The sequence below is a fragment of the Mycolicibacterium chlorophenolicum genome (genome assembly GCF_001044235.1).
Lineage (GTDB): Bacteria > Actinomycetota > Actinomycetes > Mycobacteriales > Mycobacteriaceae > Mycobacterium > Mycobacterium chlorophenolicum.
Genome location: NZ_JYNL01000039.1, coordinates 1 through 57,671, shown reverse-complemented (window position 1 = coordinate 57,671; position 57,671 = coordinate 1). Strand labels below are relative to the sequence as shown.

The following is a 57,671-nucleotide window of genomic DNA, read 5'->3' as shown; positions in this document are numbered from 1 at the left end:
GCCGACTTGTGAGAGGTTCACCCGGACTTTCTCACAGCGCGACCAGGATGGCGAATTCCAACCGGTTCAAGGCGATCACAATCCCTCGGGGAGATACCCGGCGAGCAGTCAGGTCGATCACCAATCTGCACTTTTCCGATGGTGGGCTGCCCGGCCTAGGCCACTGTCAGCGTCGGCAGCATCAACGGCGCCATATCGTCTCAGCGCGCGGCGTATTCGCCCGCCGAGCATGTCTGTTTCTGGGAGTGTCCCGGTTCCGGTATTGGTGAGCAGCGACCAAGCGTCGCGTCGTCAAGTGCGACCACTGCGGCGCGGCAGAAGTGTTGGATCCGGTCGATGAGAGCCAGACCGTCGTCGTGTGGACCGAGGCCCACGACCACCACGTCGGAATCGATGTCGCGCAATCCCGAGACGGCACCGTCGACGGAGTACCTCACCTCAACCGTGAAATCGCCCGTGTGCAGATGCCGGGCCGGCATCGTGGCGTAGATGCGTCGCGATTCCGCCACCAGCACGCGGATACGACCGGCAGCCGCCGACGCTGGCGCTGACCGACTCCATCGACGGTGTGGCTTGATAGTCGTGGCGGTCCCGGATATCTGCGATTGGGCGCGTCGCCGCGAATGTAATTCTGCTGCTGCGGTTATGGCGTTGTGACGTCGACTGTCGGCTGCTGCGGTTGCAGGCGGCCGCTTCGATCGAGGCGGTAGAGCGCAGCGGCCGATAGCAGCCCGATGCCTGCCAGCAGGACCCAGACGAGTTCGGGGTATCCCTGCTCGCGGGTGGCCTGCATGACCGAGCCGGTGGCGAGGTTGCCGCCAAGAATTCCGATGCCGACGATGGTGTTGTAGAAGCCGTAGTGTGTGCCGACGAGCTTGTTGTCGGCGAGCGAAACCACCGTGTCCATCTCAAACGGAAAGACTGCGGCCGAGCCCACCGCCATTACGGCGGTAGCGATGAGCAGCGCGGTGGCTGCCGCCACACGGCCCGCGCGGGTGTCGTCAGGCAATACCACCAAGGGCAGGAATGAGACCGCAAGAATCAGCATGCCGATAACCAGCGATCTCCCCGATCCCCACCGGCCTGCGAACCATCGCGTGATGCGAAGCTGGCCGATGACCGCGATCAGCCCAGACACTAGGAAGATCATGGCGGTGACCACGGCATCGTGGTGGGGAAAGAGATGCCGGGCCTGCAGCGGCAGGGCGAGGTACACCTGGAACGACAGCACATACGAGCCGATCATGGCTGCGGCGAACAACAGGAAAGAGCGGTTGGCTGCGACGGTGCGCCAGTCGTGCCACACCGAGGTCTTCTCCTGCGGTGTGTCACCGACTCGTTGCGGCAGTGCAAACAGTTGAGCCACTGTCAAACCCGCGAAGACCACCGCCGCGGCGGCCGCGGTCGTGCGGAAGTCGAGCAGCATCAGCGCTAAACCGACGAGCGGACCAGCCAGAATCCCCGCCTGATAGAACATATTGAACAGCGCGAACGCCTCGAGTCGCCGCGGTCCGGCATCAGCGGCGAGATAGGCGCGCACGGCCGGGTTAAATAGTGCGCCGGCGAAACCCGTTGCTGCCGAAGCGATGAGCATTGCCGGCAGAGTGTCGGCGAAGGCTAGCAGACCGAACCCTGCGGTGCGCAGGACGCAGCCGCTGACGATGAGTGGTTTGTAGCCCCACCGGTCGGCGAGCGTGCCACCGATGATGAACATGCCTTGCTGGGAGAAGTTCCGCACCCCTAGTACCAGTCCGATGGCCCAGGCCGCCAGACCTAGCGGGCCGGCCAGGTACCCCGCGAGGTAGGGCATCAGCATGTAAAAGCCGAAGTTGATGCCGAACTGGTTGATCATCAGGAGGCGACTCGGCCAGCAGAAGCCGGTGAAGCCCGACAGCGATGTCATCGCGGCAGCTCCTAGGTGGGGTCGATGACGGTGCTACACCGCGTCCAGGCGGTGACAGTGTGCGCCAACGGATGCTCGATGGTGGCCGGCTCGGTGGGCGGCACTGTGTCGAGCAGTTCGTGGGTGCGGCAGTAGTCGTCGTTGTAGATGGTGTCGAAGTAGCGCTGGGGGTTGTCGGGGAAGACTGCGGCCACCGTCGTGTCAGGATCACTCTGCCGCGCAGCCCATCCTGCGACTAGTGCGACCGCGCCTACGCTCCAGCCGCCGCTGGCGTAATGGGTGGACGCCAGGGTGCGGCAGGCCCATACCGCCTCGGCCGGTGCGACCCAGTGAACCTCGTTGAAAGCGTCGTAGTCGACGTTGCCGGGATAGATGCTTGAGCCGAGGCCGCGCATCAGACGCGTGCTGGCGGGCTGTCCGAAGATGGTGGATCCGATGGTGTCGACACCGATGAGGCGCAACTGCGGGTTGCGTTCGCGCAGCACCCGCGCGACACCGGCGGAGTGACCACCGGTGCCCACCGAGCACACCAGCACATCGACGGTGCCGAGCTGCTCCATCAGTTCCATTGCCAGCCCGCGATAGGCCTCCACATTGTCGGGGTTGCTGTACTGGTCGGGGTGCCAGGCTTGGGGGTCGGTGGCCAGCAACTCGCTGACGCGCTGTCTGCGGGCTTCTTGCCATCCCCCTTGTGGGTGGGGCTGGGTGACGAGTTCAATGTGGGCGCCGAAGGCGGCGAGCATGTGTTGAATGATGGGTTCCATACCGGGATCGGTCACCAAAGTGACGGGGTGACCGTACACTGTGCCGGCTAGGGCGAGACCCAGTCCCAACGTGCCGCTGGTGGATTCGACGATCCGTGCGCCTGGGCGGAGGGCACCGCGGGCGCGGGCGCGCTCGACCATGTGAAGGGCCGGGCGGTCTTTCATTCCTCCGGGATTGAATCCTTCGAGTTTCGCCCAGAAGCCGCGGCCTGGCGGCGTGAAGGGCCCGGTGATCCGTAAAACGGGGGTTTGGCCGACCATGGTGGCCGGCCGGTCGTACCGGCCGGCGCGGTGCTGGGAGTGCTGTGCGCGATGTGCGTGGTCAAGGGAGGGCAGAACATGGTTCATCGTTGAGTGTCGCTTCTGTGAACGCCGCGACGCGTCGCCGCGGCTGCTGATCCGGACGAGCGGGCACCGGCCTCGTTGGCGAACGGGCCTGGCGCTAGCCGATCAGCGACGCGCGATACACAGACGGGCGAGCACATCTCGGCCGGACAGGTGCAACGCGGAAATGCGCGGTGGTCCACGAATGAGACCCACGCCACCGTCGCGCCGGATCACCGGCACAACCGTGACTACCGCTGCCAACACAAGCACAGTCGGCGTGAACACGCCTCGCGGCGCAATCGCCTCAACCGAGGCATCGAGATCGTACGCACTACCTCCGGTGGAAGCGTGTGGGTGATCGAACTCAGCGGCACCTGGTGTCCCTGGGGCACTTGCTGTCAGTGTGTGGGGTGCGTGAACAGTCGGTGGCTCGATACCGGGCAACGCCCACTCCGCTCCGACGATGACCACCCAGAATGCGAGCAATGCGACAACTAGGGCGCGTCGGCGCTGCCGGAATGTTTCGTCGATGTTGCTCACGATGTTGCCAACTGTAGCAGCGGATGAGCGTTCGAAGGCGAGGCCATCAACCCGTGCCCACCTCGTGACCTGTCGTCCACCAGGGCTAAGTGAAGTTCGACGCAGCAACAGCTGATCGGCCAGTTTGCCTCATTATGTTGCGATTTCGATCTTTTGAAGACTCGGCCACTCGGCGAATGAACGCGACATTGCGGCGAGCGGCTGCGTATCTATGGTTTCTCTTAGTGGCTACATCTTGCACAAGCGGGGCTGCACCGTCGAGGTGAGCGCTTTGCTACTAGCAGGTCTCCCCTACGCGTAGCCGGCTGTGGCCGTAGGCATATCGACATGCAGCCTCGTCTCCGGCGCGATGGTCAGTGAGGGCAGAGCACCCGAATTGAACGCGCCTATGACGAGCATCTCAGCCGATGACTAGCGAGGGCGACGCAGTGACCGCCGCACTCCACGCAACAATGCGGAAGTCTGGCTAGCGCAGAACCGTTCGCGAATTGGATTGTGCACGGGTACATACACGGTCGGCAGACTACGCACGGCGCATTCACCGTCTCAGAACCGAAGCACTACGCGCCTCGTCAGCTACGAGGTGACCGCCGCGCAGACGCGGTCGCACGATGATTACACACCGGACCACGCCGAGCTCAACCGTCAGAGACGTGACCCACATCTCGCGAATGTTGTGCAGACCCGAGGATGAGCGTGAGTGCGCCCCGCGCGACGGCAAATCTCGGCTAGACGCCCAGCGAGCATTAGCGCTGTTCAGATCTTGACTGGCGGCGTTACCAAGTTGCAATAGTGACGGGTGTTACCGACGATGCTCAGGTGATGTACGTTTCTTCTACGTACCACTGCGCTACGTACGAGGCGTGCCGCAATCTGGCATCGGCCGGCCAGTCAATTGCCTGCACACGTCGGCCACGCGCAACCAGCTCAGGAGATTGCAATGCGGCGCCTCACCTCAGTGCTCACCACCGCAGCGATCACTGTGACGCTGCAGGCCAGTGCCACCGGCACCGCGGCGGCCACACACGAGGTCAGATCCGACAGTACCGGTAGCAACATGCCCGCTCTGGTCGCCGCTGTTGCCGAGGCCAACCAGCGAGTCGCCGATCTCGGCGCCGACATTCAAAGCAAACAAGAAGCAATCAATAGGGCACTTGTCGAGACCGCAACTGCGCGCGCCACACTGGCAGCCACGCAGCATCAATTAGCCCTCAGTGAACAGGCAGTCCTGGCCAGCCAGGCCGACATCAATAACGCACAACGACGCTTCGATCAGTTCGCCGCCTCGACATACATGAACGGCCCGTCGAGCGCGTTACCGTTGGCTAGCCGCCCCGAAGACCTACTTCGCGGCGCCGCCACCCAGCAGACGCTGACCCTCAGTTTCATCCGTGTAAGAGACGCCCTCGACCGCGCGCGAGCTCAACGCACAAAGCAGCTTTCCTACGTGAAGGCGGCCCGCCAGCGTGCTGACGATGCTGCCGCAGAGGCGCAACGACGGCAAGACGCCGCGGTCGCCGAACTCACCACAGCCCGACAGACTTTCGTCGCGCAGCAGCAAGAGCTCAACATCCGCGTCGCGGAGCGGAACTCAGCGCAGGTTCAGCTCAGTACCGCACAGCAGGCCACTGCAGCGACCGCGAAGCCAAGTCCGAGTCAGACTTCGACAAGCTCTCCAGCGCCGCTTAACGCGTGGGATCACACCAGCCAACCGCCGCAAGGCCGCGGCGACGCCGCGCTGTGGGACACCACCCTGCCGATGGTCCCTAGCGCCAACGTGGCGGGCGATCCGATAGCGATCATCAATGCTGTTCTGCAAATTATGGCAACTTCTGTCCAACTGACCGCCGACATGGGCCGCAAGTTTCTTATGAAGCTCGGCATCATCTCCCCGGCAGCTGCAGTCACTGATCCCGGGATCACCAATGGAAGAATCCCCCGCCTCTATGGTCAGCAAGCCTCCGAAGTTGTGATCCGCCGCGCGATGTCACAGCTGGGAGTGCCCTACTCTTGGGGCGGCGGTAACGCCAACGGCCCCTCGCGGGGCATCGACCAAGGAGCGAACACCGTAGGCTTCGACTGCTCGGGCTTGATGCTGTATGCGTTCGCTGGAGTCGGTATCAAGCTCGACCACTACTCTGGCTCGCAATACAACGCAGGGCGCAAGATCCCGTCCGCGCAAATGCGCCGCGGCGATCTGATCTTCTACGGGCCCAATGCCAGCCAGCACGAGGCGATGTACCTAGGCGACGGCATGATGATTGAAGCTCCCTATACCGGCTCAGTGGTTAGGATTTCCCCGGTGCGCACCTCGGGCATGACCCCCTATGTAACGCGCTTGATCGAGTGGTGATGCGATCCGATTCCCCGCATGAAAGCAAGACTCGAGGTCGAGGGATCGCTACCTCACGCTCCTTGCAGTCGAACGCCCGGGGTGCCGAACGTGAATTTCCCACCGCCGCTGTGCCACCGCATCGCACCCGTTGCGCGGCACCCGCAGGGCGGAGGCTTGTGCCGGCCCGCCGCGTCGTCATAGTCGTGAGTTGTAGTACGCCCTTTGTTAGTATTTGAGTCTAACGCAGCATGGACGTCGGATCGACCGGCGTCCTCGTGAGGAGCGTCCATGCGCATCGACGGTTTCGGTCAACTCGAGGCCGTAATCATGAACCTCATGTGGAGTCGAGACCCCTCGGCTGCGGTGACGGTCCGCGAAATTCTTGTCGAGCTCAGCACCGAGCGGGACATCGCCTACACCACGGTCATGTCCACGATGGATAACCTCCACACCAAGGGCTGGTTGGGTCGGGAACGCCATGGAAGGGCCTACCGTTATCACACGTTAATGACGCGGGAGCAACACAGCGCCCACCTTATGAGCGCTGCGCTGGCCGGCGGCGGTCGCCCTGACCTCGTGCTCAAGTATTTCGTGGAACAGATGGGCAATGACGAATCCGACACCATCCGTCGCGCTCTTCGCCGAAGTTCGCGAAGCAGACAGTAGCTTCAGTCCGTCTGCGTCCTATGCAGGTTCGGCGAGTTGAGGTCGTTCTCGCGACCGCACCATCGTGCGACCGAAAGTCTCGAGGCAATAATCGAACGGACGTTTTCACAGAATCAGTACGGTCTTCAAAGGCGCCGGTGTGCCGTCAACATGAAGGGAGCCTGACAGTGGCGGTCCGGAGCCCGAGTGAACTCCTGGTGAGTCGTTGTGGCTGAGCAGGCCTCACCGCCCTACTGGGCCGAGCCGTCCAGGAGCCCGTGCATCACCAGACTGATCGTCGCGCGTCGGGCGTGCGCAGCGTCCCAATCATGGGCGGCGCGCAGATGGATGTAACCCCACCCGACCATGTTGAACAACACGGTCGCGGTGACTGTCGGCGGCACCGCCCGCAGCGATCCGTCGATTGCACCGTCGCGCAGCAGACGCTCGAACGGTTCGGCAAAGGCGTCGACGACGAGGGCATCAGGCCCAGTTTGGTGGAACACCTCGCCACGGGCCAAGAACATCCCGGCGAGGAGATGTAGATGTTCGTCGGCAGCCACGCAAAGGGCCTCTAGTGCAGCCCGCATGCGTTGCGCGGCGGTGCCGTGTTCAGACAACGCGGGCAAGATCGCGCGGCGATAAGCGTCGGCGGCCTGGGCTGTCAGCGCGGACACCAGCTGCTCACGAGTGACTCCGCGCCTGTACACCGTGGCCCGAGACAGCCCGGCTTCGGCGCCAATGCGGTCTAGAGTGACGTTTTCTAGTCCCCAGCGTGTGATCGCGGAGGCCGTTGCGTTGACTAAAACCTGGTCTACTCCCCGCCCTTGCCGCTGCGACATAGCAGTAGCATACTTGAGACGTGAAAGTCTCATCCTTGAGCTATGAGCGTCTCGCTGTCCCGGTGGGGTTGGGGTGGGTGGTGATCGTCGCTGGTGGCGCCGCATTGTTCGCGACGTACTGGGATGAGGCGTGGCACACCGACGTTGGACGGGATTCGGCGTGGATCGCCCCTCATCTACTTCTATATGGAGCGATGGCCCTTGCCGGGGCTGCCATCGCGGCGTGGGGGGTGCACACGTGGCGCTCGAGCCAGTCGCTGCGTGCCGCGTTGCGCTACCCGCCCGTGATGGTCGCCGGTCTGGGTGGCACGGCGGCACTCGCGGCGGCGCCGGTGGATCAAATGTGGCACGCGCGTTTCGGCCGTGACGCCGTACTGTGGAGCCCACCACACATGCTGGTGGTATTCGCCTCCAGCGCTCTTATCGCCGGTTTGATTGCTGGGGTGCCCCTCCGGCGGCGGGCGATGCGCTGGGCGGCCTCGATCCTGTTGCTCGGAAACGCGATCGCAGTGGTTTTCGAATACGAGACCGACGTGCCGCAGTTCTCGGAGACGCTGTATTTGCCGATCTTCCTCGCGACGGGGTTGGCCGTCGCCTGGGTCGCACGCACCGCGGTGCCGACACACGCACCGGTCACAACGATGGTGCTTGGTTACGCCGTCTTACGCCTCGGCATCGCCGCGGTGCTAGCGATCCTCGGGCGCAGCGGTCCAGATCTGCCTGTGGCGGTGCTGGGTTTGGCGTTGGTGGATCTGCCGCTGGCGCGTGCGGTGCAGCGCTACGCCGCGGGCGCGGTGGGTGCGTCGGTACTGGGGTGGGCTGCTGCTGCGGCGGGCCTAAGTAGTCAGTCCCCGGATGCCGTCTCGGTAGTGGCGGTGCCGACTATCGTCGCCGGCGCACTGATCGTAGCCGCTGGCGGGTTCGGCAGTCGCGGGGTACGCGTGGCCGAAGCGGTCATGGCGATGATTGCCGTGGCGGTTACATTCGCACCGGCGCCGGCGCGCGCTCACGACCCCGGGCAGGGCGCGTCGCGCGGGCCCATTGAACTGGCGGCGATTTCCGACGGTGCACACTCGATTTCGATGCGTGCAACCGTTTCCGACGGATGCGCGGGGCTCGCTGCGTCGCGTCTGGTCGCACGGCGAGCAGGCGTAACCGTCAGCGGTGTGCTCCGCGCCGAGCCGGGCTGCGTGTTTTCGGGGCGCATCACGGTGCCCGCCGGGGGCCGTTGGTTCGTTTACGTTGAGTTGCTGCGCGACGGGCAGATCCTCGAATCGTGGCTGGCAGTGCCCGCCGGACGCAGCGCTCACATTGTCGGCATCCGAGAGCTCTACCTACCGGTTCGCGCGGGTACCGCCGATCGACCTGTGCAGATCGCCGCGGGCGCGGTGCTCTACCTGCTTGGTCTGACGCTTTTGGTCGCTGCGGCGAACGCCGTGCGCCGGATGCCAGGTCGGCCAACGGCGCCGTTTGCGTCAGGATGACCGGTGCAGCCCGGCTCCGGTCCCCGACCCGGCCCGCGTGACAGTCACCACGGCTCGGCGTCGGCTTCCGGCTTGATCAGAGCGTAATAGGCGTATCGGCTGTCTAGCCGATTGTGGGGGACGAGGTAGATCAACTGCGGGGACAGCCCGCATTCGTCGGCCAGCCGCCAAAACTCCTCGATGGTGAACGTCGTGGTGGACGCCAAATTGCGGGTGTAGGCTAGGCCGCGCCAGCCACGGGTGTAGCTTTCGCCGGTGTGGTACTTCATCTGCACGAAGGCCATTCCGCCAGGCCGCAGCACGCGTTGGGCGATGCCGAGGATGGAGCGAACAGCCTCAACTCCGACGGTCAGCTCGATGACGTAGAGACAGAGGAATGTGTCGCAGGCGTCTTGGAGCCCGTCGGCGGCAGCGGTGGGGTTTGACAGATCGATGCGCCGGGTCTCCAGCGGCGTACTGCACGCCGACTTCACCTGGCGAGCGCACTCGGCGAGGTTGTCGAGAGAGATGTCGGCGGCGATGAAACCCTGCGCCCGCGGCGCGAAGGCCGCGGCATTGGCCCCTCCCCCTGCGCCCCACTCGATGACCCTTCCTGGAGCCTGAATGCGGAGCGCACGGGCGAACCGCTGGTATATCAGCCAGTGATCGCGTCCGATCTCCTCGAAGGCCTGGTCGCCAATGCCGTCTCGCCAGTGCGAGTTCGACTGCCACGACACGTCGCTGCCGGTGGCCGACCAGTAGCGCGCCGCCTGCTCACGGGTGCGAGCGTCGTGCCAGCGAGGCCTGACCGCCCGGACGGCGGCCGCCACGAACCGTTCTCCGCGCAACGCCATACTCATCTCCGTCCACGTGCGCCCGACCCCGGCACCGGCGCGACCTCACGTCGCGAAATGCGATACGTTCACAGGCGACGGGCGACGACTAGACGGTAGCGGGTCGGGGCGCAAAACCCATCCGGTGTCGCCGAGATCGTTTCGCTCCGGCGGCGCAACATGGTCATCGGGCTGGTGTGGTCGTCGTTGATCGGTCGAGCATCGTGACATACTTTTCACTACTTGGTTGCAGGGACCTCGTAGTTGCAGGCATGTCACCGGGCCAACGTATCGGGTGTCGGCGTCAGCCATGTCGGCTCCGGTCGAAAAGTGAGCAGGTAGTTCCGGTCGAAAAGTGAGCACCCTTCTGATTGGAGAGTGATCACTGTGGAGGATTGGGCGGAGATTCGCCGGCTGTATCGGTCGGAGAAGCTGTCGCAGGCTGCGATCGCGGAGAGGTTGTCGCTGTCGCGCAACACCGTGGCCAAGGCTGTGCATTCTGAGGTGCCGCCGCAGTACGTGCGCACGCCGTCGACGACGTCGGCGTGGGCGCAGATCGAGATGACGGTACGGGTGCTGCTGGGGCAGTCTCCGACGATGCGGCTACGGTCCTGGCCGAGCGGGTGGGCTGGACCGGTGGGCATTCCTGGTTCGCCGAGAACGTGGCGCGGATCCGCCGGGAGCACGCCCCGGTCGACCCGTGTGACCGTCTTGTGCATCTGCCCGGTGAGCAGGTGCAGTGCGACCTGTGGTTCCCTGGTGCGCTGGTGCCCGATCACTCCGGGGTGTTGCGGTCGTTCCCGGTGCTGGTGCTGGTGGCCGCGTATTCGCGGTTCATCGCCGCGATGATGATCCCCTCGCGGGTGACCGGGGATCTGCTGGCCGGGATGTGGCAGCTACTCCAGGGCGTCGGTGCGGTTCCTCGAACACTGTTGTGGGACAACGAGTCGGGCATCGGCCAACGCGGTCGGCTGGCTGAGGGTGTGGCCGGGTTCTGCGGCGTGCTGGCGACCCGGTTGATTCAAACCCGCCCGTATGACCCGGAGTCCAAGGGGCTGGTGGAGCGGGCCAACGGCTACCTGGAGACCTCGTTGCTCCCCGGTCGGACGTTCACCTCCCCCGCGGACTTCAACGCCCAACTGCGGGCGTGGCTGGACGCGGTCGCCAACCGCCGCACCCATGCCACCACCGGCCTAATTCCCGCCGATGCGCTCTCCGCGGATCGGGCGGCGATGGTCGCGCTGCCGCCGGTGGCGCCGACGACCGGAACGACGGTCACGACGCGGTTCGGTCGCGACTACTACGTCAACTCCGGTGGCAACGCGTACTCGGTGCATCCGGAGGCCATCGGACGGATGATCACCGTCACCACCAGGCTGGACCACATCACCGCTCACTGCGAGGACCGTCTGGTCGCTGACCACCAACGACTTTGGGGCACAGCCGGCTGGTTACCGACCCGCAGCATCTGGAGGCGGCTGCGCTGTTGCGAGAGCAGTTCCGAGCCCGCCCCGCCGCAGGCGCACATCTTGCGGTCGATGTCGAAGTCGCCGACCTGAGTGCCTACGACGCGCGGTTCGGGACCGGGGAGGTCGCCTGATGCCAAGCGCATGCCGTCGGCGCCCGGTGACGCCGACAAGCTCATCGCCCATCAGGCCCGTCTGCTCAAGGCCCCGCGCATCGCCGAGCACTACGGTCGGTTGGCCGAACAGGGCCGAGCCGCCGGCTGGTCGCTGGAGGACTACCTCGGCGCGGTCCTGGCAGTGGAGTCGAACGCCCGCCCGCGCGGAATCCGGAGCGCGGCAACAAATTCGGTACGCCGGGTTCCCGGCGATCAAGACACCTCCCAACCTGCCGTTCTCCCGCTGGGGCCAGGTTTTCGGCGAGGCCACCATCGCCTCAGCGATGATCGACCGGATCGTGCACCACGCTGACGTCATCGCCCTCAAAGGCGCCAGCTAACGCATCAAACACACCGCGATCGACACACTGCCCTCCGTGGAAGCCGATCGTCAGGCAGACTCAACCCCGTAAACCTGCTCACTTTTCAACCGGAGCAGGCCGCTCAGGATTCAACCGGAGCCGACAAGCGCTCCCGGACGACGACCGACTTCTAGACGGTATGGGGGCTGACTCGAGGCCGAAGGCCTCGGGCTGCAATCGGACGTGGGTTGCCGGTGTCGAGTGAACACTCGCACTGGTAGAGCCACAGTTGCAGATCAGGAGGCCTCCGGTGAGTTTCAACGGTACGAGTGTCGGGTTGGATGTGCATGCGCTTTCGGTGGTCGCGCATGCCGTCGATGAACGGACGGGTCAGGTTGAGCGGGCGCGGTTGTGTCCCGATCACGGGGAGATCCTCAACTGGTTGCACCGGCTACGCGCCCCGGTTCGGGTGGCCTATGAAGCCGGCCCGACGGGGTTCGGTCTGGCGCGAGCGCTGGCCGATGCCCATATCGACTGCGTGGTCGCTGCACCGTCGAAGTTGATCCGGCCGTCCGGGGATCGGGTCAAGACCGACGCGCGCGACGCGGCGCATCTGACGCGGTTGCTGCGGTTGGGCGAGATCACCGCGCTCATCGTGCCTGAAGCTGAGGTGGAGGCGGTACGGGATCTGGTCCGGGCCCGCGAAGACGCCCGCGCTGATCTGATGCGGGTCCGGCACCGACTGTCGAAACTGCTGTTGCGTCAGGGCCGGGTCTACTCCGGTGGGCACGCCTGGACCGGGGTGCACGAGACGTGGCTGCGTCGGCAGCGTTTCGACGATCCCCACACCACGGCAGCCTTCGATCACCACTTCGACGCGGTCCTGACCACCACCGCTGCGCGGGACCGTCTCGACGAGCAAATCGTGACCGTCGCAACATCGCCGCGGTGGGCTGATCAGGTTAACCGGCTGGGCTGCTTGCGCGGGATCTCGGCGCTGACCGGGTTGGCGCTGTCGGTGGAGATCGGTGACTGGACCCGGTTCACCGGGGCCTCGATCGGCGCCTACGTCGGTTTGGTGCCCACCGAGTACTCCTCGGGAGCCTCGCGAGTGCAGGGATCGATCACTAAAGCCGGTAATGCCCACGTGCGCCGGCTGTTGATCGAGTCGGCCTGGCACCACCGTGCCGCTTACCGCAATCCCGGACCCACGATGCGGGCCCGCTGGGCCAAAGTCGACCCCGCGCTCAAGGATCGCGGGCATGCCGGCAACCGACGCCTGCACCAGCAGTGGTGCCGGTTCAACGAACGCAAGAAACCCCACGTGGTAGCGAACGTCGCGGTCGCCCGCGAGCTGGCCGGGTGGTGCTGGTCACTGGCCACGCTCACCTGAACCAGACCGCCCAGACTTGATCGGAGTCAGCCGGTCAGCGGCGAGGTAGGCGAACCGGACCTGCGTTACAGCGATGAGCAGCAACAGCATTCACCCAGTGCTGATGTGACGCCCGCCCCTAGAGAGCAGCCACCGTTCGCGCCGAACCATCGTCTTGCGGTAACCAACCCGCGCATATCAGTCTGACCCCACCGTCGTTGACCAACGACCGCCGCGGCACCGACTGAACCCGATCAAACGAGAGCCGCCCCGGCACCCAACCGGGGCGGCTTTCACCTGCCACTTGACAAACAGTGACTACATATCAGCTGTACTGCCCAGGGAGGTTGGTCAATCGGGTGATGGGTGGGACCTTGCCGATGGCCGAGTGTTGCCGGTGGTGATTGTAAATGTGCAGCCAACCTGGGAGTGCTGAGCGACGGGTTCGTTCATCGCGGTAGTGGCGCGCGAACGCCCATTCACTGGCCATGGTTCGGTGGAATCGCTCAATCTTGCCGTTGGTCTGTGGTCGGTAAGGCCGGGTGCGTACGTGCTTGACCTGCAGTTCGGCGCACGTATCGCGCCAAACGAGGGAGCGGTANACGCCCATTCGCTGGCCATGGTTCGGTGGAATCGCTCAATCTTGCCGTTGGTCTGTGGTCGGTAAGGCCGGGTGCGTACGTGCTTGACCTGCAGTTCGGCGCACGTATCGCGCCAAACGAGGGAGCGGTAGCAGCCGCCGTTGTCAGAGAGCACGCGATTGACCGTGACGCCCCGTGCGGAAAACCACCCGACCGCGCGACGTAGAACGGCGGAGGCGGTGGCGGCGGTTTCATCGTCGTGGATTTCGGCGTACGCAACCCGTGAGTGATCGTCGATCACGGTGTGCACGAAAGCGTGCCCGATCAGCTCATGGTGGTACTTATTGCGGGCCTTGCCGGGGGTGAGGCGTCGATTCGCCCCGCCTTGTGCCCGGCCGACGAAGCGCCACCCGCCGCCGGCGGGGATGTTGCCCAGTTTCTTGACATCGACGTGGATCATTGCACCGGGCTGGCCATACTCGTAGCGGCGGATCGGCTCTCCGGTACGAATGTCGATGTGTGACAAACGGTTCAGTCGGCAACGCACAAGCACCGCGTGCACGGTGGAGGCGGGCATCGACAGTCGGGAGGCGATCGCCAGCGGTGAGAGCAGATGCCTCCACCGCAGCTCCACGATTTTGCGGACCAGCGGCAACGGTGTGCGATGCGGGCAGCGGTCGGGCCGGCTGGACCGATCCGCCATGCCCGCCGGACCCATCTCCACATACCGGGTTGCCCAACGTTTGGCCGTCGGCCAGGACACGTGGAAATGCTCAGCNCGGGCCGGCTGGACCGATCCGCCATGCCCGCCGGACCCATCTCCACATACCGGGTTGCCCAACGTTTGGCCGTCGGCCAGGACACGTGGAAATGCTCAGCAGCCCGAACGATCGGCCAGCCCTCGTCCACGATCAGACGCGCAAGCAACAATCGTCCGCGGGGAGTCAAAACAGCATTAGCGTGGACCACGAAGGTCTCCTGTTCGTTGAGTGAAGTGGTAGCAGCTCCACTCCACGACAGGGGACCTTCTCCCATCAACGACCGCTACAGCGCGTCGTCACACTTTCTCGACCAACCTCTCTGGGCANAGTGAAGTGGTAGCAGCTCCACTCCACGACAGGGGACCTTCTCCCATCAACGACCGCTACAGCGCGTCGTCACACTTTCTCGACCAACCTCTCTGGGCAGTACATCTAGAAGGCGAGAGGTCCGTGAGCTCAGACTCCGCGACCAACGGTGCTGACCGACTCGGCCGTCGCTTTGCTCACGGCGAAGGCCGAGCGGAGTCGACAACAAGTCGACAAGGCTCAAGCGAGCACGCGTGGCCATCACGATTCTTGCGTCAGACGTGACGCCTCTTGGTCGATGAAGTGCATTGTTCGCAGCCACTTCGCAACCGCCACCGCAGCCCACCCGCTTGAGGCTCACCAAACCCGAGCAACATCCCCCTGAAGCTCACCGCTCGATGCAGCAGATCAACAGACGCGAACGCTCCGGAATCCATCCTTCACGCAAGGCGGGCGACGCTTCGCTGACGTGCGTCGAATGACTCGCTCGCCGACATAGCCGACGAACACTCGGTACGCGCCCTCGATCACGCTGGCGGGCCGCCCGCTCCCTGGTTGGGGATGTCCGTGATTGGGATGTTCGGAGCCGGTTTCGGCGAGGGCGTGGCGGGCAGGGTCGGGATACGCGAAGGATCGATGTCCTTGATTGCGTCGACCCGGGGACCGTTCTCCCTGCCTCCGTAGCTGGTCCCCGGATCGCGTGATCCGAGAAGGTGGCCGACGGTGACCATGTGGTAGCCATTAGCGATCAGCACGGGGAGGAATTGGTACACGAGATCCACCGTGCTCGAATACGTATCGTGCAGCAGGATCACCGAACCCGGCTTTATCTGAGTCTTGAGCATGTAGGTGGTTGCGGCCGTATTGTCGTCGTTGATCCAATCGAAGGGGATGACGTCCCAGAGGATTTGGGCTAGTCCCTGTCGTCCGGCCTCGGTGCGCACAGCATCGTTGGAAAGGCCCCCCGCAGGTCGGAACAGTGTGGGAATTCTGCCGGTCGCCGCTGTGATCGCTTCCTTGCCCTTGGCGAGCTGATCGGAAATATCGGCCACGGGAATGGTGGTCATGTTGGGGTGTTCCCAAGTATGGGTGCCAATCTCCATCCCTGCGTTGGCGATGCGCCGGGCGGCCCCGGGGTCGGCCTGCACTTTATTGCCGATCAGAAAGAACGTCGCCTTGGCATCTCCGTCTGCAAGAACGCGCAGCAAACGATCGGTGAAGGGACTGGGGCCATCGTCGAAGGTCAGGCTAACGCACTTAAGCCGACTGCAGTCCACCTCGTCGGGTCCGACGGCTCGCCGCCCGGCCCACAACAGTAGACCACCCACCACCACGACCACGGCAACCATCACGCTTAGCTGCCACCACAGTGAAGTCGGGGGACGCCGCAACGGCATTTGTCGTGTCCTTTCCATACACAGCGGCTCGGGCGAATTTATTGAGCACGAACGTAAGTGGTTACCGGGCGCCTGTCCACCCGTCCCAGCAATTTCACATCCGGCTGCGGCGAGGTTCGCATACGTGCGTAGGCGCGATGGTCGGACTGGGGCGTATTACGTAGAAGTTCAGTAAGAGGGTTGCCACGGTTTTCTCACTCCCTGCACGGTGGTCACACCGGGCCCAGATGTGCACGATAGCCACAAGGCCAACAAGGCGTGGCGCCATTCGGCCGCAGTCCGCACGCGAAAGAAAGAGGTGTCCCGATGCGAGCTCGGCGAAGAATGCAGATGATCGGCGTGGCGGCGACACTCGCTACGTCGGCGCTGACGTGGGGGGCCTCGACGGCGCGTGCGAGCGCGATCGACTGGGACGCGGTCGCGCAGTGCGAGTCTGGCGGTGATTGGAAGATAAGTACGGGCAACGGGTACTTCGGCGGCCTCCAGTTCAGTCCTGCGACGTGGGCCGAGCACGGCGGTCGTGGCAATCCAGCGCGCGCCCCTCGCTCCGAGCAGATCCGTGTCGCCGAACGGGTGCTGCGCACCCAGGGCCTGGGCGCCTGGCCGGTGTGCGGATCGCTCGGCGTCGCTCATACCGGAACATCTGTACCGCCCCGGCCCGTCGGATGTGAGGTATTGCCCGCCAACGTATTTGGATTGTGGGATCTGCGGCGGCTCTGTGCGACCCTCTCTTCGGGCGCGAGGTGATCCCGCGCAATGTGCGGGCGGCTAATCGCCGCACTGCAGGCGCATCGGTGACTGCTGCCCGATAAACCGCGGTGGCCGCGCGGCAGTCGATATCAACGGGCTTCGCTCAGCTGGACTGACGGGGAATCATCGTCGGTCTGGCCCGCTAGCGTCGCTGCCGACCTGCCCCGCCAAACGACGTAAAGCGCCGCGGGACACACGTCGGGCATTCGGCTTGGGCTCTATTTGCCGTGGCTCGTGTTAGGGACCCGTTGTCTGGGTGAGCACCATTCAAGGCCTGCCGAGGTGTGCGGTCTTCGCTGTAGCGTTCGCCGTTTGTCCGCCCGTTGGGAGGATCAGCCGGGTGGCCGCTTCGCTGGGCGGCGTACCGGTCGCTATGACAGGGGCCTCGAAAGATTTGGGAACACCCGCCGGGGCGTGCTCGCCTACGGGAGAAAGTACAGGCCGTTCGCACTATTGGGCGGGAACTGACGTAGTGCGCCCCTGCTGTTCGGTGGGCTTCGACTCCCACCCGTGACCCCGCCCGAGGGGGCCAAGATGCTGTTAGCGCCGTCTAGTAGCGCCCCGCGGATCTAGCGCTCGGCCGAACTGATGACTCCTGCCACTGGCGTTTGGCGGCAGATTACGCGCCATCATGATCGCCGCGGCGTCGTGATCGGCAGCACCACCGGCGTCAGTAAGGCCATCTCGCCGGATCACAGGCGCTTTCACCGCAGCGTTCAACGCCTTGGGGTCCATCGTGCAGCAGATCCCGCTGCACGTTGCACGACACCAGCGAATCGACGGAGATCCTGAGGATTTAGTCGGCGCTGTCGGCCCTCGCCGAAGCGGTCTTGCTAATCCAGCCGTCCGCGAGTTGCCCGTCAAGAGAAGCAATGGCACCTGTCGAGATTCGCACAGTAGGTCCCGTTGTGTGAACCGTCACCGCATTCACGTGTTCGGTCCACGATCTCGCAAATTACTCAGTAGCCTAGTAAGTGTGCGTAAACACCGGCCGCCAGCGACGATGAGGGGATGCACTGGTTCCACCAAGCGTCAACGAGCGTTGCGAGTTTCCTTCCTGACGCCGTGCGCGATAACGTGGTGGGTGCTTGACACATCAATCACCACCTCTCGCCGCCGCGGCGCCAAGGACACCTCGACGCCACCCCAAGGCTGGCCCGGCCGGCGCGGTCGGTCACGCAGCGGCCAACGTGTCAGAAAGTCGCTCGCAGCGGGTATTTGACGACGCCGTTTCTGACAAGTCGAGGGTTCTCATCATCGTCGACCAAGCCGTACAGATCGATACTTCACGCAGGTCGACGGGCAGGTAGTTCTGGACACGAGAGCTCATGTGGCGGCGGCGCGGCCAGGAACCTCTGGTCAGTGGAGTTCCTGGTCGTTAACCAACAGCACGGATAAAGTGACAGAAACTCGTGAGTCGCCGACGTCGTCGCCGCGTTTCCCGGCAGCGGTGCAAAGTCCTCGGCCTCGCCGCGCACCGACCGTGACTACCCGACCAAGGAGTTCGATGTCGTCAACGCCCATCTACGACGCATTGGCCCAGCAGATCCTGGGCTCACTCACCGATTTCACACCGCACTGGCCGAGCACCGCGCACGCCGAGCCGTTACGGCCTTCCGACGAGACCCGGGCCCGTCGGGGGCCCCTTACAGAGAATAATTCGCTCGAAGAACTACGTCGCCTCTCACCGCAGCCTGCTCGGCACAGACGGGACTAATTTGAACAGCCCGCGGCATCTCGTCACATCGTTCAGCTCGCCGCCAGTGCGTGTGTACTTGAGGCCGACCCTGCCCGGTACTGGTCCATCTGTCGTCCGGTCCGGTGCCACCAACGCCAGCGGGTAAACCAGGGTTCCGAAAGTGGCACTCTGAGGTGTGAGTGCGCACGCCTCGATCAGCGGTGTTGTGGGATCAGACGGTTGACTGCCTCTAGCACGTTGCCCGTTCTGCACCTTCACTCTCGCTGGTGCGAACGATCGAGGTAACCTACATGGTGTCGTGACGTAACGAGCCCCACAGGCTGACAGCCGCGAACAACCGACGCCGGTCACCCACCCAGTCGGCGGCCGCTTTCGGAGGTCTCAAGGGGTCGCTCCACCGTCGTTTCGCCGTCAACAACTCCCCCACGGCGTCTCGGACTGAAGTGGGAACCGTGGCGGCAGGGCTCGCGCAGAGCGACGCTACAGCCGTATCTCGGCGCGCGATCGGGCGCGAGATTGCGGCGTGGACGCATAATCGGCGCCGCTGTCGCCGTTCGGAGGGCGACAACCCGCATTGCCTCGTCAGCGCCGGGGGCGACGCTTGTGTGGCCCGGCTGCTTGGCGGCCCGAGGTGCCGTCGGCGACGTCCAGCCCGCTGCAGGGCAAAGCGAAACTCAGCTCTATGGATCGGCCCGAGCAACGGCAGTGGCGAAGCTCAGCGCACCGACATCGTCGCAGGGCGTGGTCCTCTCAGTTCCGGTGCAGCGGCCGGCGTTACTCGACCGCATACGCGGAACTCAGCTGCAGAGCAACATCCCCGACGCGGCCAGCGTCAAAGCCGCCAGCGGTGCCAGTGCGACGAGCGCCGCGGTTACGGCGAGTGCAGCATCGACTCCGCTGGCGCCAGCGGGCGGCGTGGTCAACCGCTCGGCGCGGCTGACCACGCCGACATCGGCGGCGCTGAGCGCGCCGGCGGGGGCCGCACGCGCCAGTGTGAGCAGTCCGCCCAACACCGCGTGACGTCCGAATCGGCGGGCCGCCGCATCGTCCGCGCACATTTCAAGCAATCGGGCGACCTCCTGAGCTCCGTCGCGCATTAACGCCAGGCTCGGCAGAACTGTGGCCACCGCGCGCATCAGCATAGTTACCTCGAGATGGTGTCCACGTACGTGCGCCCACTCGTGGGCCAGCACCGCCTGTATTTCCTGGTGGTCCAGCGCCGACACCGCGGCACTAGTCACCACGATCGTCGACGGTTTGCCGGCCACGCAGTAGGCAGCACACACGTCGGCGTCGACGACGAACGTGCTCCGTTCCATAGGTCGGCCGACCAGGCGGATGCCGTGGGCGTGGCCGCGCGCCTGTGTCCGCAGCCGCGCCACGGTGCGCGTGAGCCGCGCGGCGAGCACCACGACGACGGTGATGACTGCCCCGGCGCCGACTAGCAGCAGCCCGCGTGGCGCGCTTCCCGACCACCCAGCGACGACCCGGCTCAGTACTTCTAAGCAGGAGTCGATGACGGAGTGCTGCCGGCTCCAGTGCGCGACCTCGTCGACGACGATCAGCACCGGCGATATCAGCCAGGTCGCGAGCACCCCAGCGATGGTGGTCAGCCACGTCGCCACCCCCAGGCGGGGTGCACGTCCCGATTTGGTCACAACCCGCAGGGCGGGCGGACCCAATAAGATCACGGCTGCACTGTAGAGGAGCAGGCAGGTGGCCAGGCTCACTAGCGCTTGGCTCTGGTGGAGCGTCTCGACACTCGGCGCAGGGCCAACCGCAACCCTTCGGATTCTTCGGGCCCGATCTGTTCGATGAAGTGATTGAGTACCAGTTCCGAACGGCCGCCGCCGTCGAGCGCCTCGCGCATCAATCGGGCGGTGTGTTCCTCGCGCGTCAGCACCGCCCAGTAGCGGTACGCGCGGCCGTCGCGTTCGCGCTCCAGCCAGCCCTTGGTGTGCAGGTTGTCCATCGTCGACATCACCGTGGTGTAGGCGATGCGCCGCTCCTGGGCCATCTCCTCGAAAATCTCGCGGACTGTGACGGTGTACGGATCGTGGTCCCACACCCGATCCATTACCGCGGCCTCCAGCTCGCCGAACCCTCGAACCCTCACCGCACACCCTCCGCCGTCGTTCCCGGGAATCCTACTCGTTCTGACCAGTGCCCATCTGCACCTCATAACGAGGCAAGCTCCGTCGTCCACAGAGAGCCTCGCCGCAACGGCGGTGACGAAACCGTGACCCGGCGCTGGTCGGAATGTCGATGCGGCCGTCCGAATCCACGAAGCGGGCGATAGTAGCGCCACGTGAACCCGCCCCGCTACTTGTGGTCGGCGTTGGTCGGCGCGACAACCGATCAGTCGAGCTTCAAATTGAGGTGCCGTATGGGCGGCTTTGCGAGTCGCGACACGTGCATGCGACCCCGCGTCATCAGCCCGCAGTGCACGACGCAAGGGCAGTGGTCAGCACCCCCATGGCCAGCAACGATGTGACGGCCAACAGCACGGCCGTGCTGTGGGCAGCCGACGCGGCGAATCGCGCGGTGCAGGGCGAGGGCGGCCCCGACAGGCGCGCTAGCCTCAGTCGTACACAGTCCCCAGCGATACCCAACGCGGCCGCCGGCGAGCTCGCATCGCGCAGCAGCAGCAGCGCGCGCCGCAGCGGACGATGTCCGTAGACGCGCGCGGCGTGGGCGTCGGCGTCCAGTTCGACCAGAGTTCGGACCAGCGAGGGCGACTGCCGCGCGAGGGGTAGCCACCATAGTCCCGCGGCCACGGCGTAGGCCACTGCGATCAGCAGATGATGGCGCCGCTGCAGGTGGGCTCGCTCGTGGGCGACCACTGCACGTATCGCAGCTTCGTCGAGACATTCGCGCACACCGGTACTGAGCACCACCAAGGGCGGGTCTCCGGCCAGGCTGTAGGCGTGCCATTCGGAGGTGGGCAGCCACAGCACCCCGTCGGCGCGCGGCGCCCTGCTATGCAAGACCCACGCCAGCTCGGCGTGTCGGGCGTGCAAGCTTTGACGACACCGGCCGATGGTGGCCAGTCGCCACCCGCCTTTTACCGCGGCAAATGCGACGAGCCCGCCGCTGATCACTCCGACGGAAGTGTCGAGACCGCCGGGTGGCCCGGCGTGCAACGCCAGCCAGCATCGATGAATCAACTCGGCGAGCCCAGGTAGCGCGACGGCAAACACCGTCAGGCATACCGACACGGCCCATGCCAACAACAGCACACCCGCATCGGCACCACGTCGCGCCATCCAGCGCAGCGCCGATGGCGACAGCGTCGCCATCGCCAGCCCTAGGACCGACCACCACATGATGCCGGTCATCGGAAGGCCCGCGGTTGTTTCAGTCCTTGCCTCCGTGCGCTCGGCACCGCTTCGGTGGCCTCGCGGGCGTTATACAGGAGGGCCATTATCGGGTCGTCGCTTCCGGCCATCGTGTCGTGCGGTGCATCGGTGACCGCCTGGATGCGGCTTCGGCGCATCCGATGCCGCTGAGTGTGGCGGTGAGTCCGCAGTGCGGCCAGCCATTGGGATGCTGGGTGACGCGCCTCAGTCATGACCGCGGCGGAGGGCAGGCTCGGCGGCAACAACCCGCCCAACACGTCGCACCGACCTGCCACCCTTCCTCGCGGATCCGAACAAGGCCGATGGCCGGGGATTTCGACTCTGCCCGTCCCAGCCGGGGACGACGCAGACCCAAACGTTGCCGCGTCGGCGGGCGTTTCGGAGGCGGTCACCGGGCACCCGTTTCCTGTAACGCCGCAGTCACCGACGTGCGAACCTGCTCAAGGTCACCGAACACGAGAACGTCCTGCAGTCGTCGAATCGTGCCATTGGCGGCTATCAAATAGCTCAGTGGCAGCAGCGGCGGCGCGCCCAGGGCGCGTTGCACGTCGTCGGCGTCGGTCAGCGACGGGTAGCGGATACGGAGGTCGCGCACCAACGACTCGGCCGCGTCGGGGCGGTCGCTCACGTTCACGCCGATTACCCGCACCGCCTGAGGCGCCGCAGCGTAGGCGTCGAGCACGGGCATCTCCTCCCGGCACGGTGCGCACCACGACGCCCAAAGGTTGATCAGCGTCGGCGGGCCCGCGACGACCTCGCCCACGTCGACAGAACCTGCCGAGCCCAGGCACTGGGCCCTCACCCCTGCCAGCGCGGGCACCGGGGCGAAGGTCGCGGCCGTCGGGCATGGCGGCGCGCCGGGCCCGTCCGGCACTGGCCGCGCCCGCGTCGTGACGTCAGCCACACTCCTATTCGGCGAGGGCGGCGGGTGTGAGGGCCAGAACTGTGCGACGGTCAGTGTGGTGATTCCGGCGGCGGCAAGGGCGGTCAACGACCGCACAGGCACCATCAGAGCTGACCGGGGGCGGGTTGGTGGCGATCCTCAGCTGCCGCGGCGGGCGAAGATCCGACGGGGCAGGATCGTAGCGTCGACAGTCTGCGCCACAGCGCCCACCCGAGCAGAGTCAGCGAGGCCACGGCCAGGACCGGCTGGAGCGGGGCCCAGACTTGCAGGGCCCCGCTGACCCCGAGGGCGGCAATCACTAGCTTGTTGCAGACAGGGCACCCCACTGCCAGCATTGAACCGAGGGTGGCGGCGAACCCCGCCCGCGAAGGTGCCCGCGGTGTTGCCGACGCGGCGTGTACGTAAGTCGCGATCAGGGCGCCGCTGAGCACGGCGGTCACCGCCCACGCCGCGTAGCTCCACCACGGCGCCGGGGTCATCCGCACGAAAAAGGAGTTGGGCAGCAGTGCGCTAGGGACGCCGATGGCCACGGCAATACCCAGGGCCGCGGCCAGCCCCACCCCCACGCGCATCCATGTTAAGCGCCGGTCAGGTGTGATAATCATTTCCGTTCTCCCGCTGGTGCGCTATGCGATCGGGTTTGGCGATCGCTTCGTAACGCCAGCCCTGCTCGCTGCGTTTTTCCACGTCGACCGATTCACTTGCGTCGGAATTTCGATGACAGGCTCCAAGGGATTCACTTGGGCATTGTGGCGGTCCGGCACGAGGCTGAAGGCCGGCGACGGTGGTGCTATCGGCGCCGGAGGCCCGGGTTCGCATGCGGAGTCGCTTTCCACACAGAGCAGCGTGCCGGCGACGAACAGGCACCTTCGGACGTCAATGGACAGTAGCGCGACGCCCGACGTCAACACCGCAGTCCCGCGGAATGCAATGACATAGAGCCCTCTCGCCTTTCGTTGTGGTGTTGCCCAAGTCCACTATATCTACTACTCAGGATAGTAAATTACTCCTCGCGAAGAGGACGCTTTGCTGTCGCTGTCAGCCGGTGTAGTCGACCCGAGTCATCATGCCAGCGTCCTGGTGATAGGTGTTGTGACAGTGCATCATCCACCGACCGGGATTGTCGGCGACAAACGCCACGCGAAGGCGCTGCCCGGGGAGCACGATCACGGTGTCCTTTCGCGCGCCGGGTACACCGTCGGCGGTGAGCACCTCGAACGTGTGGCCATGCAAATGCATGGGGTGCCACATCGTCGAGGTGTTATTGAATGCCATCTCCACGCGCTGACCCGAACGCACCTGGAGGGGTGCGGATCGCGAGTACGGCGCTCCATTGATCGTCCACTCATAGGGCGTCATCGATCCGGCAAGGTCCACCGGAAATCGGACGTCGGCGACCGCAGGTGTCAGCGCAGCAGCAGGGGTGGCGTGCAGATCAGCCACAGTGCCGACGCGGCCCTCCAATTCAGGCGGCGCCATGTCAACTGGGGGGGGTTCCCCCGCCCCGGTGACGAGCAGGGCGCGCGCCGCGGCGTTCTTCCCCTCGGCGACGGCGACCAGCGCAAAGACCCCGTCACCGGCGGTCACCCACACGTCGTATCGCTCGCCCATCCCGATCAACACCGCATCCACCTCCGTAGGCACCACAGGGAAGCCGTCGGTGTGAGTTACGGTCAGACGGTGCCCTCCCACCGCGACACGGAACGCGGTGTCAGATGCCGCGTTGATGATCCGCATCCTGATCCGCTGACCAGGTTTTGCCCGAAACGTACTGGGCGCCGGCGGTATTCGCCCGTTGATGAGGTAGTAGGGGTAGGAAACGTCACCGGCGTCACCGCCCAACAGCGCGCTCTTGCCCGTCCCTCCGACACCGGCCACGGTCCCGGTACGCATGCCAGGCATACCGGGCATATCGTCTCCGCCCGCCATGTCGTGACCTGCTGTCGACATGTTGCGTAAGCCGTCGAAGATCTGCTCCGGACTGGATCCGACACCATCGGTCCAGTCATCGAGCACCACTATCCATTCGACGTCATAGTCTCCTGGGTCCTGTGGATCGTCAACAATGACGGGAAAGTACAACCCTGTGTCAGCATCCAGGCCGGTATGCGGATGGGCCCAATAGGTGCCCGAATGCGGAACCGAGAATCGGTAAGTGAAGTCGCCGCCAGCGGGGATGTCCGGTGTCGCTGGCGCCGCGCCGTCCATGTCGTTACGCATCGCGATGCCGTGCCAATGCACTGATGTCATGTGCGGCAGCCGGTTTCGCACCATGACCGCGATCTCATCGCCGACCGACGCCCGCAGAACCGGTCCGGGCACCGTGCCGTTGTAGGTGAGCGAACTAGCAATACTGCCACCGAGATCTACCCGCGTCCGGTCGGCGGTCAACGTCGCCGAGACCGTGCGCCCGCTGTGCGGACGCCGCGCCTCGACCACACCGATCTCGTCGGCACCGTCGACTCTGCTGGCATCGGTGTTGCACGCAACCAGGGTCACCCCGGCTGCCGCGGTCGCCGTCGTCGCGAGGAAAGCCCGCCGGGACACGCCGCGACCTTCAGGCACGGTGCTGACTCTTCGTTCGCGACTGCGACAACTTCGCCGCGGCGTCGTCGGTCACCGTCCCTACCGGATTGCGCTGCGGAGGTAGCGCCGCGCCGCGCGCAAACAGCGCCCCGATGATCAGGACAACCAGCATCCAGCACCCGGCGAGCACCCCGAGCAAGAGTAGCCATCCGTGCCAGTCGACACCCATCACCGCGTGCGTCAAATGCTCCGCCGTCGTCACCACGCTCACGGTATTTACCGTGTACGCCGTACTGAACGAATACGTGTTAGTCGTGTAAAGATTTACTCAAGACCGCCGCCGCGCGCGGCGCGCGTGGCCGCGCCCCGGCACCATGAACGGCATGACATACACGTCAGCGCGCTCGACGGGTTTGCGCGCCTTGGTCGTCGACGATGAAATGGCCCTTGCAGAGATAGTGGCCAGCTACCTCGTCCGAGAACACTTCGACACACGGGTCGCCCACGATGGAGCCGCCGCTGTAGCAATCGCCCGCGACCACGACCCTGACGTAGTGGTGCTGGACTTGGACCTGCCCGGAATGGACGGATTGTAAGTGTGCCGTCAGCTGCGCACATTCTCCGACGCCTACGTGGTGATGTTGACCGCCCGCGGTAATGAGTTGGACACCATCGTCGGACTCAGCGTCGGCGCCGACGACTACGTGACCAAACCCTTCAGTTCGGGCGAGTTGGTCGCCCGGATCCGAGCGATGCTGCGGCGACCACGGGCGGCGCCGGCGGCGGCCACCGCGACCCCCGACAGGCCGGCGCCGCTCACCTTCGGACCGCTGCGCATCGACCTGGCGGCCCGCGAGGTGTTCATGGGCGAGGAGGCGGTTGCCCTAACTCGTACCGAATTCGACCTGCTGGCAGCCCTCTCGGCGCGGCCGGGCACGGTGCTGAGCCGCCGTCAGTTGCTCGAGACCGTGCGCGAGGGCCTTTGGGTGGGCAACGAGCACCTCGTCGACGTCCACGTCGGACACGTTCGCCGCAAACTGGGCGACGATGCCGCTGCCCCACGCTTCATCGTCACTGTGCGAGGCGTGGGGTATCGAATGGGCAGCCCGCAATGATCGCCGCTCGGTGGCGCCGCCGCCCCGGCCTGGGCATGCGGTTGCTCATCGCTCAGACGACGGTCCTGCTCGCTGGGGCCGTCACCACGTGGGTGGTCGCCACCATTGTCGGACCACCACTGTTCCGCGAGCATCTGCACCGTGCCGGCGTGCCGGGGGGCTCGGCCGAGCAACTGCACGCCGAAGAGGCTTACCTGTACGCGACAGTCTTCTCCGTGGGCGGCGCCGTGGCCGTATCGGCCGTCACCGCGTTCGCCATGACGCTGTACGTGAGCCGCCGCCTGCAGCGCTCGGTCACCGAAGTGGCCGGCGCCGCCAGCGCCGTGTCGGAAGGACGGTACGACGTCCGCGTAACCCCGCAGAACCTCGGCGCGGACTTCGACGCGCTGTCAGGGGCATTCAATCGAATGGCCGCTCAGCTCGGAGCCATCGACACAACTCGCCGACAGCTCTTTGGCGATCTCGCTCATGAAATCCGCACGCCGGCGGCCGTGCTCGAGGCCTGCCTTGAAGCCGTCGAGGACGGCGTTCGGTCGCTGACTCCCGACACTATCGGGATTCTGCGCGATCAGACCCGCCGGCTTGTGCGTTTCGCCGCGGACTTGGGCGCCTTGGCAAGGGCCGAGGAGAGTGCTGCCACGATGTCCTTCACCGATGTCGACGTGGCTGAGGTGATATCTCGCACGGTCGCGGCGGTCACCGACCGCTATCAGGCCAAAGGCGTGTCGCTGTCGACACGCCTAGCGGCCGTTCGCCACGACGTGTGGGGGGACCCCCAGCGCCTCACCCAGGTGCTGGTCAATATTTTGGACAACGCGCTGCGCCATGCCTCCGAGGGCGGCACGGTGGACGTGGTCACGGACGCCGAGGGGCCAACCCTAGTCATTCTCGTTACCGACGACGGTGACGGCATCGCTGACGCGCATCTGCCGCATGTCTTCGAACGCCTCTACCGCGCCGACACAGCTCGTGACCGAGACCACGGCGGTTCGGGCCTAGGGCTGGCCATCGCCAAGGCGCTGGTCGACGCGCACGGCGGTCATATCGGCGCCGCCAGCGGGGGCCCCGGTACAGGCACGACCATAACCATTGGGCTACCGCTGCAGCTCGGCGCTAAGCAAACACTTCCGCGTTGAATCATTCGGGTTGATTCATCCGCGGCCGCCGGTGACTGGTCGAATATGGTTGGGGCCCGCGCATGCGACGGCTGCCCTTGCCCGAGCCTTACCCCGCGGACAGCATCGCATTCATAGCGTCGATCTCCTGCTGCTGGGACGTGATGATTGACTGCGCCATCTCCACGGCCGCCGGGAACTGGCCGCTGTCCACCTCGGTTTGGGCCATGGCGATCGCTCCCTTGTGATGCTCGATCATCTGAGTAAGGAACAGCTTGCTCGCTGCTGCGCCCTGGGCATCCTCCAACGCCGCCATGTCCTGCGCGGACATCATCCCCCCACCCCCCATGTCGCCCATGTCGTGACCGGGCATCCCGGACATGGGCGGCATCCCCGGCATGTTCGACATCCCCGGCGACGACGTCATCGAGACACCCCAGTCGGTTAGCCAGCCCTTCATCTTGTCGATTTCGGGGCCCTGGGCCGCTTTGATCTGTTCGGCCAGCGTCACCACCTGAGGGTCGACGCCCTGCTTGCTCAATAGAATGTCGCTCATTTCGATCGCTTGCTGGTGGTGCGGGATCATGCCCTGCGCGAATGCCACGTCGGCCTCGTTGTGCGCCTGCGCCGGCTGGGTCACCGCCGTCGAAGGCGCCGCGGCACTCGTAGTCTGCGGCGCGCTCATCGAGGACATGTCATGACCCGCTGAGGTGTTGCTACACGCACTCACCGTCAGCGCGCCCGCCATGGCGGCGACTACTAAACCAAGCTTTGGGCCGTTGACCATGACGTTCCTTCATCTTCCTACTCGAGTCGCCTTGGACGGCGATCATGACGCGCGCTAACGGTTTCGAACACTAGCCTGGCTGCACTCTCTAAGGGTCGCGGCGACGTTCGGTGAAGAAACGATAAAGACCTGTCGACCCGGCCGACGCGACTCGGCTAGTACCGGCGGGCGTTGTGAAACGGCGAGGACGAGATTGGTGCCACTTTGACGGGCACTCCGAAGGTCGAGGCGTGAACCATCATGCCGTCGCCGATGTAAATTCCAGCATGGGAGACATCGGAATAGAAGGTGACGATGTCGCCCGGCTGCAAGTCAGCTTGCCCGATCGGTTGCCCTCCCTCGGCCAGCGCCTGACTCGAGCGCGGTAACTTGCGGCCCGTCTGCAGGAACGCCCATTGAATCAATCCAGAGCAGTCGAATGCGTCGGGGCCAGTTGCGCCCCAAGAATACGGTTTGCCGATCTGGGTGAGGGCGGCCTGTACGACGACATCATTCCGTCCGCCCGGCCCCTCGGTGGGCGCGGGCGCGTCTTGCACCGCCGACGGCGGCGGGGCGGCGATGACGCTCGGGTCTGCATTTGGGGCGGGATCTTGCGCCGGCGGCGGTCCAGGGTCGGCTAGGACGGCGCGCTGCTGCGGGGTTAGCGCCGCGTACTGCGCCTTCACCGCGTCGATCTGCCACATCAGGTCGCTCTGCTGCGCCTGCAGCTCGGCGCGGACCCTGGCGGCCTGCTCCGCTGCGCTACGGGAGGCCGCAGCCGAGTCGGTCGACGCACGCGCGGCCACGTCGGCCTGTTGGCGGGCCCGCCGAAAATCCTGCAGGCGCCTTGCCGTCTCGGTAGAGACCACTCGCTGGACCGCCAATTGGTCTATCACCTGTTGAGGGGAGTCCGCGATCAATACCGCCGACAAATCGTCCGTCCGCCCGCCCATGTACAGCGCAGCGGCGACTTCGTCGACAGTGCCCTGGTACCGATTCAGCTCTGAACTGGCCGCCTCCAACGCCGCCTTGTCGGCTTCCGCGCGAGCCGAGGCAGTACGTTGCTGTGACAGTTTGGCGTCGAGGTCCAGTTGGGCCGAATTTATTGCCTCTGTGGTCCGTTCGGCGTTTCGGGACAGTTCGTTGAGCCTGGCCAAGGCGTCCGAAGCGGGGTCTGCGTTGCCCGTGCCCGGCAACAGCGCGACTAACAGGCTCAGCGACGCGACGATGCGCAGGCCGCGCCGGAAGCGTGTGCGGGGCAATAGCCGGGCAGCAGCGCGTTCGAGGGTCAAATCAGCAAGTCCTTAGGTGTCGCGGAACAACACGCGGTATCTACTACGTAGATCGCAACTAGGTTACGAAAAGGCAACGGCGTTGTCCATGTGCCGGCCAGACAACGCCACTACGAACAGTCAGGCGTCCAGTCTCGGCGCCCGCCGCGGTTGAATGATGACGCCGATCGATACCCGAGCGTGCGGCGGTAATAATCCCCTACTGTTGGCAAATCCGCCCCGTGACCGGCCCGGCACCCCGCATCGAGAAAGGTGACCGCACCTATTGCGCCGTCGCCGGTAACTGAGTATCCACCGACGGCGCGATCGGTCGCCCACGACTGCGATCCGCGGAGACGTCTTTCTCGAATCGGATGGCGACCGATTGTCCGATACCCGCCGACGAAGAGGCTCCCGTTGGACACCGAAAGTATCGTCAGCTTGTACAGCTGCCCCAAAGGCAGTCCCGCGGACGCGGACCGGTACTTGGACAGGCCGAAGCGTGGGTACATAGTCGGAGAGGTGAACACGGTTGGCGACACCCTCGCAGGAGACGACGGCCTCAGCGACTCCAATGTCCCCTGAAAATCAGCTGGCTGCAAACATCCCGCGTGTTGCCCAGGTAGTCCGGCGACCTCACGACTGGATCACTGGGAAGATCTACGTATTATATACGTAGGGTCGTCTGATGGTTGCCCTGCGCAATGCTCACCGTTTGATCATTTTATGGCGCCCGCACAACGACAGGAGAACACCATGGCCCGTCACGCCGCTGCGAGGGCCGTACGCACTGTGGTCGCCGGCATTGTGGTTGCTGCCGCACTGCTTTGGGCTGCAGGCGCCAACGCCGAGCCGGTTCAATCGGATCAGCCTGGCCCGGTCACCCCCACGTGGAGCGGCGATCCATTGTCGGACGCGATCGACCCCACCGATCCGGCGGTGATGGGCCCCTCCAAGTCTACGGCTGATCCTGAACTAGTCACCTCCGGCATCCCCGACGGGCAGAACCCCACTCCCTACACCGGCCCGCCGGTGTTCGCGCCGCCCTCGTTCAATCCGGTCAACGGCTCGATGGTCGGTGTGGCGAAGCCGATCGCCATCACCTTCCAGCGTCCAATCGCCAATCGCTCCATGGCCGAGCAGGCCATTCACATCTCGTCGAACCCGCCTGTTCCCGGAAAGTTCTACTGGATATCTGATACCGAAGTTCGCTGGCGCCCTATCAACTTCTGGCCGGCGAACACGACGGTCTCCATCGACGCCTCGGGGACAAAATCCAGTTTCAGCACCGGCGAGGCCCTTGTAGCCTCCATCGACGACGCCACCCACCAGATGACCATAACCAGAAACGGGGTTATCGAGAAAACTTTCCCGGTTTCGCTAGGCAAACCTAAGTATGAGACCAAGAACGGCACCTACTACGTTCTCGAGAAGTTCGCCGACATAGTCATGGACTCCTCTACCTACGGCGTCCCGATCGACTCTCCCGAGGGATACAAGCTCAACGTCCAAGACGCCGTCCGTATCGATAACAGCGGCATTTTCGTCCACGGCGCCCCTTGGTCAGTGGCCGACCAAGGCAAGCGCAACGTCAGCCACGGCTGCATCAACCTCAGTCCGGCGAACGCCCAATGGTTCTATGACAACTTCGGTAGCGGTGACGCCGTCATCGTCAAGAACACGACCGGCGGCGTCTACATCCAACCCGATGGCGCTCAGGACTGGCAGCTTTGAGCGGCACGATTGAGCCGACCATCGCCGCCGATGCCCGTCGTTCGCCCCTCAGAGTTCATCACATGGCGGGTCCACATGCGGATGGCTGACCTGCCAATCCGGGGTCGTGACCCAAAGTAGAGTAATAGCAACGAATTGTCCCCCGGGCAAGTAGGATTATTCGGGAGCGGAATGACCGGGACGATCCTGCGACGGGTTCCTACCCGCCGAGAACGCGCAGCTTGAATCGAGGGTCGTGAACGACAATCATCCCATCTCCTAGCGACGATGGTCTTACGCCTTGCGGCCCCTCCGAGTCTCCTGAGTCCATGCCGAGCTCCGGTGCCAACAACGTTTGAAGGCGGTTCGTGCCGCGCGGACTGCGGTCACTCGCTGCCGCGGCGAATTCCAGTGGCGCTATCTTCGTCACGTTCGACGTCATCGCCGCCGCGATTCCTGACGTGGTGATCAAGTGTCGTCGCATCCAAGCCTGTGCCGGATCCGGACCGATCTGCAGTGCCGTTGCCTTCGATGGCATTCTTTCGGCGATCCGGGTTACTGCCTGATCCACTGCTTGCGAGGTCTTCTCGCCCCCTAGGAGCCCGCACGAAGTAAATCAGCGCGCCGATGAACAACAACGCGGAGGTGAACAAGTTGATTCTCATGCCGGCAATGTGGGTCGCCGCGTCGGTGCGCATCAATTCGATAAAGAATCGGCCGAGGCAGTAGCCCGCAACATAGAGCGCAAACAGTCGTCCGTGGCCAACTTTGAATCGCCGGTCAATGGATACTAGTGCAATGAAAACTATTACATTCCAGAGCACTTCGTATAGAAACGTGGGGTGAACGATCTGGGCGAGCTGACCCGTCGACACGCCGTCGACCGAATGTACATCGACAACGCCAGAGCGGTCTCGGCGGTAATAGATCTCCAGACCCCACGGCAGGTTCGTGGCGCTCCCGTACAGCTCCTGATTGAAGTAATTGCCTATGCGGCCAATCGCCTGTGCGAGCATGATGCCCGGCGCTGTCGCGTCGCCGAAGGCGGGCAGCGGAATGCCACGTCGCCGGCAACCGATCCATGCGCCCACACCACCGAGCGCTACCGCGCCCCAGATGCCCAGGCCGCCATTCCATATTCTGAGAGCCGCGGCTAGGCCGAGGCCGCTATCACCGAAGTAGGTTCGCCAATCGGTGACTACGTGGTATAGCCGGCCACCGATCACGCCGAACGGCACAGCCCACAGCGCGATGTCATAGACAACGCCAGGTTCGCCGCCGCGGGCGATCCAGCGCCTGTTCCCAATGAGGAGAGCGACGACGATCCCCGCGATGATGAACATCGCGTAGGCCCGTACCGGCAGCAAACCCAAGTGCCATACCCCCTGTGGGGGGCTTGGAAAAGATGCCATCAGAACCTTCACAACAACCTCTCCCTCTGCACTCCGCGATGGGCTCCTCAACGCTAACCATGCTGAAGCCCAACAACTCCACACCCAATCGCCCGCGGTGGAGCGACTAAGGCTCGCTTTGCGTGCCCACAGCGCCTCAGAACGGCTCCTCCCATCTACTGAGTAGTAACGTACTCCACGAGCCAAGTGCCAGCGCCGCGCCCGGCCAGGGCAACATCCCGCCAAGAAGATAGACCACCACTACCTATGTAGCTAAGCCAGAGACGCCACTTCGCGGGTGACCACGACGGCGCGGCGCGGCTGCTGACCGACTGGTGCGGTTTAATCTCAAGCCGTGTGTGATCGGTGCACCTGCGAACGCAGGCGACCCGTTTCGCGGCGCGACGTCCTGCGAATGGCGGCAGCCGCCCCGGCAGTCCTCGGAATAGGAGCCGCACCGTTACTGCTAGCCACACCTCCGGTGCAAGGACAACCACCGCTGTCGGCAGATCCTCGCGCGAACCCGCCGCCCGTTCCGATCATCAGTCGAAGTCAATGGGGTGCCGACGAGTCGATGAGGCGGGCTGCACCGGTGTACGACAACATGATTCGCGCCGCAATCGTTCACCACTCCGCAACGGGCAACAACTATGCGGCGAACGAGTCGGCCGCGATCGTGCGCTCTATCTTCACCTACCACACTCGTACGATGGGTTGGGGTGACGTCGCCTACAACGCGCTTGTCGACCGCCACGGTCAAGTTTTTGAAGGCAGATTCGGCGGGCTGGATAAGCCGGTCGAAGGCTCTCACACGGGCGGGTTCAATAAGGACACCTGGGCGGTATGCCTAATCGGTGACTTCGGTAAAGAAGTGCCGACAGCGGCACAGCTGCGATCGGTCGGACGGTTGCTGGGATGGCGGCTGGCGCTCGCAGGAATCGATCCCAAAGGCACCGCCACGCTGACATCAACCGGGGGCACGTATACCCGGGTCCCGCAGGGCATGACTCGGTCCCTGCCAAGCATCTTCGCCCACCGTGATGTCGGCGACACCGAGTGTCCGGGCAACGCGGCCTACGCCTTTTTAGATCGAATCCGCGATATCGCCGCCCGTTTGAACCAACCGCCAAGCGCAGAAGACCTACAGGAATCACTACGGGGTGGGGCGATATACGCGCAATGGCAAGCATTGGGCGGTGCAGATGGTGTGTTGGGTACGGCGAGATCGCCGGAAGCGCCCGGTGTGGGCCAGGCGCGCTACGTCATCTTCGCTCACGGAGCAATCTACTGGTCACAAGCTACCGGCGCCCACCCGATAACCGGACCAATATATGACGCTTGGGCGACGTTGGGCTACGAGCGCAGCCCGCTCGGCCTGCCTACCAGCGGCCAGCTTCATGAGCCGCAATGGATTGTGCAGAACTTTCAGCACGGCACATTGAACGTGGACCGACAAAACGCTGTGGTCTCCCTCGTGACCGACGGACGACCCCGCGTCTTACCACCCCCACCACCCGAGGGACCACCCGTCCAGCTCGAGCGTTTCTCCCCGGCACGGAACCGAATCGCCTGACCCCGTCCACTGGCCGCCGCCGCGGTGACCTTCGTCTTCGAATCCGCCGAGCCGCACTCGTCGCGGTGGGGAATCGGGGCCGCTATGGACTTCAGAAGCCGATGATCGGGCGAGTGGTCCGCGTCCGCTCAGCTACCCGCGCTCGTGTGGGTCAGCGATTCGATTGCCCTGCGCGACATGGCCGCCGCCTCGTCGGCTCCGGCGCGCAGACGGCTGGTCCGCAACTTGCACCGTCGCCTGCGGATGCAGCGCGTCGACAATGACGGTGCCGTCGGCGGCCGGATCGGTGCGCACCACGACATTGCATGGAAGCAACAGGCCGATCTGGTGATTGACATCGATGGCACGATGGGCTGGCGGTGAATTGCAGCACCCAGCATCACTTAATTCTCAGATCAGTGCCGAGTTCGGAGAACAGAGTCGCCTTGACCTCTACGTCGTTTGGCGATAAAGGCCATCGACTCCGCGTCCGTCTGGCGGGACGATTTCTGGCCTCTTTGCCGAGTCGTTAACGCGAGGCATCGATCAGCAGCCGCACCTTTCTCTCCTGCCGATCTAAAAACCGGCATTATTTCCTGTTGCTGAAGTAGTGGTCGTGAACCTGAAGGCGTCCGCGCGGGCTTGCCGAACGCGCCGAAGCCTCAGCGCGCGTTCCTGTCAAAATGGTCGCCCGGCATGGCGATGCGTGCGCTCTAACGATGACACTCTCGACGCTGCGGTGGTGTTATTAGTACCGTGTACACCCGCGCTGGCCGCGCCCCGCTGGCCGGCGGGGTTGGCGCGGTCTCATCGTCATATGCCTAGGCCAAGACACCCTCTGGGCGATCGGCATGCCATCCGCCCGACACCGAGCGGTTCAGCTCGCGCACCCTAAGTGTGGCGGCATTCGCGACGTCTCGCCGGTTGCACCGCCGCACGCTTGGCCCGCCGGAACATCCGGCAGTGAGGCGCCCGCAACCATCATCTACTATTAGGGTCAGTAGATAATTCGGTGTCGATGTTCGTGGCGGCAACACTCCGCTATCGCAAGGATCACCAGTCACCTAACCGGTTAGGACTACCCGTATGAGTCGCAATGACTTCTTGGTCACCGCCGACTGGGTCGAGCGCAACTTGGACAATCCGAACATCGCGGTCGTCGAGGTAGACGAAGACACCACCGCGTATGAGAGCGGGCACATCGAGGGTGCGGTGAAGCTTGACTGGAGGATCGACCTGCAGGACCCGGTGCGCCGCGACTTCGTCAATCAAGACCAGTTCTCGCAACTCCTCTCCGATCGCGGCATCTCCACCGAAGACACGGTGATCCTCTACGGCGGCAACAACAATTGGTTCGCCGCCTACGCGTACTGGTATTTCAAGCTCTACGGCCACGAGAAGGTCAAGTTGCTCGACGGTGGCCGTAAGAAGTGGGAACTCGACGGCCGCGCGTTTTCCACCGAGATGGTGAGGCGCCCGATCACCGAATACAAGGCCGAGGCACCCGACCACAGCATCCGCGCGTTCCGTGATGAGGTCGTCGCCGCGATCGGGCAGAAGAACCTCGTCGACGTCCGCTCACCGGATGAATTCTCCGGCAAGATTCTCGCGCCCGCTAACCCTGCCGCAGGAGCAGGCACAGCGCGCCGGCCACATCCCTGGCGCGCTCAATGTGCCCTGAGTAGGGCGGCCAACGAAGACGGCACGTTCAAGTCCGACGAGGACCTTAGGGCCATCTACGCGCACGCCGGTCTTGACGGATCCAAGCCGACAATTGCCTACTGCCGCATCGGTGAGCGGTCCTTGCACACTTGGTTTGTCCTACATAAACGCTCGAGCACGCCGACGTGAAGAACTACGACGGCAGCTGGACCAAATACGGGTCGTTAGTCGGCGTTCCCATCGAGCTGGGCGAATAGACTCAGGTCAGGACTCACAAGGCACCCAGGCGCTGCTTGGCCATCACTAACCCTGGCTGCGGCCTGCTCGCAAGCGCGAACAGGCACGGACACCAGTCGATACAGCCATGGTGAGGAGGCGCGCGGCACTGGCCATGCTCAACATCATCGACGCATCTTCGAAGTCACGTCGCGCTGCCGATGTACCGCATCCTTGGGTTCTACTGCAAGCCTGCCGATCTCACAGCCCAGCCCGCCTGGGGCAGTGAAGGGACCGCAGGCGACAAAACTTGATAACGCAGCCCGCACGGGGACTATCGGAGTGGCGAGAACAGCGCCCGTAATCGCGGCCAGCGACACATGGGCACCCAGCCGTCGCACCGTGGTGTCGGGTTCGATGAGTCTGGGGATGCGCGCACACCCCGACGGTGCTGGCGCCCAATGCGGCAGCCGAGATTGGATCGGCACCGGCAAAAGCGGCGATTGCTACCACCAGCGACGCGGCGCGGTGGCGGCGGGCGGAGGTGTCGTCGGCGCACGCTTCCAGCAGTTTCGAAATCTGGCATCGGCGACGCTGAACAATCGGGTCCTACGCAGGCTGGTCTTCAGGGCCCTGGTCTCTGAGAGCAGCAAGTGGTGCCGCCCGGCCAGATGCGTGCGCTCATGGGCCAACACCGCGTCCAGATTGGGGCGCTGCAGGGTGGCGACCGCCCGCGCTGCTCATCACCACGGGGGCTTCCGCCGAGGTAGTACGTCGGTTTCTACGGCGCATCGACGACGAGGCCGTCCACACCGGCGAACTGCGACCGACGATGCGCGCGGACTGCGCGTGCTGACGACTGCGGGCACGCACGCTCATCAGGGAACCGCCATCGCGGTATCCCAGCGGAACCACGAACACCGACAAGACCAACGTCGCCACCACGGGGCCGACCTGCATCCCCAGCCGCTCGGTGCCTGCTGTCCTGCCAGGAGGGGCTGTCGTGTCAGCCGTGTTGAAATTACCGCGACCTCAAATAAAACCAAACTGGTCTGCGGGCGGTAAATGTGGACGCCCTGGTGTCGATCACCACCGATCCGGCGACGCTTATCAAGCCTAGAGAGGCCGACGAAGACTGGCGACCCCGGTGCTGTGCAACCCTGGCCTGGCCGTCTCGCGCCTATGGCGCCGATCTGGGATGATCGGCGATATGCGCGACGGTCACAGTTTCGTGCTGGTCGGCCCGGACGGGACGATTCGATGGCGCGCCGACTACGGGGCGGGCCCCCCAAGTTCATGATGTTCATGCCGACCGACACGGTGCTCGCCGATCTCACGACCGGGCGCGTTCAGTGACCGCACCGGTCGAGGTCACGCTGCTTACCCAAACCTCGTGCGGGCTGTGCGAGCTCTCCAAGGGAGTCCTTGAGCGCCTTAGGCAACGAGTATTCGCTGTCGGTGACCGAGGTCGACCTCGGCACCGAGGTGGGCCGCCACCTTGCCTCCGAGGCGGGCGTGCTGTGCGCGCCCGGGGTTCTGGTCACAGTCGCCCGTTTTCCTGTAGGCGTCTGTCCGAGCGCAAACTCCGGCGGCAGTTGGATCGCCGCCCCGCCGTGAGATGACCACCGGCCTGCGCCGCACCGCGGGGCTGCTCGGCATCGTGGTCGCACTCGCGGTTCTGGGTCTGGGGGTTGCTGGCCCGGCGGCGGCGCATCCGACGCTGCTGTTCACCGAGCCTGTCGCCGATACCGCGGTATCAGTTGCGCCAGAAGCGATCACGTTGATTTCAACGAGTCCGTCTCGATCGGCCCCAATGCGGTTGTGCTGCTCGATGAGAACGGCCGTACCGTGGCGACCAGCCAGGCGACGACATCAGACGGCGCGCAGGTGGTGACCGCTCACCCGGCGGCCCCAGTGCCCCCGGGCAGCTACACTGTGCGCTGGCGGGTCACCGGCACCGATGGCGACCTGGTGGAGGAGGAGTTTCGGTTCGGTGTCGGCTATGCGTTGACCGCCGCCGCGGCAAGTGCCGGCACAGCATCGACGGCCTGGTGGTCGGCTGCGTTGCGGTGGGTGCTGTTCGCCGGGTTCGCGATCGCCGTTGGGGGGCTCATCGCCCAACGATCCATTGCTCAGCGCGCGCCGAGAAGCCGCGGCTGGCGGCGCCGCGGTCACCGGTCATCGGTGCTCTGGCGGCGGCGCTGGCAGCCACTGTGGGCCTGGCCGTCCAAGTCGTCGCAGAGGCCGGGCAGGTTAGCGCTGTGTGGGGCACCGCAACTTGAGGCCGTCGGCGTGGTCGCGGCATTGGCGTTGACGCGTATGCACGCTCAAACCTGGGCGCTGGTGCCGCTGCTGGCGATCGTCGGCGCGGAGGGGTGGCGATCGCATGCCCATAGCGCTGCCGGATGGTGGGGGGCGGTGCTGACCGCGGTACACCTGGCGGCCGCAGCGGTCTGGGTCGGTGCGCTCGTGACGACGACGCTGGCGGTGCTGTCCTGGCGAGACGACGGCGCCGCAGTGCGCTGGGTGCTGCACGGATACATGCGCCTGGCGGCGTGGACCTTCGTCATCGCCCTCGGCACCGGGGTGCTCTCGGCGCTGGTGCTGCTGCCGCTGTCACAGGTGTTCTCCACCACCTAGGGCCGTGCGCTGCTCGTCAAAACCGCTTTGGTCGCCATCGCGGGGCCCGGTGCTGCCGATGGGGACACTTGCCGGCCAGATCGGGGTCGCCGTGGCGGCCAGCGACGGGCAACTGGTGGTGCGACTGCACGCACCGCGGCGGAGCGACTACTACGCCGCCGAACCCGACCGGCGCTACACACTGTCGGGGCGACTCGACAGACCCGGCGGCCTCGACACGGAGCTGGATTTTCGCGGCTGCGGACAGGGCTGTTTCCTGACCGAGACCGCCTGGGCTGACGGAGAAAACGTGCTGAGCCTGGCGGCTGGGGCCGGCGATGCGCGGGGCGCCTCGGTCAGCTTGCTGATGCCGTGGCCCCCCTGCCCGGCGGAACTGACCTCGCCCACGCGGTGGCCGCAACCCGCGCCGCCGGTCAGATGACCGTCTACGAGTCGGTTACCAGCGACTCAACAACCGCCCCCGCCGAGCCTCAACCGCTGAGCCTGTCGGCGGAATTCTTCCTTGCCCAAGAGCCCTTTGCCGACGGCACCGCCCCGCAGGCGGTACGCCTCGCAGGCCGTGGCCCCACCCGGTTGGCTCTCGGCTACCCCGCCGCATCGATCAACGCGGTGCTCACACTCGACATGGCGGGGCGGATCATCCACGAAACCCTCACCGATCCAAGCCATCTGATAACCCGCCGGATCATCTACCTCGACCACGGGTGACCATCACGCACCGGTTTCAGCCCTCGGCCGGCGGGTCTTGTTGTCGGCGTACCTGGTCCGGGGCTCTCAGTATTCGCAGGTCCTCACGCAACTCGGCGATCTCCCGTTTCGGGACGCCGCCCCTTCGCTGTCATGGCGGCTCGCGCCTGCGGGCATCCCGCAATGACGGCGGCCAGGCATCATCGGCCGAACGCACAAAAGATAGGTGAGCCCGATCGCCGCAACGGCGACCAGAGCCGCCGTCCACGTGCTCACGGCCGCGGGGGTTGGGGTGTGTCCGCGGCCCGAGCAGCCTTGAGCGCCTCGATCTCGGCGCGAAGGGCGTCGACCCCAGTGCGATCACCAGGATCGCCGTGCGCCTGGTTGGCGGACGGCTTATTCTGGCCGCGCATCATCATGAACATGATCAACCCCATGCCGACCGGGCAGGCCAGTAGGGCCACGGCGTAGAGCAACGGAGACTTCGCAACTCCTCAACTTGTGGCGATCATCCGAGGATCGCCCGCCACCCGTGGTTTACGTACTTAGTAAAAATTCTATTGCGGGCTCTGCCTGCTGAATCACCAGCGACAACCCATGCCGCCGACCAGCGGCCCGGCATTCGCCACAGCCGAGAGACCGAGAAGCGCCACCACAACTGCAATCGAGACCAGCACGATCCACACTCTGCGCGGGATCGGCGCGTCTGCACGCGGATTCGTATCCGGCGGGAGATCTGCCGAAAGTGCGGCGAGTTCGCCCATCATGTGTGCCTGGTAGGCGGCGCGGGCCCGCTCGGAGAACTCGTCTATGCTCAACCGGCCCGCCGCAGCATGACGCTGCAGTTCGGTCACCAGCCGCTCACGATCGACATCGGCGGCACGGACGTCCACTGCCTGCCTCATCAGAACCTCCCGACTGCGTGATCGAACATCGCACCTACGAATCTACTCGGTGGACGCGGGCTTCGATGTAGAGCAAGGCCGCACAGCCGTCGGGGGAATCAATGTTGTCACCCTATGAGACAAGGTCCACCCCGACTGCTTCGACGCGCCTTGACCCCACCGATTCGAGGACTCCTAATCACCCTCGGGGAAGTCATATTTCGATGGAATCGTCTCACCGGGTTGCGGGGCGCCGTAGATCACCGCGATCTCGAAACGAGAGCCCAGCATGATGGCCGCCGGGTTTCCGGTCTGCGGTGTGCCGTTGACGAACACGCGCACCACCTTGCCGTCCGCGGCGCGCAGCGCCCCGATGTTGTTCACAGACAAGCTCACCTGCCATTCGCTGAAGACCTCGCCCAGGCTGAACTTCCTTTTCACCGGTGACTCGACGTGAATGACGCCGCTGTCGTCATGGGTGTGCAGCGGGCTCATTCTGCCGCGCCTGCTATCGACGCCCAAATTGGCCGGCACCGGCACGGGCTTGCCATCAACCAATACGTCGAGGTGGGTGTGAATATGCTCCACGGAGCCTTCACTGCCCAGCATCGGCAATCCGGCTGCGGCCACCGCGGCTTTCGCATCTGCGGGCGCCGGCCATGGCGGCATGTTCTCCGCACCCTTCGCGATGGTCGCCGGCGGGCTCTGCAAGCTAGCCGATTCCGCGTCCGACGTGCGCGGCCCAGGCGACTTCATGATTGTGATGATCAACATCACCATGATGGGAGCTGCGGCCACCACCCCGGCGGCCAGCCACAGCCAGCCGCTGCGCCGCCTCGACTGCGCTCGCGCGATCGCCTTGCGGCCTTTACGCGACGACTTCACCGCCGGACCTGGGCTTTCCCTCGCCGCCGAGATCACACTCCATTCTCTGCCACCACACGTGACCTACCTATCTACTGCATGGAATAGTATATTCTTACGGCCACACCGAGCCGCGCCCTGGCATTTGGCGCATTGCTGACACTCAGGCATTGGCTCCGTCTATTGTGGACGGGCCGCGCGCGTCGGGCTTGACGCGTTGCCCTACGCTCTACGTACACCGACAGTAGACGGTTGCATGTCTATCACCAGCGGAGATCTCAATGCCGAACCGCGTGCGGGCACGCGCGTTGTGCGCCGCCCTTCTCGCCGCACTCGTCGTGGCCGGGTGCAGCACCGGGCGCGATGCCGTCGCGCAGGGCGGCACCTTCGAATTCGTATCACCAGGCGGCAAGACAGACCTCTTATACGATCCGCCCGAGACGCGGGGCAGCATCGGCGACCTTGAGGGCCCGGCGCTGCTGGAGGATCGAACAATCCATCTGTCCGACTTCGACGGCAAGGTTGTCGTGATCAACATCTGGGGATCCTGGTGCGCGCCCTGTCGCACCGAAACACCGGAGCTGGAGAAGGTCTTCGAGGAAACCGAACCCCTCGGTGTCGCATTCCTTGGCATCGACGTGCGCGACGACCGCGCGGCGGCCAGAGACTTCGTCACCGACCGCAAGGTCCGCTACCCCTCGATCTTCGACCCCCCGATGCGCAGCCTGATCGCCTTGGGCAAGAGCTACCCCACCAGCGTCGTACCCACCACGTTGGTGCTCGACCGCAAACACAGGGTAGCGGCCGTCTTCCTGCGAGCCCTGCTGGCCGAGGATTTGCGGCCCGTCGTGCGCCGGATTGCGGCTGAGCCGTGACCGGCCACGCGCAGGGCATCGGCGACGCATTCGCCGCGGCCGCAGCATCCGGGCCGCTGGTGCTCGGACTCGGCGCCGCCGCGCTGGCAGGTGCCGTCTCGTTCGCCTCACCGTGCTGCGTCCCGTTGGTGCCCGGATATCTGTCCTACCTCGCCGGCGCCGCCCGCGCCGACGGCGCGGGCGGCTCATCAGATGCGCCGCCGCAGACACGAGATTTGTGGCGGCTGGCCGGCGCCGCCCTGCTATTTGTCGCAGGGTTCACGGTGGTGTTTGTCGCGGCGACGGCGTCGGTGTTCGGCTTGATCGGCGCGCTGGCGCTCAACCGCGATCTACTCCAGCAGATCGGCGGCGTGCTCACCATCGTCATGGGGCTCGTCTTCATCGGATTCATCCCGATGCTGCAGCGCGACATACGGTTTCACCCCCGCCGCATCACAGGCATCGTCGGTGCGCCAGTGCTCGGCGCGACGTTCGGACTCGGATGGACCCCCTGTTTGGGACCGACGCTGGCCGGGGTGCTGTCCGTTGCCGCCGGCACCCAAGGCGTCACCGCGGCCCGCGGTGTGCTGCTCATCGTCGCATACTGTCTCGGGCTGGGCGTGCCCTTTATCCTGCTGGCGCTGGGAACCAGCGCGATGGCGCGATGGTTGGGATGGCTGCGCCGCAACACCCGCCGGATACAGATCGCCGGCGGCATCATGTTGATAGCAGTAGGTATGGCCCTGGTCACCGGAGCGTGGGCCGATTTTGTCGGGCTGATTCGCGACCAATTCGTGACGACCACCGTCCTGCCGATATGAGCGCTGTCCCCCGACGAGCCGCGGGCTATCCGAACCGGATCAGCATCACCCTTGCAGAAAATACCCCCACGGGGTACGTCTAGAGGGCGGGTAGGAATCGTCCACGCCAGGGCGCGGGCACAGGACGTTGGGAGGCGGGGTATGTACGCCGGGTTGATGCGGACCGTGCTGGTCGCCGCCGCCGGCGTCGCGAGTGCCTATGGTGCGCACCGGGTTACGGCGGTCTCTGCTACCGCGTTGGTCTCACTGCCCTTCCAATCTGGCTGGGCGCCCGAGGAACACGCGCTGTCGCGCTATCACGTGCGGTGGTATCTGGCGACGCTGGTATTTCTGGCCTTCGACGTGGGGTATATAGCCCAGGGGCATATCGTTGGCAGAATACCCCGCCGGGTATCTAGCTACGTGCCTGAACAAGTGAGCACAGGCATAGCGAACTGATCATCGCCATCGCAGCCTGCCTGCTCATCGCCGTCGGGCTATGCGCGCTATCGGCACGGGCGGACCCAGCAGCATCCGGACCATGCGCCGTTGAGTCTCAACACAATCCGGTCAAGGCAGTGTCGGACGAGATCGCTACGGACGACCTGATGTGCCCGGTGGCACCCGGACGTGCGCATGCGCCCGGTGACGCATAACCATGCCGGGCGGCCACACACAGATATGACCAAAGTCCTCACAGCTCGGTGCTATCGGCTCTGGCGGCTAGGTCTTCTCAACAATCAAACTTTTGCCTAGACGCGCTCAACCGAGCGAACGAGACAACGAGGAGGCGCTGGGCACTGGTCATTCTCGGCATCATCGCGCTGATCAGATTGACCACTGGTGATCAGATTCGGTCGGTATCACCGCCGTCAACACCGGACCAGGTATTGGCCAATCGCTTCGCACACGGCGAAATCAGTGAAACCGAGTACCACGACCGGCTGGCGATTCTCCGCGATCACGCAGGGCACTGAGCGTCGGCTACAAGCCGCGATAGCTGTGGCTGCGGCAACCGGTCAAGCACCAGCGGCCGCGATTTCACGGAAACCGCGTCGTTCGGCCCATTGCCGGCCGGCGCTTCGCTAGACCGGGTCTATTTCGGCTTCCCTCTCGGCGTCCTCAAACACGCTGGGCGCGCTGCACTTCGTCGCGCGTTGGATCGATGGCCTCGGTATCGCAGGTTGCACAACACATCAAGACACCACGGCCACCAGGTTTGCCGCAACCCACAATGCCGCGGCAGCCGAGAGCGGCTACCGAAATGCGCAGTGCAGCAAGAAGTTCACCACAGCGATCACCCCGATCTGCGACGCACCTGCGACTGCCAGTACCGCTACGGCCGACGGATAGGCATCGCGGACGTCGGTGCGAGCCAGGTACTGTCGATCTCGCTCGCGGTGGGCACAGGTACCGCAGGTCCTCTGGTCGCAGGGCGGGCCGAGTCAACAGGAAGAACCCATCCCGGTCCAGATCAGGATGGCGCCGCCGATGCCGAAAAGCCGTGCGGCGGCGGTCATCACGCTGACCTGCCACCGCGGGCCAGGACAACCCCGGCGACAATCAGCAGACCAGCCAGCCACCCCAATCCCAGGAGTAAAGGCCCGATGACGTCGAAACCTGTGGTGAGACTGGTGTCGAACAGCACCCGGGTGACGCCGTACCCAGGCAGGAACTGGGCCCACTGTTGAGGTACCGGGCGAAGCATCGGGCTTTGGATGATGCCCAGATCGAGGAATGGGATCAAGAATGCGACGAACACCCCCGCGACCTTGCCGAGTAGTGGGCCGATGACGACTCCGATCAGCGCGTAGATGGCGGCGATCAGAAGGTTGGTGCCGATGTATGCGGGCCATTGCTTGGCGTCGAAGACCGTCGCGGTGACCGCCATTGTGGCTGCGGTGATGACGATGGCGGCTACGGCGACCACGCCCAGCCGCGCGGCCAGCACGACCCCGATGCGGTAGCCGGCCAGCCGCAGGCGCCGGTCCCCGCCGGCGGCGTCGACGACGACGAACATCCCGACCAGGGCGGCCAACGCTCCGATGCCGATGGGGGCCATGGCTCCGGCGTGCACGTCAGGAAACCAGAACGGCTGGCTGGAGGTGGCGCCGTTTTCGGTGACCGACACCAGCAGGGGCCGCCCCGGCGTGGTCGCCTTGGCCAGCAGCACGAACGCGGCCGGCACGATCACCAGCAGCGCCAGCAAGACGGCGTTGCGCCGCAGATCGACCAGACCGAACTGCAGCGCGGTCGCCAGCTGGCCGGCTGTGCGCTGACGCCGTCGCCCGGTGCGCGACCCGGCCGCCACCACAGCGCCGGCCACCGCCAAAGCGCCGACCATCCACACCGAGGCCAGGCCGAGATCGCCGAGCCGTCCGGCATGGTGGGACGGCGTGTCCACCATCCACAACGTGACGAAATGGGTAGGAAACCAACGGGTGGCGACGTAGTTACCGCCGCTGCCGGCTGGTCCGACGAAGACGTCGATCATCCAGACCAACAAGATGATCACCGCACCGTTGACCGGATTGGCGACCGCCACCCCGATGAGTGCGCCGATCGCGAGGTAGATGACGGCGAACATCAGCGTGCCCACGATCACCCGTGCCGGGTTGTCGATGCCGGTGCGGGCGGCCAACGCGGCCAGCGCCACTGCCGAGACGAGACCGGCCATGAGCAGACCGGTTCCCGCCCGGGCGGCGAGCAGTCGCGCGGCGGGTAAGCCAGCCAGTTGTAACCGCTTGTCCGCCCTTCGCGCCGAGCGGATCTGGAAGTACATCGCCAGTCCGGACAGGAAGCCGGCTGCCCAACCTGCGGTGGCGGTTTGGGTCGCGACGCCGGGGCGTCCCCGCAACAGTTCCATCGCGTCGGCGATCGATCCGGCCGCGACGAGCACGAATACCAGCGGCACCAAGATCAGCATGATCAGGTTTACCGGGTTGCGCACATAGTCGGTGATGAAGCTGCGAGTCAGCAGCAATGTCGGCCGCCACTGTTCGTGGGCCGCCGTTGTCATCGCCCGGCCTCGCCGGTGTCGCATTGCCCTGCGCACAGGCGTCCGTCGCAGAGCTTGACGATGCGATCGAAGCGCTGTTCGTCGGCGACGAAGTGGCTGATGATCAGCACCGAGCGTCCGTCGTCGCGCCGGCGGCCCACCAGATCCCAGAACTTCAGATAGGTGTCCCAATCGAATCCGGCGTAAGGCTCATCGAGCAGCAACACCGGCGGATCGGCCAGCATGGCCAGCGTGAGGTTGAGCTTGGCCAGCGTGCCGCCTGAGAGCCGATCCGCACGGGTGCCGGCGTAACGTTCAAACCCCAATGCCTCATAAAGGTCTCGGCGCGCGCGCCGTTCGGCTTCATGGGTCATGCGATAGGCGCGTGCGAACAGTTCAATGTGCTCATCGCATGTCAAGCGTTCATAGACGACGGGCTGCTGCGGGCAGTAGCCCAGCACACCGGAACGGGTGACTGTGCCTGCGTCCGCGGCTAACTCGCCGACCAGGATCTTCATGATGGTGGACTTGCCGGAGCCGTTTTCCCCGACAAGTCCGACCACCTCGCCCGGTTTCAGGGTGAGATCGACGCCGCGCAGTATTTGCTGGCGGTGCGACATCGGCCAAATGCGCCGGCGAAATGACTTCTCAATGCCTTCAGCTGTCAGTACCGACGCCGAGGCGGGCTCCACCGCCGACATCGTCCGGTCAACCGTTGTGGCTGCGCTCTGTTTCATGACGTGTCCTTTGACTCAATCCGGAAGATGGTCACTTGTTGTTTGTTGTCTCCATGCCGCCCGGCGGCGCATTTCGTTATCGAATGTTCGGCTCGAACCGCGCCTGTCCTGTCAGGACCGTCCAAAGCATCACCCAACCTAGACGTCTGTTTTTCACGTCTTTGCGGGCTTGGGGGCAGTGGCAGGCGGTGGCGCCGTGCGAGTGCGGCCGGATCTCAGCGGCGTGCGGGTGTTTGTGGTCGGCCAGCTCCGACCCCAGCCGCATTTAACATGGCCGCCACGTCCACCGTGCCGCACGAGCATGGACGTCATTGCCACCACCAGGCTGATAAACAGCAGGATCGAATCGGAAACGCCGGCGAACACCGACCCGGCGACGACCACGAGCGCAATCGCGCCTGCGGCGATCAGTCGTTTACGTTGACGCGTCATCATCGCCTCTTCGGTCTGCTGCAATGGTGGACGCAGTGATGAGGCCGCGACATCGGTACAAAGACACTTAGTACTGGGTCGAAAGCCCCTTGAAGCCACGGTGTGTCGTAGACAGCCGCGTTCATGGCCACAGCGCGACCGCGTCGGCAATGGGCGGAGGATCACAACAGCATTTCCAACCATGGTTGAGTTGTCGCCGTCGGGACTGGCTATGGCGACAGTGGTCCTCGCGTCCTCCGGGTTGCGCTCAACGACACTGCAGCAGCGACCGCGCTGCCCGGCTGCCAGCACGAACCATTGGGAGAGTTTGGATGTCGACCGCTATCCCACTGATAGCAGCACGACGACGGCCGAGCCCTGTGGAAGCACTTACACATGTCACGAAGTGGACCTCGAAGGCCCAGGCGGGATGAGCCGCCGCCCGCAAAGCCCGTAGTTGATGGTCAGAAGGTTCGCCATCAGGCGGCAGGCCCTATACCCGGCTGCGCGGTGCCCTGGCTGGTTATGACGGATTGAGCCAGCCGCACTTGGCCGAGAAATTTGGCCCCACAACTCTCGGTCCGGGACCGAGCATCACCCGATACTCACCGATCACAGGATTACGGATCTGCCGGAGCAGCAGGGTATCAAGGGGCGCGGGCCGATTCGCATCGCCGAGGGTAGATGGGAAAGTTGGTCGAGGTCATCGAACTAAAATCGCGGGGGGATCGAGGCCCTGCCCGGGCTGGGCCAGTACGAGGCGTTGAACCTGAGGCCTCATTTGGACCGGTCCCGGAGTGTTTACCTCGCGGCGTATTACCTTATGACTGCGGTGCGTTGCATGACGGCCCCAATCGGCATTTGTTGTGAACGTCCGTGCGAGGAGTAGGTGATGAGCGGCGAGCCGCGGCCCGAGCCCGCGCCCGGGGCGCTGCCGGCGTGGAGTGCGGTGCTGGCTGTCGTAGCACATCCTGATGACGAGTCCTTCGGCCCGGGAGCGATCCTTGACGCATTCAACCGGGCGGGGGCCTGGACCTCGGTTTTGTGTTTGACCCATGGCGAGGCGTCAACCGTACACAGCTTTGCGGGCAACCTCGCCGAGCTGCGTGGTCGCGAAGTCGCGGCCGCTGCCCGGATGTTGGGTGTTGCCGACCACACGCTGCGCGATTACCCCCGACGGTGGCCTCGAGCGGGTACATGGCAGCCGCCTGGTCGGCGAAGTGATCGACGCGGCAGGTGCCGCCCACGCCGACGGTCTGCTGGTCTTCGACCCCAGCGGCGTGACCGGTCATCACGACCACGCCGCCGCATCCGCCGCGGCGCTGCGTGCGGCGTCGGATCTGAACCTGCCCGTTCTGGGCTGGACCCTGCCCAACACGGTCGCCGACCAGCTCAATCGGGAATACGAAACCGGCTTCGTCGAACCCCCGGCGGTCAACATCGATATCGAATTGCCCGTGACTCGCAGCCGGCAGGTGGCTGCGTGCGCTTCTCATGTGAGCCAGGCCATCCCTACCAGCGTGTTGTGGCGGCGCCTGGAACTGCTCGGCGACGGCGAGCATCCACGATGGCTGCGGGGCCCAGACACAGCAACAGGACCCTCCGAGTCGTCCTAGGAACCCAGTCCGGTCCTCGGGTTCCAGTCCGGGTTCCGCTAGCTGCCGGAGGGTGTGCGCCAGAGGCGACGCAGTGCAGGGATTTTGAATGTGGGCATCATGATGAGGTCGGCATAGAGTGCGCCACTGAGCAGAGCCGCGAGCACGAGCAGCGCGACGGCGGCCGGTACGGGCACCGATATCGTGATGGTTACGGCGCCGAGGTACAGACCTGCGATGTGGCGAGGGAATCGATGGCGGCCTGCAGTTTGGCGGCGACCTCGTCGGCCACCGGTTCCAGGCCAGCCTCGCCGGTGACTTCGACCAGTAGCCGCGGGTTCATCGCCTCGACGATCACGGTGTTCTGGTCGGTTGGGTCGGCGCGCACGACCACGTTGCACGGCAGTAGCAGCCCGATTTGTGGGTCCACGGTGACCGCCTGATGCGCGAGCGGTGGGTTGCAGGCGCCCAGGATCATGTAGTTCTCCATGTCGGCGCCGAGCTTGTCTTTCAAGGTCGCCTTCACGTCGATTTCGGTGAGCACGCCAAACCCGTTCTGCGCGAGCGCCTCACGAGTTCGTTGGACCGCGTCGTCGAACGATGTGTGCACGGTGGTCGATAGTGCGATGGTCATAACCGGTACCTTTCTTGTGTTAGCTGGACTGTGGTGGGTCGACCAGCTCCCGTTTCGCGCCGTCGGGAATCGGCGATGATCAGCGGTTGCTGATGACATCGAGCTCGGTGTACATGCCCGCCGCGTAGTGCCCGGCGATGTTGCACAGCAGTTCATAGCGGCGAGGGGTCAAGGTGACGGTGGTCCAGCCCGTGGTTGCGGGCAGGATGCCGTCACCGTCATCGGGGCCGCAGCTGCGGGCGGCGCCTCGGCGAGGCTGGCAGATTCGTCGACTTGACCATTGGCACCGATGGCCAGCTGTCCCGGTGAGCGACTGCTGCCAAGCGGTAGCACCATGACTTCGTGGATCATCATCCCGGTGTTGCGGGCTCGCAGCGACACCGGGCCCGCCGGCACGGTGGCCGGGTTGGCGAAAATCCGCATCATGACGGATACCCGGCCCCGGGTATCCGTTCTGCCAGCCGTACCCGTTGGGCGGTGCTGCCGGGGCATTTGGCCCGTCCCAGCCGGGCTCCATCATGGCGGGGCCGTACCGTCCGTTGCCACCGGAGCCCATCATGGCTGGTCCCATCATGGCGCCCATGTCGGTGAGGGTGACGTCGACCACCGCGCCTGTCAGCGTCGGGGTCGGGCACGAGGCTGGCCAAGCCAACTGGATCGGCCCGCGTGGGCCACGTAATCCGGCGGCGGCCACCACCGCGGTGGTTCCCACGCCGAGCACCGCAGCGGTGAACGCGATGATCAAAATGAGCCGCAGTCGGTGAAAACCTATGGGATTCAACGGGTTTCGCGAATTAGCGTGAGACGCTGCCGGTATTCATCGACGTCGATCTCACCGCGGGCGTAGCGATCGGCCAGCACGTTTTCGGCGCGGCTGTCGGCTGGCGCTGACCCGCCGCCGGCACGGTTGTGGTGGCTGCCGCCACCGGCCAGGTAGCGGACCGCCAAGACCACCGCGGTGATCACCAGGCCCCAAAACGCCACCATCACCAGAGTCATCAGGATCCATCCGCCCCAACCCCAGCCGCCGTTCCACATCCAGCCGTCTCCGCCGTACATCATCGGCGTATCCCTTCATCGTTGTCGCGTCGCGAGGGTCGCGTGGTTTCGAGCATGGGCTCACGCCCTGCCGGTTCGTAGGGCCGATGGTCCCCGGCTCTGAGGCCCCAATGGCCCCGCGCGGTCAGCGGTGAAGCCATGCTCTGGTGACGCCGGTGTTCAGCTTGTGGGCCCGGATCCCTCGGGCATGTGCAGTGTTGGGATGCGGGCGCGCTGGCCATGACGGCGTCGACGTGTTGGCCGCAGCCGGCCCACCCGGTCTTACCGCAGTTCGGGCAGCGTATGGGGTTACACATTATTCCCTTCCCAGGGTTGTGGGTTATGCCGACGCGGCGGTGTGGTGGGCGGCGATTTCGCCGCGGACGTGGTCCATGTCGAGGTTCTGGACTTGCGTTATGAGGTCCTCGAGAACGGTCGGCCGCATTGCCCCGGCCGCGGTGTAGACGAGCACACTGTCGCGGAACGCCATGATCGTCGGAATTGACCGGATCCCGACGGTTGCGGCGAGTTCAGCTTCGGCATCGGTGTCGACTTTGGCGTGCACGATATTGGGGTGCGCCTGGGCGGAGCCCTCGAAGACCGGGGCGAAGGCCCGGCAGGGGCCGCACCACGATGCCCAGAAGTCGACTAGCACGATCGGATTGTCGACGATCGTCGCCTCGAAATCGTCGAGGGTGAGACTTCCGGTCGGCATCAAGGCGTCCTTTCAAACAGGGTGTAAGGGCTAATGATTAGACGGCGGCATGGGTCTGGGCCCAGGCGTTGTAACCGCCAACCAGATCCGACACGCGCTCAAATCCGTTGGCCCGCATCAGCGAGGCGGCCACGCTGGAGCGCCAGCCTCCCGCGCAGTGCACGACGATCGATCTATCGGTTGGCACCTGGTCAAGCCGGGCTCGCAGCTGCGCCAGCGGGATGTGGATCGCGCCGGGGATGCTGCCCTGGTCGACCTCGCCGGGATTGCGGATGTCGATCAGGATCACCGCGTCTTCGGCGAGCAGGCGATCCAGCTCGGCGACCGTGACGCGCGGTGCGGTCTGGACGAGGTCGGACAACTCCCCGGGGAAGACGCCGTCGCGGTCGACGGTGAGATATCCGGTGACGTTGTCCGAACCGACGCGGGCTAGCCGCAGCGCGGCGGCCTGCTCGTCGCCCGGGTACGCGATCAGTGCGATCTTGTCCCCGATATCGGCGACCACGCCGCCGGTTTCGGCGAAGCGGCCGTCGAACCCGACGTTGACAGAGCCGCGCAGATGTCCGGCCGCGAAGTAGTCGACGCTGCGCGCATCGATCACCCGCACGCCGTCGTCGAGAGGCGTCCGGATCTGCTCCGGCCTCAGCGCGGGAACCGTGCGGGTCTGGTCTAGCAGCGGGTGGATGCGCTTGTTCATGGCCGCGTCGACGGTGAAGTAGGACGGCGCTGCGGGCTGGCCGTGGGTGATCAGCTCGACGAAGTCGTGCTCGGTCATCGGCTGCACCGACGGGTTGGTGGCGCGCTGCTCACCGATCGTGGAGGTCAGCTCGGCCGACAGGTTCTTGCCGCACGAGGAGCCGGCGCCGTGGGCTGGCATGACGGTGACGTCATCGGGCAACGCCAACAGCTTGTCGTGGACGCTGTGATACATCGCCCGCGCCAAGTCGGTGGTTGAGCTGTCGCCGAGGTTGACCAGATCGGGTCGGCCTACGTCGCCGATGAACAGCGCGTCCCCGGTCAGCACCGCGACCGGCTCGGCACCGCGGTGTTCGCGCACCAGCACGCTGATCGATTCCCAGGTGTGCCCGGGGGGCGACAGGATCTCCAAGTCGACCTCGCCCAGCGAGATGTGCTCCCCGTCGGCCAGTCGCCGGATCGGGTAGTCGGTCTGGGCGGCCGCACCAAACCCGATCCACGCCCCGGTCGCCTCCACCAGCTTCAGGTGACCCGAGACGAAGTCTGCATGAAAATGCGTGTTGATCACGCCTTCGATCGCCAATCCGTACGCTCGGCATCAGTCAGGTATTCGGTGATGTCGCGGCGCGGGTCGACGACGACTGCGCGCCTGGTGGTTTCGTCGCCGATCAGATACGACGCGTGTGACAGGCACTCGATGTAGTACTGCTGCAGAATCATCGTCTTTCCTTCTCTCCGTGGGTTCTCCAGGACCCGTCTCGCCAAGTTCAACGATACCGATGGGGGTAATTCATCCCGAGGTTGAAGATACCCGCCGGGGTATGTGTAGCATGATGACGAACATACCCCTGGTGGTATCACCCTGGCAAGGGTATGGCCGCCTCGACACCGACAGAGAGGGCCACATGAGCTTCGTGAGCACAATGACCATCGACCCTGCGCAGCTACGGAGCCTGCTCAGATCCGGTCGGCCGCCGCGCCTGCTTGATGTGCGCACGCCCGCGGAATACCAGACCGCGCACATCCCCGGCGCCTACAACGTGCCGCTTGATCTGCTGCGCGAACATCGCGAGGACATCGTCAAACACCTCGACCAGGACGTGGTGCTGGTGTGCCGCTCCAGGCAGCGCGCAGCGCACGGCGAGCTCACTTCTGCGAGGGGCTGGACTGGGCAACGTACACATCCTTGAAGGCGGCATTAACGCGTGGGAGGGCAAGGGTTTCGACGTCAATCGCGGCGCCCAACGCTGGGATCTGGAACGCCAGGTCCGCCTGGCGGCCGGCTCCATCGTGTTCACCAGCATCCTGGGCAGCATCGCCGTGCCCAAGCTCAAGTGGTTGGCCGCCGCCATGGGCGGTGGATTGGCCGCGGCGGCACTGACCAACACCTGTGCGATGGGCATGCTGTTGTCGCGTCTGCCCTACAACCGCGACCGGGCATGTGATTCCCAGACGATCATCGCCCAGCTTGTCGACACCACGGCCGCGCAGAACGCGACAGCGAGCTAGCCGACATGATCGCGCTGACTGTTGCCCTGGCCATGTTCGTCGGGGTCTCGCTGGGACTGCTGGGCGGGGGCGGCTCGATCCTGACCGTCCCGCTGCTGGCCTATATCGGGGGGCTGGACGCCAAACACGCGATCACCGCCTACCTGCTGGTGGTCGGCGTCACCAGCGCGGTCGGCGCGATCGCCCACATGCGGGCCGGGCGGGTGCGGTGGGGCGTCGCGCTGCCCTTTGGTGCGGCGGCCATGACCGGGGCCTACGGCGGGGGTCTGCTGGCCCGATTCATCCCGGGTACCGTTCTGCTGATCACGTTCGCGGTGATCATGATCGCCGCGGCGGCCGCGATGCTGCGTGGCCGCAAGAACACCCCTGGGAGCAGCGCGGCTGGGCCGCCGCCGTTGGTGCGGATGGCTTTGCTCGGTGTCGGCGTCGGCACCGTCAGCGGTTTGGTCGGCGCTGGTGGCGGCTTCCTGCTGGTACCGGCGCTGGCCCTGCTGGCCGGGTTGCCGGTGCCCGCCGCGGTCGGGACTTCGTTGGTGGTGATCGCGATGCAGTCCTTCGCCGGTCTGGCCGGTCATCTGGCCAGTGAGCAGATCGACTGGCGCATGGCTGCAATGGTCACCGCCGTGGCGGTCGTCGGCGCTCTGATCGGGGGGGCGGCTGACCGGGATGGTCGATCCGAACGCGTTGCGCAAGCTCTTCGGCTGGTTCGTCCTGCTAATGGCGTCGGTGATCCTCGCGCAGGAGACAACTCGAGCGGTTGGTGTCGCGGCTGCCGGGCTGACGGTGATCGCCGCCGGCGTGTATGTCACCTGCCGCCGAACCGCCCACTGTCCGCTACGCCGGCTCATCGCCCGGGCGCCTCCGGTGGCGGCGGGTTGAGCACGTGTCCGGCCCGGGAAGTACACCCCCACGGGTAACGTTGACAACCCACAGAACGTAGGAAGGAAGTTCACCATGGTTGGTGATGAAGACAGCGTCGCCGCGGTTTTGAATCGGTTGCGGCGCGCCCAAGGCCAACTCGCGGGGTGATCGCGATGATCGAGCAGGGCCGTGATTGCAAAGACGTCGTCACCCAACTCGCCGCCGTCTCACGGGCCCTCGACCGGGCGGGTTTCAAGATCGTCGCGACCGGTCTGCGCGAATGCATCACCGGCGACCACGCCGACGGTGCCACGCCGATGACCGAAGCCGAACTAGAGAAACTATTCCTCGCACTCGCCTGACCCGCCAGCTATATCGACGTCGGCGCTGCCGCAGGCACGTTCACTCCGGGCGCCGGCACCGACAGACGGCTGTCGCTGCTGCAGATCCAGACCCGCGGCGCTCACTCATCCGCGCTCGACATAGCCCGCCGATCCGACACCGGGCACAATTACGCCCCTGCTATTCGGATGGCACCCCAGCCGTAGGTCCGGCTTAACCGGCGGGATTAGCACGCCGGGAATCGATCGTCTGGGCAACAGGGCGGAGGTCGGCTCGTGCGAGGCAGAAGTGGGCGAAGAGTTGCGTGTCGCGGCATTTGCCCGACGTGATGCGGCATTCGCGGTTGTCGCAATCCAGCGAGACCAGCGTGCCGGTTGGCTGCTCGGGATAGGTCTTGCCGCAACGTCGTTCGTTCTGTACATCGTTCAGGAGACGATCGGGTTGTCTGGACTTGAGCAGACATGGAGCCAGCCGAGACGAGGATATTGTTGCTGTTGCTTGCGGCGCTCGTTGTGATAGGCCAGAACATCGGGACTTTTGGCGGTTCCAAGTAAGCAGAAGGGCCCTACCGGGTCGTCGAAACACGACAACAATTGTTCTTCGCACGCACGATTCGCCGCGCGAAAGTGATAGGGGTAGGTAGTGAACAGATTGAGCATCACGCGAGTCGGGGCTGCGTTGGCGGCGTTTGGTGCCATCACGTATGGGCTGTGCTTCCTCTGGCATTGGCTGGCGCGGTCACCATTTACTGATAGCGCCTTCGCCGCAGCGTTTCCCGGCTTCAGCTGGAGCTACATCGGTTTCGTGACTGGGCTGGGCTGGAGCCTCATCTACAGTTTCTACGTCGCGGTCGTGTTCGTCCCGACCTACAACCTGTGTTGTCGCGCGATCCCAGAACGGCGCAACCCGGCCGCACATCCTTCGGCCCAGTGAGGTTTACGCCAGCGCGCGGTATGCGCGCGGGCGGCGGGCGAAGCCCCGGGAGGCTGAAGCCTCCTAATAATACGCAAAATTCGGGTGGGCTATGACCGCCCAGCAGAGTCGCGATGGTCGTCCGTGCTGCTGGAATCCTGATCCGAGCCGTGGCCGTGTCCTCCGCCCATTCCGCCCATCATGAACATCATCATCACCGGGCACGCCAGCAGAACCAGCGCGAGTAGAGCCGTCGAGGCCGGGGCACCGAGGGCGATCGCGGCGACGAGGCCGGCGACGACAACGGCTCCGTACCAGAGCATGTGCTGAGACTTCATCTGTGATTCCTTTCGCGAGGCGTTACGTGGTCAACAGTGCGCCCGTCAGCTGACCGCGCCTACGGCACAACGTCGCCCATGCGGCGGACCGAAGACACCATCGCGACAGACCAAAGTCCTTCATTGACGCACCTACCGGCGGGGCGGACTATTCCGGCCTACTACTGTTTGCGTGCGTAGACGGTGCACCCCCACGATTCGAGGGCTGGCATCGACGACGGCTGGGATTTCGGCAGAACCCGATGCGCGACGACAGGTTCCTTCCCACGACCGGCGGTGAGGCTTCAAGATGCCCTTCGACGCGGATCCCGGCTACCGCGCTCACGTCCACGGGCGGACCCGCGACGGTGGTGAAGCGCGTTTGTCCTCGCGCGGCCTCAGGTGCCCACGGGAAGTGGTGACGAAGGCGCGCTCGAACAGCGCATCTTCGAACAGCGGCTGCCCAGGCGGGGGTCACCGTGTTTCCCGACCCCCGGTCGCTGCTCCGTGGAAACCCCGGACGGGGACTATTGGCCCTTGTCCGTGGCCGGCGCCGGTGGGCACGCTAAGACAGTGGGTCCGCGATTGCGCGGTTCCACTCAAAAGATTGGACGTTTCGTGACGAGGAAAAGCACTGTGACGATCGGTATCGCCGCCTTGGTGGCGCTGGTCAACGTGGCTGCCTGTGGTAACTCCGGCACCAGTCAGTCGGGTCAGACGACTTCGGGCGCCTCGACGTCAGCATCGGCCGCCGAGGCGCACAACCCAGCGGACGTCATGTTCGCTCAGCACATGATTCCTCATCACCAGCAAGCGATCCAGATGAGCGACATCGTCCTGGGCAAGCAAGGGATCGATCCTCGCGTCGTCAACCTGGCCAACGAGATCAAGGCCGCGCAGGGCCCCGAGATTCAACAAATGCAGACCTGGTTGGGCCAGTGGGGACAGCCGACGATGCCGATGATGCCGATGATGCCCGGAATGGAGATGCCTGGCCCGAGCACGACGCCCAGCGACCCTCATCACACCGATACGCCCAGTCCGAGCGCAACACCGAGCCAGACCATGATGCCCAACCAAGGCAATATGCCGGGGATGTCAGGCATGCCCAGCCAGAGCGGAATGACCGGCATGATGTCCGGGCAAGACATGGCCGCGCTGCAAAACGCGCAGGGCGTGGAGGCAAGCAGACTGTTCTTGACGCAGATGATCGGACACCACCAGGGTGCAATCGCCACGGCGCAGAACGAAATCAACACCGGTCAGTACCCGGCCGCGGTTGCGCTGGCGCGATCGATCGTCAGCACCCAGCAACAGGAGATCGCTACCATGCAGGGCATCTTGGCGTCGTTATAGGCGATGAACTTGTGAAGCTGCGTTTTGCGGATCAGACGTTTTCGTTTGAGCTTCTGCGCGCCGCCAGCTACGGACTGTCGGGTGGCTCGGAGATCGGTGAAGTGCTCGCAACGGCGAAGCAGATCCAGGAAGGCGATTTCGACAGTTGGCATCGCGCGTGGCACGACACGGCATCGCGCATTGAGGCGCTTGCCGAGCACTCCCTTCACCAAAAGCACTGCCTCTCTGCGGGGCAGGCTTACTTGCGGGCCAGTAACTACTACCGGGCAGCGGAATTCTTTCTCGCGCCCGATGATCCGCGCCGCAACACCACCTCCGAGGGCAGCCGCACTACCTTCTGGAAATTCCTTGAGGCGTCCGGGTTGTGCGTGGAGCGGGTCCGTATCACGTATGAAGGCACGACGCTGCCAGGCTATCTCTATCGCGTCGACGATTCGGAGATGCCGCGGCCCACGCTGCTCTCCGTGGGTGGGTTCGATTCGACCGGCGAGGAGCTTGTGATGTTGCAAGACATCCGAATAGCTCTGAACCCTCGTTGGGGTTCAGGGCTTTTTTCGTGGGCGGCCGCAGGGGACGCCGCGGGGTTGGTAGTCCCTGGTGGGGTCGATGGTGAGGTGGCGGATGAGCTCGCCGGTGGAGGCGTCGATGATCCTGACGTCGAGGTCGTGGATGAGCATCAGAACGCGGGTTCGGGCGTGGGCGCGGCCGATGCTGATGTGGTGCAGCTTGCCGTTGACGCGCAGGGTGAGGTGCCGTAGGTGTCGACGCGGTCGGTGCGTACTCGTTGGTG

The 57,671-nt window shown here is 64.9% G+C and carries 49 protein-coding genes and 11 pseudogenes; 27 read left to right on the top strand and 33 right to left on the bottom strand.

Annotation, left to right across the window (positions count from 1 at the left end; translation table 11 throughout):
- Positions 1-200: 200 nt before the first annotated feature.
- From MCHLDSM_RS38520 to lpqS, 4 genes are all read right to left on the bottom strand, one after another.
- Positions 201-509, bottom strand: a complete 309-nt coding sequence (locus MCHLDSM_RS38520; RefSeq protein WP_168440101.1) for a hypothetical protein — start codon at positions 507-509, stop codon at positions 201-203.
- Between the two features lie 134 nt (positions 510-643).
- Positions 644-1,903 (bottom strand): MDR family MFS transporter, encoded by a 1,260-nt coding sequence (locus MCHLDSM_RS17690; RefSeq protein ID WP_048471284.1) that lies wholly within the window; start codon positions 1,901-1,903, stop codon positions 644-646.
- Positions 1,904-1,914: 11 nt separating this feature from the next.
- Positions 1,915-3,015, bottom strand: coding sequence for a PLP-dependent cysteine synthase family protein (locus MCHLDSM_RS17685; protein ID WP_048471283.1), 1,101 nt, complete (start codon positions 3,013-3,015; stop codon positions 1,915-1,917).
- 102 nt (positions 3,016-3,117) lie between these two features.
- Positions 3,118-3,534 (bottom strand): putative copper homeostasis (lipo)protein LpqS, encoded by a 417-nt coding sequence (gene lpqS, locus MCHLDSM_RS40690; RefSeq protein ID WP_109788865.1) that lies wholly within the window; start codon positions 3,532-3,534, stop codon positions 3,118-3,120.
- Positions 3,535-4,474: 940 nt separating this feature from the next.
- Between lpqS and ripA the strand changes: the two genes are divergently transcribed.
- Positions 4,475-5,887 (top strand): NlpC/P60 family peptidoglycan endopeptidase RipA, encoded by a 1,413-nt coding sequence (gene ripA / locus MCHLDSM_RS17680; RefSeq protein ID WP_048471282.1) that lies wholly within the window; start codon positions 4,475-4,477, stop codon positions 5,885-5,887.
- Positions 5,888-6,157: 270 nt separating this feature from the next.
- On the top strand, positions 6,158-6,535 hold the full coding sequence (locus MCHLDSM_RS17675; RefSeq protein ID WP_048471281.1) for a BlaI/MecI/CopY family transcriptional regulator: 378 nt from the start codon (positions 6,158-6,160) through the stop codon (positions 6,533-6,535).
- Positions 6,536-6,765: 230 nt separating this feature from the next.
- Here the strand turns inward: MCHLDSM_RS17675 and MCHLDSM_RS17670 are convergent, their stop codons facing one another.
- Complete coding sequence (locus MCHLDSM_RS17670) at positions 6,766-7,356, bottom strand: TetR/AcrR family transcriptional regulator (protein ID WP_048471280.1); 591 nt, start codon at positions 7,354-7,356, stop codon at positions 6,766-6,768.
- A 20-nt stretch (positions 7,357-7,376) separates the two neighbouring features.
- Between MCHLDSM_RS17670 and MCHLDSM_RS17665 the strand changes: the two genes are divergently transcribed.
- The gene (locus MCHLDSM_RS17665; RefSeq protein WP_060937729.1) at positions 7,377-8,840 is read left to right on the top strand and encodes a hypothetical protein; all 1,464 of its coding nucleotides are present in this window, start codon (positions 7,377-7,379) and stop codon (positions 8,838-8,840) included.
- A gap of 44 nt (positions 8,841-8,884) precedes the next feature.
- Here MCHLDSM_RS17665 and MCHLDSM_RS17660 read toward each other — a convergent pair whose 3' ends face one another.
- Complete coding sequence (locus MCHLDSM_RS17660) at positions 8,885-9,673, bottom strand: methyltransferase domain-containing protein (protein WP_048471299.1); 789 nt, start codon at positions 9,671-9,673, stop codon at positions 8,885-8,887.
- Positions 9,674-10,039: 366 nt separating this feature from the next.
- Here MCHLDSM_RS17660 and istA point away from each other — a divergent pair.
- The 3 genes and pseudogenes from istA to MCHLDSM_RS17650 all read left to right on the top strand — a co-directional run bounded on the left by istA (position 10,040) and on the right by MCHLDSM_RS17650 (position 12,968).
- A pseudogene (gene istA, locus MCHLDSM_RS17655) lies at positions 10,040-11,252 on the top strand (IS21 family transposase).
- Between the two features lie 10 nt (positions 11,253-11,262).
- Positions 11,263-11,686, top strand: a pseudogene (locus tag MCHLDSM_RS36240) (ATP-binding protein).
- Positions 11,687-11,885: 199 nt separating this feature from the next.
- Positions 11,886-12,968 carry an IS110 family RNA-guided transposase gene (locus MCHLDSM_RS17650; RefSeq protein ID WP_168440098.1) on the top strand — a complete coding sequence of 361 codons (1,083 nt, stop codon included), beginning with the start codon at positions 11,886-11,888 and terminating at the stop codon, positions 12,966-12,968.
- 304 nt (positions 12,969-13,272) lie between these two features.
- Here the strand turns inward: MCHLDSM_RS17650 and MCHLDSM_RS38510 are convergent.
- The 4 genes and pseudogenes from MCHLDSM_RS38510 to MCHLDSM_RS17640 form a co-directional block, all read right to left on the bottom strand.
- Positions 13,273-13,548 (bottom strand): annotated as a pseudogene (locus MCHLDSM_RS38510) (integrase core domain-containing protein); the annotation flags it as partial.
- Position 13,549: 1 nt separating this feature from the next.
- Positions 13,550-14,306 (bottom strand): annotated as a pseudogene (locus tag MCHLDSM_RS39495) (IS481 family transposase); the annotation flags it as partial.
- A 1-nt stretch (position 14,307) separates the two neighbouring features.
- A partial coding sequence (locus MCHLDSM_RS39490) for a helix-turn-helix domain-containing protein (protein ID WP_234714094.1) occupies positions 14,308-14,497 on the bottom strand: 190 nt, incomplete at its 3' end.
- 625 nt (positions 14,498-15,122) lie between these two features.
- A complete protein-coding gene (locus MCHLDSM_RS17640; RefSeq protein WP_048471277.1) occupies positions 15,123-15,992 on the bottom strand; it encodes a polysaccharide deacetylase family protein in 870 nt (289 codons plus the stop codon).
- A 306-nt stretch (positions 15,993-16,298) separates the two neighbouring features.
- Between MCHLDSM_RS17640 and MCHLDSM_RS36225 the strand changes: the two genes are divergently transcribed.
- Positions 16,299-16,739 carry a transglycosylase family protein gene (locus tag MCHLDSM_RS36225; protein WP_082168949.1) on the top strand — a complete coding sequence of 147 codons (441 nt, stop codon included), beginning with the start codon at positions 16,299-16,301 and terminating at the stop codon, positions 16,737-16,739.
- Between the two features lie 2,499 nt (positions 16,740-19,238).
- On the opposite strand, the gene MCHLDSM_RS17635 is transcribed toward MCHLDSM_RS36225, so the two are convergent.
- The 7 genes from MCHLDSM_RS17635 to MCHLDSM_RS17605 form a co-directional block, all read right to left on the bottom strand.
- Positions 19,239-20,132, bottom strand: coding sequence for a M56 family metallopeptidase (locus MCHLDSM_RS17635; protein WP_322788670.1), 894 nt, complete (start codon positions 20,130-20,132; stop codon positions 19,239-19,241).
- A gap of 38 nt (positions 20,133-20,170) precedes the next feature.
- Positions 20,171-20,557: a BlaI/MecI/CopY family transcriptional regulator gene (locus MCHLDSM_RS17630; protein ID WP_048471275.1), complete on the bottom strand. Its 387-nt coding sequence runs from the start codon at positions 20,555-20,557 to the stop codon at positions 20,171-20,173.
- Positions 20,558-20,873: 316 nt separating this feature from the next.
- Positions 20,874-21,779 (bottom strand): M56 family metallopeptidase, encoded by a 906-nt coding sequence (locus tag MCHLDSM_RS17625; protein WP_234714092.1) that lies wholly within the window; start codon positions 21,777-21,779, stop codon positions 20,874-20,876.
- A 409-nt stretch (positions 21,780-22,188) separates the two neighbouring features.
- Positions 22,189-22,809 (bottom strand): TlpA family protein disulfide reductase, encoded by a 621-nt coding sequence (locus MCHLDSM_RS40215; RefSeq protein WP_048471274.1) that lies wholly within the window; start codon positions 22,807-22,809, stop codon positions 22,189-22,191.
- Positions 22,809-23,276 carry a hypothetical protein gene (locus MCHLDSM_RS17615; protein ID WP_053083023.1) on the bottom strand — a complete coding sequence of 156 codons (468 nt, stop codon included), beginning with the start codon at positions 23,274-23,276 and terminating at the stop codon, positions 22,809-22,811. The genes MCHLDSM_RS40215 and MCHLDSM_RS17615 overlap by 1 nt, the downstream gene beginning before the upstream one ends.
- Before the next feature lie 466 nt (positions 23,277-23,742).
- Complete coding sequence (locus MCHLDSM_RS17610; RefSeq protein ID WP_053083022.1) at positions 23,743-25,269, bottom strand: multicopper oxidase family protein; 1,527 nt, start codon at positions 25,267-25,269, stop codon at positions 23,743-23,745.
- Positions 25,262-25,492, bottom strand: coding sequence for a hypothetical protein (locus tag MCHLDSM_RS17605; RefSeq protein ID WP_131722652.1), 231 nt, complete (start codon positions 25,490-25,492; stop codon positions 25,262-25,264). Before MCHLDSM_RS17605 ends, MCHLDSM_RS17610 begins: the two co-directional genes overlap by 8 nt.
- 112 nt (positions 25,493-25,604) lie before the next feature.
- Here MCHLDSM_RS17605 and MCHLDSM_RS17595 point away from each other — a divergent pair.
- Together MCHLDSM_RS17595 and MCHLDSM_RS17590 are read left to right on the top strand one after the other, a co-directional pair.
- Positions 25,605-26,345: pseudogene (locus MCHLDSM_RS17595) on the top strand (response regulator).
- Positions 26,342-27,481 carry a sensor histidine kinase gene (locus MCHLDSM_RS17590; RefSeq protein WP_048471269.1) on the top strand — a complete coding sequence of 380 codons (1,140 nt, stop codon included), beginning with the start codon at positions 26,342-26,344 and terminating at the stop codon, positions 27,479-27,481. Before MCHLDSM_RS17595 ends, MCHLDSM_RS17590 begins: the two are co-directional and overlap by 4 nt.
- Before the next feature lie 88 nt (positions 27,482-27,569).
- Here MCHLDSM_RS17590 and MCHLDSM_RS17585 read toward each other — a convergent pair whose 3' ends face one another.
- Positions 27,570-28,247, bottom strand: coding sequence for a DUF305 domain-containing protein (locus MCHLDSM_RS17585; RefSeq protein ID WP_048471268.1), 678 nt, complete (start codon positions 28,245-28,247; stop codon positions 27,570-27,572).
- A gap of 155 nt (positions 28,248-28,402) precedes the next feature.
- The gene (gene ripC, locus MCHLDSM_RS17580; RefSeq protein ID WP_082168947.1) at positions 28,403-29,518 is read right to left on the bottom strand and encodes a peptidoglycan hydrolase RipC; all 1,116 of its coding nucleotides are present in this window, start codon (positions 29,516-29,518) and stop codon (positions 28,403-28,405) included.
- A 735-nt stretch (positions 29,519-30,253) separates the two neighbouring features.
- Here ripC and MCHLDSM_RS17575 point away from each other — a divergent pair.
- Complete coding sequence (locus MCHLDSM_RS17575; protein WP_053083021.1) at positions 30,254-31,231, top strand: L,D-transpeptidase; 978 nt, start codon at positions 30,254-30,256, stop codon at positions 31,229-31,231.
- 550 nt (positions 31,232-31,781) lie between these two features.
- On the opposite strand, the pseudogene lgt reads toward MCHLDSM_RS17575, so the two are convergent.
- Positions 31,782-32,622, bottom strand: a pseudogene (gene lgt / locus MCHLDSM_RS17570) (prolipoprotein diacylglyceryl transferase); the annotation flags it as partial.
- Between the two features lie 394 nt (positions 32,623-33,016).
- Here lgt and MCHLDSM_RS36215 point away from each other — a divergent pair.
- Positions 33,017-34,174 carry an N-acetylmuramoyl-L-alanine amidase gene (locus tag MCHLDSM_RS36215; protein WP_082168953.1) on the top strand — a complete coding sequence of 386 codons (1,158 nt, stop codon included), beginning with the start codon at positions 33,017-33,019 and terminating at the stop codon, positions 34,172-34,174.
- A 132-nt stretch (positions 34,175-34,306) separates the two neighbouring features.
- Here MCHLDSM_RS36215 and MCHLDSM_RS40475 read toward each other — a convergent pair whose 3' ends face one another.
- Positions 34,307-34,492 (bottom strand): DUF302 domain-containing protein, encoded by a 186-nt coding sequence (locus MCHLDSM_RS40475; protein WP_412178257.1) that lies wholly within the window; start codon positions 34,490-34,492, stop codon positions 34,307-34,309.
- Positions 34,493-35,257: 765 nt separating this feature from the next.
- Between MCHLDSM_RS40475 and MCHLDSM_RS17560 the strand changes: the two genes are divergently transcribed.
- From MCHLDSM_RS17560 to MCHLDSM_RS39465, 5 genes are all read left to right on the top strand, one after another.
- Entirely contained in the window at positions 35,258-36,004 is a 747-nt protein-coding gene (locus MCHLDSM_RS17560; protein WP_327083155.1) for a sulfurtransferase, read from the top strand.
- A gap of 1,452 nt (positions 36,005-37,456) precedes the next feature.
- Positions 37,457-37,648 carry a hypothetical protein gene (locus MCHLDSM_RS38775; RefSeq protein WP_218002891.1) on the top strand — a complete coding sequence of 64 codons (192 nt, stop codon included), beginning with the start codon at positions 37,457-37,459 and terminating at the stop codon, positions 37,646-37,648.
- A 204-nt stretch (positions 37,649-37,852) separates the two neighbouring features.
- A complete protein-coding gene (locus MCHLDSM_RS39475) occupies positions 37,853-38,671 on the top strand; it encodes a copper resistance CopC/CopD family protein (RefSeq protein WP_048471265.1) in 819 nt (272 codons plus the stop codon).
- Between the two features lie 58 nt (positions 38,672-38,729).
- Positions 38,730-39,092, top strand: a complete 363-nt coding sequence (locus tag MCHLDSM_RS39470) for a hypothetical protein (protein ID WP_234714089.1) — start codon at positions 38,730-38,732, stop codon at positions 39,090-39,092.
- Positions 39,089-39,379 (top strand): hypothetical protein, encoded by a 291-nt coding sequence (locus MCHLDSM_RS39465; RefSeq protein WP_060937711.1) that lies wholly within the window; start codon positions 39,089-39,091, stop codon positions 39,377-39,379. Before MCHLDSM_RS39470 ends, MCHLDSM_RS39465 begins: the two co-directional genes overlap by 4 nt.
- A gap of 251 nt (positions 39,380-39,630) precedes the next feature.
- On the opposite strand, the gene MCHLDSM_RS17540 is transcribed toward MCHLDSM_RS39465, so the two are convergent.
- The 3 genes from MCHLDSM_RS17540 to MCHLDSM_RS17530 form a co-directional block, all read right to left on the bottom strand.
- Positions 39,631-39,834, bottom strand: a complete 204-nt coding sequence (locus MCHLDSM_RS17540) for a hypothetical protein (protein ID WP_048471262.1) — start codon at positions 39,832-39,834, stop codon at positions 39,631-39,633.
- 105 nt (positions 39,835-39,939) lie between these two features.
- Positions 39,940-40,251, bottom strand: coding sequence for a DUF1707 SHOCT-like domain-containing protein (locus tag MCHLDSM_RS17535; protein WP_053083020.1), 312 nt, complete (start codon positions 40,249-40,251; stop codon positions 39,940-39,942).
- Between the two features lie 186 nt (positions 40,252-40,437).
- Positions 40,438-41,127, bottom strand: a complete 690-nt coding sequence (locus MCHLDSM_RS17530) for a hypothetical protein (protein WP_234714088.1) — start codon at positions 41,125-41,127, stop codon at positions 40,438-40,440.
- A gap of 260 nt (positions 41,128-41,387) precedes the next feature.
- Here MCHLDSM_RS17530 and MCHLDSM_RS17525 point away from each other — a divergent pair, with 260 nt between their 5' ends.
- The 3 genes from MCHLDSM_RS17525 (at position 41,388) to ndhC (ending at position 43,219) form a co-directional block, all read left to right on the top strand.
- Positions 41,388-41,981 carry a TlpA family protein disulfide reductase gene (locus tag MCHLDSM_RS17525; RefSeq protein WP_048471260.1) on the top strand — a complete coding sequence of 198 codons (594 nt, stop codon included), beginning with the start codon at positions 41,388-41,390 and terminating at the stop codon, positions 41,979-41,981.
- Complete coding sequence (locus MCHLDSM_RS17520; RefSeq protein WP_048471259.1) at positions 41,978-42,781, top strand: cytochrome c biogenesis CcdA family protein; 804 nt, start codon at positions 41,978-41,980, stop codon at positions 42,779-42,781. The genes MCHLDSM_RS17525 and MCHLDSM_RS17520 overlap by 4 nt, the downstream gene beginning before the upstream one ends.
- 156 nt (positions 42,782-42,937) lie before the next feature.
- Positions 42,938-43,219: an NADH-quinone oxidoreductase subunit A gene (gene ndhC, locus MCHLDSM_RS17515; protein ID WP_407661963.1), complete on the top strand. Its 282-nt coding sequence runs from the start codon at positions 42,938-42,940 to the stop codon at positions 43,217-43,219.
- Between the two features lie 1,060 nt (positions 43,220-44,279).
- Here the strand turns inward: ndhC and MCHLDSM_RS17510 are convergent.
- The 3 genes from MCHLDSM_RS17510 to MCHLDSM_RS37775 all read right to left on the bottom strand — a co-directional run bounded on the left by MCHLDSM_RS17510 (position 44,280) and on the right by MCHLDSM_RS37775 (position 46,951).
- A complete protein-coding gene (locus MCHLDSM_RS17510; protein ID WP_048471291.1) occupies positions 44,280-45,779 on the bottom strand; it encodes an ABC transporter permease in 1,500 nt (499 codons plus the stop codon).
- Positions 45,776-46,495, bottom strand: a complete 720-nt coding sequence (locus MCHLDSM_RS17505) for an ABC transporter ATP-binding protein (protein WP_082168945.1) — start codon at positions 46,493-46,495, stop codon at positions 45,776-45,778. Before MCHLDSM_RS17505 ends, MCHLDSM_RS17510 begins: the two co-directional genes overlap by 4 nt.
- 153 nt (positions 46,496-46,648) lie before the next feature.
- Positions 46,649-46,951, bottom strand: a complete 303-nt coding sequence (locus MCHLDSM_RS37775; protein ID WP_131722651.1) for a hypothetical protein — start codon at positions 46,949-46,951, stop codon at positions 46,649-46,651.
- 847 nt (positions 46,952-47,798) lie between these two features.
- Here MCHLDSM_RS37775 and MCHLDSM_RS40470 point away from each other — a divergent pair.
- Positions 47,799-48,023 (top strand): annotated as a pseudogene (locus tag MCHLDSM_RS40470) (PIG-L deacetylase family protein); the annotation flags it as partial.
- A gap of 25 nt (positions 48,024-48,048) precedes the next feature.
- Positions 48,049-48,522, top strand: a complete 474-nt coding sequence (locus MCHLDSM_RS17500; protein WP_407661964.1) for a hypothetical protein — start codon at positions 48,049-48,051, stop codon at positions 48,520-48,522.
- Between the two features lie 190 nt (positions 48,523-48,712).
- Here the strand turns inward: MCHLDSM_RS17500 and MCHLDSM_RS17495 are convergent, their stop codons facing one another.
- The 5 genes and pseudogenes from MCHLDSM_RS17495 to MCHLDSM_RS17475 all read right to left on the bottom strand — a co-directional run bounded on the left by MCHLDSM_RS17495 (position 48,713) and on the right by MCHLDSM_RS17475 (position 52,304).
- Entirely contained in the window at positions 48,713-49,135 is a 423-nt protein-coding gene (locus MCHLDSM_RS17495; RefSeq protein ID WP_048471257.1) for a DUF302 domain-containing protein, read from the bottom strand.
- A gap of 79 nt (positions 49,136-49,214) precedes the next feature.
- Positions 49,215-49,880, bottom strand: coding sequence for a hypothetical protein (locus MCHLDSM_RS17490; RefSeq protein ID WP_234714087.1), 666 nt, complete (start codon positions 49,878-49,880; stop codon positions 49,215-49,217).
- A 32-nt stretch (positions 49,881-49,912) separates the two neighbouring features.
- Entirely contained in the window at positions 49,913-50,197 is a 285-nt protein-coding gene (locus MCHLDSM_RS17485) for an SHOCT domain-containing protein (RefSeq protein ID WP_048471256.1), read from the bottom strand.
- A gap of 316 nt (positions 50,198-50,513) precedes the next feature.
- Complete coding sequence (gene trxA, locus MCHLDSM_RS17480) at positions 50,514-50,888, bottom strand: thioredoxin (protein WP_048471255.1); 375 nt, start codon at positions 50,886-50,888, stop codon at positions 50,514-50,516.
- A 37-nt stretch (positions 50,889-50,925) separates the two neighbouring features.
- Positions 50,926-52,304: pseudogene (locus MCHLDSM_RS17475) on the bottom strand (MBL fold metallo-hydrolase).
- 203 nt (positions 52,305-52,507) lie between these two features.
- Between MCHLDSM_RS17475 and MCHLDSM_RS17470 the strand changes: the two are divergent.
- The 4 genes and pseudogenes from MCHLDSM_RS17470 (at position 52,508) to MCHLDSM_RS17455 (ending at position 55,229) form a co-directional block, all read left to right on the top strand.
- Positions 52,508-53,093: pseudogene (locus tag MCHLDSM_RS17470) on the top strand (rhodanese-like domain-containing protein).
- Positions 53,094-53,098: 5 nt separating this feature from the next.
- Positions 53,099-53,972, top strand: a pseudogene (locus tag MCHLDSM_RS17465) (sulfite exporter TauE/SafE family protein).
- Between the two features lie 75 nt (positions 53,973-54,047).
- Positions 54,048-54,316, top strand: a pseudogene (locus MCHLDSM_RS17460) (metal-sensitive transcriptional regulator).
- A gap of 622 nt (positions 54,317-54,938) precedes the next feature.
- Positions 54,939-55,229 (top strand): hypothetical protein, encoded by a 291-nt coding sequence (locus tag MCHLDSM_RS17455; protein WP_048471254.1) that lies wholly within the window; start codon positions 54,939-54,941, stop codon positions 55,227-55,229.
- An 89-nt stretch (positions 55,230-55,318) separates the two neighbouring features.
- On the opposite strand, the gene MCHLDSM_RS17450 is transcribed toward MCHLDSM_RS17455, so the two are convergent.
- Positions 55,319-55,546 carry a DUF2933 domain-containing protein gene (locus MCHLDSM_RS17450; RefSeq protein ID WP_048471253.1) on the bottom strand — a complete coding sequence of 76 codons (228 nt, stop codon included), beginning with the start codon at positions 55,544-55,546 and terminating at the stop codon, positions 55,319-55,321.
- A 615-nt stretch (positions 55,547-56,161) separates the two neighbouring features.
- Here MCHLDSM_RS17450 and MCHLDSM_RS17445 point away from each other — a divergent pair.
- Positions 56,162-56,881, top strand: a complete 720-nt coding sequence (locus MCHLDSM_RS17445) for a DUF305 domain-containing protein (protein ID WP_234714086.1) — start codon at positions 56,162-56,164, stop codon at positions 56,879-56,881.
- Between the two features lie 11 nt (positions 56,882-56,892).
- Positions 56,893-57,639, top strand: coding sequence for a hypothetical protein (locus tag MCHLDSM_RS38155; RefSeq protein ID WP_053083019.1), 747 nt, complete (start codon positions 56,893-56,895; stop codon positions 57,637-57,639).
- Positions 57,640-57,671 lie beyond the last annotated feature (32 nt).

Excerpts from the sequence above, each read along its gene's own strand:
- MCHLDSM_RS17685 (WP_048471283.1), bottom strand. The coding sequence starts at position 3,015 with ATGAACCATGTTCTGCCCTCCCTTGACCACGCACATCGCGCACAGCAC.
- MCHLDSM_RS17525 (WP_048471260.1), top strand. The coding sequence starts at position 41,388 with ATGCCGAACCGCGTGCGGGCACGCGCGTTGTGCGCCGCCCTTCTCGCC.
- MCHLDSM_RS17505 (WP_082168945.1), bottom strand. The coding sequence starts at position 46,495 with ATGAAACAGAGCGCAGCCACAACGGTTGACCGGACGATGTCGGCGGTG.
- MCHLDSM_RS17660 (WP_048471299.1), bottom strand. The coding sequence starts at position 9,673 with ATGGCGTTGCGCGGAGAACGGTTCGTGGCGGCCGCCGTCCGGGCGGTC.
- MCHLDSM_RS17690 (WP_048471284.1), bottom strand. The coding sequence starts at position 1,903 with ATGACATCGCTGTCGGGCTTCACCGGCTTCTGCTGGCCGAGTCGCCTC.
- trxA (WP_048471255.1), bottom strand. The coding sequence starts at position 50,888 with ATGCCGACCGGAAGTCTCACCCTCGACGATTTCGAGGCGACGATCGTC.
- ndhC (WP_407661963.1), top strand. The coding sequence starts at position 42,938 with ATGCGGACCGTGCTGGTCGCCGCCGCCGGCGTCGCGAGTGCCTATGGT.
- MCHLDSM_RS17485 (WP_048471256.1), bottom strand. The coding sequence starts at position 50,197 with ATGATGTACGGCGGAGACGGCTGGATGTGGAACGGCGGCTGGGGTTGG.
- MCHLDSM_RS17615 (WP_053083023.1), bottom strand. The coding sequence starts at position 23,276 with ATGCGCGTGGGGGTGGGGCTGGCCGCGGCCCTGGGTATTGCCGTGGCC.
- MCHLDSM_RS36215 (WP_082168953.1), top strand. The coding sequence starts at position 33,017 with ATGGCGGCAGCCGCCCCGGCAGTCCTCGGAATAGGAGCCGCACCGTTA.
- MCHLDSM_RS17625 (WP_234714092.1), bottom strand. The coding sequence starts at position 21,779 with ATGACCGGCATCATGTGGTGGTCGGTCCTAGGGCTGGCGATGGCGACG.
- MCHLDSM_RS17640 (WP_048471277.1), bottom strand. The coding sequence starts at position 15,992 with ATGCCGTTGCGGCGTCCCCCGACTTCACTGTGGTGGCAGCTAAGCGTG.
- MCHLDSM_RS17510 (WP_048471291.1), bottom strand. The coding sequence starts at position 45,779 with ATGACAACGGCGGCCCACGAACAGTGGCGGCCGACATTGCTGCTGACT.
- ripA (WP_048471282.1), top strand. The coding sequence starts at position 4,475 with ATGCGGCGCCTCACCTCAGTGCTCACCACCGCAGCGATCACTGTGACG.
- MCHLDSM_RS17495 (WP_048471257.1), bottom strand. The coding sequence starts at position 49,135 with ATGACCATCGCACTATCGACCACCGTGCACACATCGTTCGACGACGCG.
- MCHLDSM_RS17450 (WP_048471253.1), bottom strand. The coding sequence starts at position 55,546 with ATGAAGTCTCAGCACATGCTCTGGTACGGAGCCGTTGTCGTCGCCGGC.
- MCHLDSM_RS39470 (WP_234714089.1), top strand. The coding sequence starts at position 38,730 with ATGGGGACACTTGCCGGCCAGATCGGGGTCGCCGTGGCGGCCAGCGAC.
- MCHLDSM_RS17675 (WP_048471281.1), top strand. The coding sequence starts at position 6,158 with ATGCGCATCGACGGTTTCGGTCAACTCGAGGCCGTAATCATGAACCTC.
- MCHLDSM_RS36225 (WP_082168949.1), top strand. The coding sequence starts at position 16,299 with ATGCGAGCTCGGCGAAGAATGCAGATGATCGGCGTGGCGGCGACACTC.
- MCHLDSM_RS39465 (WP_060937711.1), top strand. The coding sequence starts at position 39,089 with ATGACCGTCTACGAGTCGGTTACCAGCGACTCAACAACCGCCCCCGCC.
- MCHLDSM_RS17575 (WP_053083021.1), top strand. The coding sequence starts at position 30,254 with ATGGCCCGTCACGCCGCTGCGAGGGCCGTACGCACTGTGGTCGCCGGC.
- MCHLDSM_RS17590 (WP_048471269.1), top strand. The coding sequence starts at position 26,342 with ATGATCGCCGCTCGGTGGCGCCGCCGCCCCGGCCTGGGCATGCGGTTG.
- MCHLDSM_RS17585 (WP_048471268.1), bottom strand. The coding sequence starts at position 28,247 with ATGGTCAACGGCCCAAAGCTTGGTTTAGTAGTCGCCGCCATGGCGGGC.
- MCHLDSM_RS40215 (WP_048471274.1), bottom strand. The coding sequence starts at position 22,809 with ATGGTGCCTGTGCGGTCGTTGACCGCCCTTGCCGCCGCCGGAATCACC.
- MCHLDSM_RS17670 (WP_048471280.1), bottom strand. The coding sequence starts at position 7,356 with ATGTCGCAGCGGCAAGGGCGGGGAGTAGACCAGGTTTTAGTCAACGCA.